Source organism: Caulobacter sp. UNC279MFTsu5.1 (assembly GCF_900114015.1).
In the GTDB taxonomy this organism is placed as follows: Bacteria; Pseudomonadota; Alphaproteobacteria; order Caulobacterales; family Caulobacteraceae; genus Caulobacter.
Map to the genome: position 1 here is coordinate 1 of NZ_FORN01000031.1, position 55418 is coordinate 55418.

At 69.8% G+C, this 55418-nt stretch carries 58 protein-coding genes, 1 pseudogene and 1 riboswitch (1 of these 60 running past the window's edge); of the genes and pseudogenes, 49 read left to right on the forward strand and 10 right to left on the reverse strand.

Going from position 1 to position 55418, the window contains the following annotated elements; translation table 11 throughout:
• Nucleotides 1-445: 445 nt before the first annotated feature.
• Nucleotides 446-901, reverse strand: a complete 456-nt coding sequence (locus BM066_RS16620) for a hypothetical protein (protein WP_018113305.1) — start codon at nt 899-901, stop codon at nt 446-448.
• Nucleotides 902-1053: 152 nt separating this feature from the next.
• On the opposite strand from BM066_RS16620, the gene murJ reads away from it, so the two are divergent.
• A complete protein-coding gene (gene murJ / locus BM066_RS16625) occupies nt 1054-2691 on the forward strand; it encodes a murein biosynthesis integral membrane protein MurJ (protein WP_018113306.1) in 1638 nt (545 codons plus the stop codon).
• Between the two features lie 287 nt (nt 2692-2978).
• Complete coding sequence (gene trpS / locus BM066_RS16630) at nt 2979-4013, forward strand: tryptophan--tRNA ligase (protein ID WP_018113308.1); 1035 nt, start codon at nt 2979-2981, stop codon at nt 4011-4013.
• Nucleotides 4014-4040: 27 nt separating this feature from the next.
• Here trpS and BM066_RS16635 read toward each other — a convergent pair whose 3' ends face one another.
• Complete coding sequence (locus tag BM066_RS16635) at nt 4041-5330, reverse strand: cytochrome P450 (protein ID WP_018113309.1); 1290 nt, start codon at nt 5328-5330, stop codon at nt 4041-4043.
• Nucleotides 5331-5463: 133 nt separating this feature from the next.
• Here BM066_RS16635 and BM066_RS16640 point away from each other — a divergent pair, with 133 nt between their 5' ends.
• The 16 genes from BM066_RS16640 to trmB all read left to right on the forward strand — a co-directional run bounded on the left by BM066_RS16640 (nt 5464) and on the right by trmB (nt 18327).
• Nucleotides 5464-6033, forward strand: a complete 570-nt coding sequence (locus BM066_RS16640; RefSeq protein ID WP_018113310.1) for a NifU family protein — start codon at nt 5464-5466, stop codon at nt 6031-6033.
• A 117-nt stretch (nt 6034-6150) separates the two neighbouring features.
• Nucleotides 6151-6738: a malonic semialdehyde reductase gene (locus tag BM066_RS16645; protein WP_018113311.1), complete on the forward strand. Its 588-nt coding sequence runs from the start codon at nt 6151-6153 to the stop codon at nt 6736-6738.
• Between the two features lie 185 nt (nt 6739-6923).
• On the forward strand, nt 6924-7574 hold the full coding sequence (locus BM066_RS16650; RefSeq protein WP_018113312.1) for a DUF1131 family protein: 651 nt from the start codon (nt 6924-6926) through the stop codon (nt 7572-7574).
• Nucleotides 7575-7578: 4 nt separating this feature from the next.
• Entirely contained in the window at nt 7579-8235 is a 657-nt protein-coding gene (locus BM066_RS16655) for a hypothetical protein (protein ID WP_018113313.1), read from the forward strand.
• 11 nt (nt 8236-8246) lie between these two features.
• A complete protein-coding gene (gene tsaB / locus BM066_RS16660; protein ID WP_029589479.1) occupies nt 8247-8888 on the forward strand; it encodes a tRNA (adenosine(37)-N6)-threonylcarbamoyltransferase complex dimerization subunit type 1 TsaB in 642 nt (213 codons plus the stop codon).
• Nucleotides 8885-9337 carry a ribosomal protein S18-alanine N-acetyltransferase gene (rimI, locus tag BM066_RS16665; RefSeq protein ID WP_018113315.1) on the forward strand — a complete coding sequence of 151 codons (453 nt, stop codon included), beginning with the start codon at nt 8885-8887 and terminating at the stop codon, nt 9335-9337. The genes tsaB and rimI overlap by 4 nt, the downstream gene beginning before the upstream one ends.
• Before the next feature lie 61 nt (nt 9338-9398).
• Entirely contained in the window at nt 9399-9806 is a 408-nt protein-coding gene (locus BM066_RS16670; protein ID WP_018113316.1) for a Fur family transcriptional regulator, read from the forward strand.
• A 170-nt stretch (nt 9807-9976) separates the two neighbouring features.
• Nucleotides 9977-11329, forward strand: a complete 1353-nt coding sequence (miaB, locus tag BM066_RS16675) for a tRNA (N6-isopentenyl adenosine(37)-C2)-methylthiotransferase MiaB (RefSeq protein ID WP_018113317.1) — start codon at nt 9977-9979, stop codon at nt 11327-11329.
• Nucleotides 11326-12270 (forward strand): PhoH family protein, encoded by a 945-nt coding sequence (locus BM066_RS16680; RefSeq protein WP_018113318.1) that lies wholly within the window; start codon nt 11326-11328, stop codon nt 12268-12270. Before miaB ends, BM066_RS16680 begins: the two co-directional genes overlap by 4 nt.
• Nucleotides 12271-12287: 17 nt before the next feature.
• Entirely contained in the window at nt 12288-12746 is a 459-nt protein-coding gene (gene ybeY / locus BM066_RS16685) for an rRNA maturation RNase YbeY (RefSeq protein WP_177218485.1), read from the forward strand.
• A gap of 11 nt (nt 12747-12757) precedes the next feature.
• Nucleotides 12758-13684, forward strand: a complete 927-nt coding sequence (locus tag BM066_RS16690; protein ID WP_018113320.1) for a hemolysin family protein — start codon at nt 12758-12760, stop codon at nt 13682-13684.
• On the forward strand, nt 13681-15267 hold the full coding sequence (gene lnt / locus BM066_RS16695) for an apolipoprotein N-acyltransferase (RefSeq protein WP_018113321.1): 1587 nt from the start codon (nt 13681-13683) through the stop codon (nt 15265-15267). The genes BM066_RS16690 and lnt overlap by 4 nt, the downstream gene beginning before the upstream one ends.
• A 53-nt stretch (nt 15268-15320) precedes the next feature.
• The gene (locus BM066_RS16700) at nt 15321-15755 is read left to right on the forward strand and encodes a helix-turn-helix domain-containing protein (RefSeq protein WP_018113322.1); all 435 of its coding nucleotides are present in this window, start codon (nt 15321-15323) and stop codon (nt 15753-15755) included.
• A 94-nt stretch (nt 15756-15849) separates the two neighbouring features.
• Entirely contained in the window at nt 15850-17073 is a 1224-nt protein-coding gene (gene metK, locus BM066_RS16705; RefSeq protein WP_018113323.1) for a methionine adenosyltransferase, read from the forward strand.
• A gap of 2 nt (nt 17074-17075) precedes the next feature.
• The gene (locus tag BM066_RS16710; RefSeq protein WP_018113324.1) at nt 17076-17612 is read left to right on the forward strand and encodes an SMI1/KNR4 family protein; all 537 of its coding nucleotides are present in this window, start codon (nt 17076-17078) and stop codon (nt 17610-17612) included.
• 34 nt (nt 17613-17646) lie between these two features.
• Nucleotides 17647-18327 carry a tRNA (guanosine(46)-N7)-methyltransferase TrmB gene (gene trmB, locus BM066_RS16715; RefSeq protein ID WP_029589481.1) on the forward strand — a complete coding sequence of 227 codons (681 nt, stop codon included), beginning with the start codon at nt 17647-17649 and terminating at the stop codon, nt 18325-18327.
• Nucleotides 18328-18451: 124 nt separating this feature from the next.
• Here the strand turns inward: trmB and ppa are convergent, their stop codons facing one another.
• On the reverse strand, nt 18452-18985 hold the full coding sequence (ppa, locus tag BM066_RS16720) for an inorganic diphosphatase (protein WP_018113326.1): 534 nt from the start codon (nt 18983-18985) through the stop codon (nt 18452-18454).
• Nucleotides 18986-19260: 275 nt separating this feature from the next.
• On the opposite strand from ppa, the gene rimP reads away from it, so the two are divergent.
• The 7 genes from rimP (at nt 19261) to BM066_RS16755 (ending at nt 27193) form a co-directional block, all read left to right on the forward strand.
• Nucleotides 19261-19827: a ribosome maturation factor RimP gene (rimP, locus tag BM066_RS16725; RefSeq protein ID WP_018113327.1), complete on the forward strand. Its 567-nt coding sequence runs from the start codon at nt 19261-19263 to the stop codon at nt 19825-19827.
• Nucleotides 19828-19829: 2 nt separating this feature from the next.
• A complete protein-coding gene (gene nusA, locus BM066_RS16730; protein WP_018113328.1) occupies nt 19830-21497 on the forward strand; it encodes a transcription termination factor NusA in 1668 nt (555 codons plus the stop codon).
• Between the two features lie 54 nt (nt 21498-21551).
• The gene (locus BM066_RS16735; protein WP_018113329.1) at nt 21552-22202 is read left to right on the forward strand and encodes an RNA-binding protein; all 651 of its coding nucleotides are present in this window, start codon (nt 21552-21554) and stop codon (nt 22200-22202) included.
• Nucleotides 22203-22391: 189 nt separating this feature from the next.
• Nucleotides 22392-25487, forward strand: coding sequence for a translation initiation factor IF-2 (gene infB / locus BM066_RS16740; protein ID WP_018113330.1), 3096 nt, complete (start codon nt 22392-22394; stop codon nt 25485-25487).
• Nucleotides 25488-25568: 81 nt separating this feature from the next.
• Nucleotides 25569-26024 carry a hypothetical protein gene (locus BM066_RS16745; RefSeq protein WP_018113331.1) on the forward strand — a complete coding sequence of 152 codons (456 nt, stop codon included), beginning with the start codon at nt 25569-25571 and terminating at the stop codon, nt 26022-26024.
• Between the two features lie 55 nt (nt 26025-26079).
• Nucleotides 26080-26595, forward strand: a complete 516-nt coding sequence (locus BM066_RS16750) for a DUF2939 domain-containing protein (protein ID WP_018113332.1) — start codon at nt 26080-26082, stop codon at nt 26593-26595.
• Between the two features lie 124 nt (nt 26596-26719).
• On the forward strand, nt 26720-27193 hold the full coding sequence (locus BM066_RS16755; RefSeq protein WP_018113333.1) for a hypothetical protein: 474 nt from the start codon (nt 26720-26722) through the stop codon (nt 27191-27193).
• Here the strand turns inward: BM066_RS16755 and BM066_RS16760 are convergent.
• Nucleotides 27190-27531, reverse strand: a complete 342-nt coding sequence (locus BM066_RS16760) for a hypothetical protein (RefSeq protein WP_018113334.1) — start codon at nt 27529-27531, stop codon at nt 27190-27192. The genes BM066_RS16755 and BM066_RS16760 overlap by 4 nt on opposite strands.
• Before the next feature lie 143 nt (nt 27532-27674).
• Between BM066_RS16760 and BM066_RS16765 the strand changes: the two genes are divergently transcribed.
• From BM066_RS16765 to pnp, 5 genes are all read left to right on the forward strand, one after another.
• Entirely contained in the window at nt 27675-28475 is an 801-nt protein-coding gene (locus BM066_RS16765; RefSeq protein ID WP_018113335.1) for a dienelactone hydrolase family protein, read from the forward strand.
• A gap of 119 nt (nt 28476-28594) precedes the next feature.
• Nucleotides 28595-29086, forward strand: coding sequence for a 30S ribosome-binding factor RbfA (gene rbfA / locus BM066_RS16770; protein WP_018113336.1), 492 nt, complete (start codon nt 28595-28597; stop codon nt 29084-29086).
• Between the two features lie 3 nt (nt 29087-29089).
• Nucleotides 29090-30022, forward strand: coding sequence for a tRNA pseudouridine(55) synthase TruB (gene truB, locus BM066_RS16775; protein WP_018113337.1), 933 nt, complete (start codon nt 29090-29092; stop codon nt 30020-30022).
• Between the two features lie 14 nt (nt 30023-30036).
• The gene (gene rpsO, locus BM066_RS16780; protein WP_018113338.1) at nt 30037-30306 is read left to right on the forward strand and encodes a 30S ribosomal protein S15; all 270 of its coding nucleotides are present in this window, start codon (nt 30037-30039) and stop codon (nt 30304-30306) included.
• A 250-nt stretch (nt 30307-30556) separates the two neighbouring features.
• The gene (gene pnp, locus BM066_RS16785) at nt 30557-32707 is read left to right on the forward strand and encodes a polyribonucleotide nucleotidyltransferase (RefSeq protein ID WP_018113339.1); all 2151 of its coding nucleotides are present in this window, start codon (nt 30557-30559) and stop codon (nt 32705-32707) included.
• Nucleotides 32708-33400: 693 nt separating this feature from the next.
• On the opposite strand, the gene BM066_RS16790 is transcribed toward pnp, so the two are convergent.
• On the reverse strand, nt 33401-34120 hold the full coding sequence (locus BM066_RS16790; RefSeq protein ID WP_018113093.1) for a ribonuclease T2: 720 nt from the start codon (nt 34118-34120) through the stop codon (nt 33401-33403).
• Nucleotides 34121-34318: 198 nt separating this feature from the next.
• Entirely contained in the window at nt 34319-34951 is a 633-nt protein-coding gene (locus tag BM066_RS16795; protein WP_018113094.1) for a LysE family translocator, read from the reverse strand.
• Between the two features lie 22 nt (nt 34952-34973).
• Nucleotides 34974-35053: riboswitch (ZMP/ZTP riboswitch) on the reverse strand.
• 180 nt (nt 35054-35233) lie between these two features.
• Between BM066_RS16795 and BM066_RS16800 the strand changes: the two genes are divergently transcribed.
• The 4 genes from BM066_RS16800 to BM066_RS16815 all read left to right on the forward strand — a co-directional run bounded on the left by BM066_RS16800 (nt 35234) and on the right by BM066_RS16815 (nt 43130).
• A complete protein-coding gene (locus BM066_RS16800; RefSeq protein WP_018113095.1) occupies nt 35234-37633 on the forward strand; it encodes a TonB-dependent receptor in 2400 nt (799 codons plus the stop codon).
• A gap of 97 nt (nt 37634-37730) precedes the next feature.
• Nucleotides 37731-38414 carry a Fe2+-dependent dioxygenase gene (locus BM066_RS16805; RefSeq protein WP_018113096.1) on the forward strand — a complete coding sequence of 228 codons (684 nt, stop codon included), beginning with the start codon at nt 37731-37733 and terminating at the stop codon, nt 38412-38414.
• A gap of 86 nt (nt 38415-38500) precedes the next feature.
• On the forward strand, nt 38501-41203 hold the full coding sequence (locus BM066_RS16810) for a PAS domain S-box protein (protein ID WP_029589438.1): 2703 nt from the start codon (nt 38501-38503) through the stop codon (nt 41201-41203).
• 268 nt (nt 41204-41471) lie between these two features.
• A complete protein-coding gene (locus BM066_RS16815) occupies nt 41472-43130 on the forward strand; it encodes an MFS transporter (protein ID WP_089929606.1) in 1659 nt (552 codons plus the stop codon).
• An 11-nt stretch (nt 43131-43141) separates the two neighbouring features.
• Here BM066_RS16815 and BM066_RS16820 read toward each other — a convergent pair whose 3' ends face one another.
• Nucleotides 43142-44038: an NAD(P)-dependent oxidoreductase gene (locus tag BM066_RS16820; RefSeq protein WP_089929607.1), complete on the reverse strand. Its 897-nt coding sequence runs from the start codon at nt 44036-44038 to the stop codon at nt 43142-43144.
• Nucleotides 44039-44189: 151 nt separating this feature from the next.
• Here BM066_RS16820 and BM066_RS16825 point away from each other — a divergent pair, with 151 nt between their 5' ends.
• The 8 genes and pseudogenes from BM066_RS16825 to BM066_RS16855 all read left to right on the forward strand — a co-directional run bounded on the left by BM066_RS16825 (nt 44190) and on the right by BM066_RS16855 (nt 48987).
• Nucleotides 44190-44756 (forward strand): (2Fe-2S)-binding protein, encoded by a 567-nt coding sequence (locus BM066_RS16825; protein WP_089929608.1) that lies wholly within the window; start codon nt 44190-44192, stop codon nt 44754-44756.
• Nucleotides 44753-46948 carry a xanthine dehydrogenase family protein molybdopterin-binding subunit gene (locus BM066_RS16830; protein WP_089929610.1) on the forward strand — a complete coding sequence of 732 codons (2196 nt, stop codon included), beginning with the start codon at nt 44753-44755 and terminating at the stop codon, nt 46946-46948. Before BM066_RS16825 ends, BM066_RS16830 begins: the two co-directional genes overlap by 4 nt.
• A gap of 134 nt (nt 46949-47082) precedes the next feature.
• Nucleotides 47083-47262: pseudogene (locus BM066_RS27370) on the forward strand (helix-turn-helix transcriptional regulator); the annotation flags it as partial.
• A gap of 124 nt (nt 47263-47386) precedes the next feature.
• Nucleotides 47387-47647: a hypothetical protein gene (locus BM066_RS16840; RefSeq protein ID WP_018112893.1), complete on the forward strand. Its 261-nt coding sequence runs from the start codon at nt 47387-47389 to the stop codon at nt 47645-47647.
• 5 nt (nt 47648-47652) lie between these two features.
• Nucleotides 47653-47790 carry a hypothetical protein gene (locus BM066_RS26520; RefSeq protein ID WP_165916653.1) on the forward strand — a complete coding sequence of 46 codons (138 nt, stop codon included), beginning with the start codon at nt 47653-47655 and terminating at the stop codon, nt 47788-47790.
• 75 nt (nt 47791-47865) lie between these two features.
• Nucleotides 47866-48213 carry a hypothetical protein gene (locus BM066_RS16845; protein WP_089929612.1) on the forward strand — a complete coding sequence of 116 codons (348 nt, stop codon included), beginning with the start codon at nt 47866-47868 and terminating at the stop codon, nt 48211-48213.
• Between the two features lie 58 nt (nt 48214-48271).
• On the forward strand, nt 48272-48496 hold the full coding sequence (locus BM066_RS16850; protein WP_089929613.1) for a hypothetical protein: 225 nt from the start codon (nt 48272-48274) through the stop codon (nt 48494-48496).
• Between the two features lie 74 nt (nt 48497-48570).
• Nucleotides 48571-48987: a hypothetical protein gene (locus tag BM066_RS16855; protein WP_089929632.1), complete on the forward strand. Its 417-nt coding sequence runs from the start codon at nt 48571-48573 to the stop codon at nt 48985-48987.
• Between the two features lie 19 nt (nt 48988-49006).
• Here the strand turns inward: BM066_RS16855 and BM066_RS16860 are convergent, their stop codons facing one another.
• Nucleotides 49007-49612, reverse strand: a complete 606-nt coding sequence (locus BM066_RS16860; protein WP_089929615.1) for a nucleotidyltransferase family protein — start codon at nt 49610-49612, stop codon at nt 49007-49009.
• Between the two features lie 29 nt (nt 49613-49641).
• Between BM066_RS16860 and moaA the strand changes: the two genes are divergently transcribed.
• From moaA to moaC, 5 genes are read left to right on the forward strand one after another with little or no spacing between them, the layout of a single operon-like run.
• Complete coding sequence (gene moaA, locus BM066_RS16865) at nt 49642-50688, forward strand: GTP 3',8-cyclase MoaA (RefSeq protein WP_089929617.1); 1047 nt, start codon at nt 49642-49644, stop codon at nt 50686-50688.
• 2 nt (nt 50689-50690) lie between these two features.
• Complete coding sequence (locus BM066_RS16870; protein ID WP_089929619.1) at nt 50691-50930, forward strand: MoaD/ThiS family protein; 240 nt, start codon at nt 50691-50693, stop codon at nt 50928-50930.
• Nucleotides 50927-51382: a molybdenum cofactor biosynthesis protein MoaE gene (locus BM066_RS16875; RefSeq protein WP_089929620.1), complete on the forward strand. Its 456-nt coding sequence runs from the start codon at nt 50927-50929 to the stop codon at nt 51380-51382. Before BM066_RS16870 ends, BM066_RS16875 begins: the two co-directional genes overlap by 4 nt.
• A 9-nt stretch (nt 51383-51391) precedes the next feature.
• Nucleotides 51392-51943 (forward strand): molybdenum cofactor biosynthesis protein B, encoded by a 552-nt coding sequence (moaB, locus tag BM066_RS16880; protein ID WP_089929621.1) that lies wholly within the window; start codon nt 51392-51394, stop codon nt 51941-51943.
• Entirely contained in the window at nt 51940-52410 is a 471-nt protein-coding gene (moaC, locus tag BM066_RS16885; protein ID WP_089929622.1) for a cyclic pyranopterin monophosphate synthase MoaC, read from the forward strand. The genes moaB and moaC overlap by 4 nt, the downstream gene beginning before the upstream one ends.
• Before the next feature lie 3 nt (nt 52411-52413).
• Here moaC and BM066_RS16890 read toward each other — a convergent pair whose 3' ends face one another.
• Nucleotides 52414-52671 carry a hypothetical protein gene (locus BM066_RS16890; protein WP_089929623.1) on the reverse strand — a complete coding sequence of 86 codons (258 nt, stop codon included), beginning with the start codon at nt 52669-52671 and terminating at the stop codon, nt 52414-52416.
• Nucleotides 52671-53588 (reverse strand): XdhC family protein, encoded by a 918-nt coding sequence (locus BM066_RS16895; RefSeq protein WP_369823250.1) that lies wholly within the window; start codon nt 53586-53588, stop codon nt 52671-52673. The genes BM066_RS16890 and BM066_RS16895 overlap by 1 nt, the downstream gene beginning before the upstream one ends.
• Before the next feature lie 191 nt (nt 53589-53779).
• Between BM066_RS16895 and BM066_RS16900 the strand changes: the two genes are divergently transcribed.
• Together BM066_RS16900 and BM066_RS16905 are read left to right on the forward strand one after the other, a co-directional pair.
• A complete protein-coding gene (locus BM066_RS16900) occupies nt 53780-54655 on the forward strand; it encodes a bifunctional regulator KidO (protein ID WP_089929625.1) in 876 nt (291 codons plus the stop codon).
• Nucleotides 54656-54720: 65 nt separating this feature from the next.
• A protein-coding gene (locus tag BM066_RS16905) for a glycosyltransferase family protein (protein WP_089929626.1) crosses the window boundary here: on the forward strand, nt 54721-55418 show its 5' portion. The gene runs 7 nt beyond the window's last position; only the first 698 of its 705 coding nucleotides appear in the window; it begins with the start codon at nt 54721-54723; its stop codon lies off the right edge, out of view.

Genomic DNA, 55418 nt, shown 5'->3' on the forward strand with positions numbered 1-55418 from the left:
CATACTGCTTGCACCTGAAGGCATGGGGAGGGCGCACGTACGGCGACCGATGCGGCCTTCGGGGGTGGACGAGCGGGAAGGCTTGTCCGTCGTGTTCCTTCGGGGACGTCCCAGGTCGGTTCGGAGCAGGTTTCGCCTTGGTCGCGACGAAACTCCGGCGCCGGGGATAGATGGATCGAGCCGGCAGGCCTGGGCTGAAATCGCCCAGGCGGTCCGGGGTGCGCCAACACCCCGCCCGTCGGGGGCCTCCATCGGAGCGGGTTAAAAATCCGCGATCCGAAGGCTTCCGGATAACGGTTCCGCGCGAAGCGCCTGTACTTCGTCGAAACGGTACACAACATCAAAGCTCTTCCGGGCGAGGCCCGGGCGCTTCGCACCCTTCCCATCAACTCAGCGGCTTTCCGCGTGAGGACGAGATCCCTTGTCCGCCGCCCTGCGCGCCGCCCTATCGGCGGTCCGCCATCTGGAACGGGGGGATCAGCACGCAGCGGGGCTGGCCGTCGACCACCGCCACGCGCACGGCGCGCATCGAGGGCGGAGCGAAGAAGGCCTGGGCCTGGGGCGTCCTGACGGCCAGCAGGACCGGTCCGGTGAACTGGCACACGGGGTGCTCGCCGCCGCCTCTAGCGTCGGGCCGGTGGATGCACATCATGTGGCCGACGCGGTATTCGAAGCGGGCGTCGTCGAAGGCGGTGACCTTGGCCTTGCCTGAACCGGCGGCGTAGTCCGCCGGGCCGACCGTGGGGCAGGGCGGTCCGTCCAGGCTCCAGGCCGCCGCCTCGGCGGCGCTGGCCTGTTTCTGGCTGCTGTAGACGTGGGCCGCGGCCGCCAGGCCCAGGACGGCGACGCATGCCGCGCCGAGCGCCTGGCCAAGGCCGAGGATCCTGTTGGCCTTGGGCATGGCGGTCCGGTTCCGGGTTCGAGACGGCCGAGCCTAGCGACGCCGCCGGCGATCCGCCAGGGGGCGCCGCGGCGCGGCCCTGCACCGAAAATCCTCCGCCCCCGCCGCGTCGCTCGCTTGACGGCCTTTCGCCCAGCCCCCAGAAGCCATGCGTGACCGACGCGCCCCCCCCCGAACCCGTCCCGACCGCCCCGGCCCCCGCCAAGAAGGCCGGCGGCCTGCTGAAATCGTCGGCGATCTATTCCGGCCTGACCCTGGTCAGCCGGTTCATGGGCTTCGCCCGCGACCTGGCGGTCTCGTACCGGATGGGGGCCAGCGCCACCCCGGCGGCCGACGCCTACAACGCCGCCCTGGCCTTCCCGAACCTGTTTCGCCGGTTCTTCGCCGAGGGCGCCTTCGCCGCGGCCTTCGTGCCGGCCTACGCCAAGTCGCTGCAGCGCGACGGCGAGGAGACGGCCGACATCCTGGCCGCCGACGCCATGGCCAGCCTGGCGGCCGCCACCATCGTCATCACCCTGGTCTGCCAGCTGGCCATGCCCTGGCTGATGATGCTGATCAGCCCCGGCTTCGGCTGGGGCACCGAGAAGTACAAGCTGGCGGTGCTGCTGACCCAGATCACCATGCCCTACCTGCCGTGCATGGCCATCGTCGCCCACCTGTCGGGGGTGCTGAACGCCCGCGACCGCTTCGTGCTGTCGGCCGGGGCGCCGATCCTGCTGAACGTCGCCACCCTGATCTTCATCCTGCCCCAGACCACGGCCGTCGGGGCCGCCACCTGGGGCTCGGCCGGGGTGATCGTCGCCGGCGTCGCCCAGGCGGCCCTGCTGACCTGGGGCGTCAACAAGTCCGGAGCCAAGGTCCACTGGCGGCTGCCGCGCCTGACGCCGGAGGTGCGCGAGCTGATCGGCAAGGCCATTCCCGGGGCCCTGGCGGCCAGCGCCACCCAGGTCAACATCTTCATCTCCGGCAACCTGGCCAGCCATGTGCCCGGCGGCCGCTCCTGGCTGGCCACCGCCGACCGCCTGTACCAGCTGCCGCTGGGCCTGGTGGGGGTGGCGATCGGCGTGGCCCTGCTGCCGCGCCTGTCGCGGGCCGTGAACACCGGCGACGGCGACGACGCCCAGACCGCCATGGACCAGGCCATCACCCTGGCGATGGCCCTGACCATTCCGGCCGCGGCGGCCCTGGTCGCCATGCCCGGCTTCCTGTCGGACGCCCTCTACACCCGCGGCCAGTTCACCAGCTTCGACGCCAGCCAGACGGCCTCGGCCCTGTTCTTCTACGGCCTGGGCACCCCGGCCTTCGTGCTGCAGCAGCTGTATTCGCGGGCCTTCTTCGCGCGGGGCGACACCAAGAGCCCGATGCGTTTCGCCCTGATTTCGGTGGCGATGAACATCGGCCTGGGCATCCTGCTGTTCAACCTGATCGGGGTGAAGGGCATCGCCGCCGCGACGGCCGTGGCCTCGTGGATCAATGTCGGCCAGATGGCGTTCGGCCTGTCGCGCAAGGGGCACTACAGCCCGTCCATGGCCACCTGGTCGCGGGTGGCGCGGATCCTGGCGGCCAGCGTCGCCATGGGCGGGGCCCTGGCCGCGGCCTCGCACTGGCGGCCGCTGATCGAGGCCCCGCTGCGCGAGCTGGGCCTGCGCGGCCACACCCTGGGGGCCAAGGAGTTCGCCCTGCTGCTGACCGTGCTGGTCGGCGGGGCGCTGTATCCGCCGCTGGTCTTCCTGTTCGGCGGGGTGACGCCGGCGGAGCTGAAGGGCGTGCTCAAGCGGGGCAAGGCTTAGGGGCGCTTCATCGTCCCAACCGTTGTGATCCCGGAAGCCCCGCTGGGGCTGTCCGGGGCGAGGGCGGTGCGGCTGTCCTGGATCCCGGACAAGCGCTGCGCGCTTTCCGGGATGACAACCTTTGTCCAGCCCGCTAACCAGCAGTCATGGCTTCGATCGGTTCCTTCGCGCCGCGATGGCGCAGCTTCCGCTGATCCCGACCGCCGCGTCCCCTGCTTTCGAGGAGGGCGCGCGGCCCGCGCCGTTGCGCCGCCACCATATCCATTATCCGTTCCAGGGCTGAAGCCATGACCGACCACACCCCCGTCCCCTATGCGGGCCCGACCCGCGTGCTCTCCGGCGTCCAGCCGTCCGGCGCCCTGCACCTGGGCAACTATCTGGGCGCCCTGGTGAAGTTCGCCCGGCTGCAGCATGAGATGGACACCTTCATCTTCGTGGCCGACCTGCACGCCATCACCGTCTGGCAGGATCCGGCCCTGCTGGCCCAGCAGACCCGCGAGATCGCCGCCGCCTACCTGGCCGCCGGCCTCGACCCCGCGAAGGCGACGATCTTCCCGCAGTCGGCGGTGCGCGAGCACGCCGAGCTGGCCTGGATATTCCAGTGCGTGGCCCGCCTGGGCTGGCTGGATCGGATGACCCAGTTCAAGGAGAAGAGCGGCAAGCACAAGGAGCGCTCCAGCGTCGGCCTCTACACCTATCCGGTGCTGCAGGCCGCCGACATCCTGGTCTACAAGGCCACCCATGTGCCGGTCGGCGAGGACCAGAAGCAGCACCTGGAGCTGACCCGCGACATCGCCGGCAAGTTCAACCACGACTTCGGCGTCCAGGGCTTCTTCCCGCAGCCCGAGCCGCTGATCCAGGGGCCGGGGGCGCGGATCATGTCCCTGCGCGACGGCTCGGCCAAGATGAGCAAGTCCGACCCGTCGGACTACAGCCGCATCAACCTGACCGACGACGCCGACGCCATCGCCGCCAAGGTCAGGAAGGCCCGCACCGACCCGGAACCGCTGCCCGAGACCCTCGAGGAGCTGGGCGCCCGCCCGGAGGCCGACAACCTGGTCGGGATCTTCGCGGCGCTGGCCGGCCGGACCAAGGCCGAGGTGCTGGCCGAGTACGCCGGCAAGGGCTTCGGGACCTTCAAGCCGGCCCTGGCCGACCTGGCGGTCGACAAGCTGGCCCCGGTCGGCGAGCGCATGCGCTCGCTGCTGGCCGATCCGGCGGAGATCGACCGGATCCTGAAGGCCGGCGCGGAGCGGGCGTCGGAAGTCGCCGCGCCGACGGTGGCCGAGGTGAAGAAGCTGGTCGGGTTCTGGGGGGCCTAGTCTTTCCTTCTCCCAATGGCCCTCTCCCTATGGGAGAGGGTTTCTTTGGGGAATCCGCACCGGCAGGCTCTCATAGCCCTTCACGAAGCTGGAATAGACCCGCTTGGGCTCGCCCATCACCTCGATCTTCGGGAAGCGCTTGAGGATCTCCTCCCAGATGATCTTCAGCTGCAGCTCGGCCAGGCGGTTGCCGACGCAGCGGTGGATGCCGAAGCCGAACGACAGGTGGCGGCGGGCCTGGGGGCGGTCGATCAGGAAGGCGTTGGGATTGTCGATCACCGTCTCGTCGCGGTTGCCCGAGACGTACCACATCACGACCTTGTCGCCCTTCCTGATGGTCTTGCCCGACAGCTCGAAGTCCGCCACCGCCGTGCGCCGCATATAGGCCAGCGGCGTCTGCCAGCGGATGATCTCCGAGACCATGTTGGGGATCAGCGACGGGTCGGCCCGCAGCTTGGCCTCCTCGGCCGGGTTCTGGCTGAGGGCCAGCAGGCCGCCGGTGATCGAGTTGCGGGTGGTGTCGTTGCCGCCGACGATCAGCAGCAGGATGTTGCCCAGGTACTCCATCGGCGGCATGTTCCGCGTCGCCTCGCCATGGGCCAGCATCGAGATCAGGTCGTTGCCCGGCTCGGTGCTGTTGACGCGCTGGTTCCACAGCTCGGTGAAATAGGCCAGGCACTCCAGCAGCTCGGCCCGGCGCTGGTCCTCGCTGTCGACGATCCCGGCCCCCGGTATGGCGGTGGTGACGTCGGACCAGCGGGTCAGCTTGCGGCGCTCCTCCCAGGGGAAGTCGAACAGGGTGGCCAGCATCTGGGTGGTCAGCTCGATCGACACCTTGTCGACCCAGTCGAAGGTCTCGCCGATCGGCAGATCGTCCAGGATGCCGCCGACCCGCTCGCGGATCGTGCCCTCCAGCAAGGCCAGGTTCACCGGCGAGACGATCGGGCTGACGGTCTTGCGCTGGATGTCGTGCTTGGGCGGATCCATGGCGATGAACATCGGCAGGACGAAGTCCTCGTCGAAGTTGCGGATCGTGATGCCGCCGAAACTGGAGTCCGACGAGAACACCTGGTGGGTGGTGTCGACGGTCATGATGTCGTTATAGCGGGTGATCGACCAGTAGGGCCCGTACTCGCTCTCGGCGCAGTAGTGCACCGGATCCTCGGCCCGCAGCCGCTCGAAATAGGGCCAGTGGGCGTCGGCCTGGAACAGGGCCGGATCGGCGACGTCGATCTGCTCCAGGGGCATGGCGTAGGCCTTGGCCCGCGCCGCGTCCTTCTGGGCGTCGCCGGAAAGATCGATGGCTCCGTCGCTCATGGCGACCTCCCCTGAAAATCTTGGGTGAAACAACTGTTTCGACGATGGAGCCATAACGCGGTTCGTTTGTCACGATGACGCAAGGGGCAGCCGGCCTCTTGTCCTGGCGGCCTCTCGGGTCCATTTCTCCGGCATGTTCATCCAGACCGAAACCACGCCCAATCCCGAGGTCCTGAAGTTCCTGCCCGGCCGCGAAGTGCTGGGGGAGGGCGCGCGGGAGTTCAAGACGGCCGAGGAGGGCGACGCCTCGCCCCTGGCCGAGGCCCTGTTCCGCCTGGGCGACGTCAACCGCGTGTTCTTCGGCCCGGACTTCCTGACGGTGACCAAGGCCGAGGGCGCGGAGTGGCCGCACCTGAAGGCGCCGATCCTGGCCGCCATCATGGACCACTTCACCAGCGGCCGGCCCCTGCTGCTGGACCAGGCCGAAAGCGGCCACGACGAGGACGGGGTCTACGACGAGGAAACCTCGCAGATCGTCGCCGAGATCAAGGACCTGCTCGACACCCGCATCCGCCCGGCCGTGGCCCAGGACGGCGGCGACATCGTGTTCAGCAAGTTCGAGCCGGCCACCGGCGTGGTCTGGCTGCACATGCGCGGCGCCTGCTCGGGCTGCCCGTCGTCCTCGGCGACGCTGAAGGCCGGCGTCGAGAACATGCTCAAGCACTATGTGCCGGAAGTGACCCGGGTCGAGCAGACGCTCTAGGCGTCCGCCGCGTGCGCCCGCGTGCAAGCCTTTGCGCGCGCCGAGCCTTGCCAGCGCCTTCGCGCCTCCTTATCGTAACTGTATAAGTTGCAATTATATCGCCCATAAGGATCGCTGATGGCCAGGCTCGCCGACACGGCTCTCGACCAACTGTTCACGAAGGCCCGCACGCGCAACGGCTGGAGCGATCAGCCCATCCCCGAACCGGTGCTGCGCCAGCTGTACGACCTGGTGAAGTTCGGCCCGACCGCGGCCAACACCACCCCGGCCCGGTTCATCTTCGTCCAGAGCCCCGAGGCCAAGGCCCGGCTGGCGGCCCTGTCCTCGGGCTCGAACGGCCCCAAGATCCTGCAGGCGCCGGTGACGGTGATCGTCGGCTACGACCTGGACTTCCCCGAGACCCTGGACCGCCTGTTCCCCAACGCGCCGGGGGCCAAGCACTGGTTCGGCGACGCCGTGGCCAAGGAGTGGGGCGCGCTGCGCAACAGCTCGCTGCAGGGCGGCTATTTCATCATGGCCGCGCGGGCCCTGGGCCTGGACACCGGCCCGATGTCGGGCTTCGACAACGCCGCCGTCGACAAGGAATTCTTCGAGGGCACGAACATCAAGTCCAACTTCATCGTCTCGATCGGCTACGGCACCGAAGAGAACCTGTTCCCCCGCAATCCGCGCCTGGACTTCGAGGAAGCCGCGAAGATCGTTTGATTTCGCTCTGAGACTTCAAAGGTTGTCATCCCGGCCGTAGCGCAGCGAAGAGCCGGGACCCAGGGGAACCGCACCGCATCCGCCCAGTCCCCTGGATCCCGGACAGCCTCTGCGAGGCTTCCGGGATGACAACTTCTTTGTGCATCGGATGCACATCCCGCCGACCCGGTGCTAAAAGGCGCCCCATGACCCAGCGCCTCGTCCTGATCGCCGCCCCGCTGCTGCTGCTCGCCGCCTGCGGCCCGGCCAAGCAAGCCGACACCGCCCCGCCGCCCGCCGCCTCGTCCTCCGAGGTCCCCAAGTCCGGGCCGGTCGCCATCGCGGTCACGCCCTATGTCGGCGGGCCGCTGCACGTGCGCGCCGACGGCGTGGGCCCGATCACCGGCGAGACGGCCTTCGATCTGGCGACCATCAAGGCCCTGTTCCCCAAGGCGGTGGTCAAGAGCGCCTTCATCCACACCGGCGAGGGTCCGCCCGGACCGATCCTCACCGTCGAGCAGGACAATGTTCCGCTGCTGGAGATCGGCAAGGACGCGGAAGGCGGCATCGGCGAGATCCGCCTGGCGGGCGGGCCTGTCGAGGGTCCCAAGGGCGAGGCCCTGCTCGGAAAGTGGGCGGACCTGTCCTTCGACATCGCCCAGTGCCGGGCCGGCGAGGGCCGCACGGTCAACCAGACGGTCTGCGTGCGCCCCGAGGCCCCGACCGTGTCCTATGTGTTCGGCGTGCCCGGCTGGGCCAAGGGCGGCCTGCCGCCGGTCGAGACCCTGAAAGCCAAGGGCCAGCTGAACGAATTCGTCTGGCGCCCGGCCGAGAAGGCCGCCGTCGGCGCGGCCTGACCCGATGCTGCGACACCTGATCCTCGCCGCGCCGCTGCTGGCCCTGGCCGCCTGCGGCCCGGCCGACAAGCCCGCGGGGTCGAAGAGCGGCGCGCCCGCGACCGCCGCTCCGGCCCCCGCCGTGGTGACGCGCCAGGACGCGTCCGGAGCCGTCGACCGCTTCATGCCCTATGCGGGCGGCCCTCTGGCGCTGGACGAATTCTCGGTCGGTCCGATCATGGCCCAGACCGATTTTTCCCTGGACGCCATCCAGCCCCGGTTCCCGAAAGCCGCGGTCAAGGCCGCCTTCCTGCATCAGGGACCTGGCGAGCCGACGCCGATCATCACCATCGAGCAGGGCGGGGGCGTGATCGAGATCCAGGGCAATCCCGGCACGACCAAGGTCGGCGACATCCGCGTCTCGGGCGGGACGCCCCAAGGTCCGCGCGGTGAAACGCTCGGCCTGAGGTGGGCGAACGCCGACATGGACTATCCGCGCTGCTGGATGGGCAAGGACCGCGACGCCCACGCGGTGATCTGCACCCAGCCCGGCGAGCCGGTGCTGCGCTACCTGTTCGCCGTGCCCGGCTGGACGCAGGACACGATGCCGTCCGAGGCGGTGCTGCGCGAAAAGGCCACCCTGCGCGAGTTCCTCTGGCGCGGCGGAGCGCCGACCCAATGATTCCCTCTTCCTTGGTTTTGGCCATCGACACCTGCCTGGCCGCCAGCTCGGTCGCGATCCTGGACGGCGACGCCGTCCGCGCGGCCCGCAGCGAGCCGATGACCCGCGGCCATCAGGAGCGCATCGCCGTCCTGGCTCGCGAAGTGGCGGCCGAAGCCGGGGTGAAGTTCGTCGACCTGACCCGCATCGCCGTCACCGTCGGCCCCGGCTCGTTCACCGGCCTGCGCGTGGGCCTGTCGTTCGCCAAGGGCCTGGCCACGGCCCTGTCGATCCCCTGCGTCGGGGTCAACACCCTGGAGGCCCTGGCCGCCTCGGCGGACGCGACCGGCTTCGTGGCCGGCGTGCTCGACGCCAAGATGGGCCAAGTCTATTTGCAGATCTTCGACGGCGGAAAGGCGCTGATGGCCCCCGACGCCCTGGAGGTCGGCGTCGCCGCCGCCCGCCTGGCCGAGCTCTACTCCGGCGGGCCGGCGACCCTGGTCGGCTCCGGCGCGCCGCTGGTCGCCGACGTCCTGCCGGACGCCGCGGTGTTGAGCCCGGCCTATCCCGACCCGGTCGCCGTTGCCCGCCTGGCCGCCGCCCGGCCGGCTCCCGGCCATTCGCCCCGGCCGCTCTATCTGCGGGCGCCCTACGCCGTGGCGCCGGCCGCATGATCCTGCGTCCCGTCGGGCTGGAAGCCTGCTTCACCCTGGCCGACCTGCACGACCGCGCCTTCGACCGGCCCTGGTCGGCGGAAGAGTTCGAGACCCTGCTCAAGGGTCCCGGCGCCTTCGCAATTCTCGGCGAGGCGGGCGATCCGGAGGAGCCGAAGGGCTTCATCCTGTGCCGCGCCGTCGCCGGCGAGGCCGAGATCCTGACGATCGCGGTCGACCCGGCCGCCCGCCGTCGCGGCTGGGGCGCGGCCCTGGTCGAGATGGCGGCGGGCGTCGCCCGGGAAGCCGCCGCCTTCGAGATGTTCCTGGAGGTCGCGGCCGACAATCTGGCGGCGATCCGGCTCTACGAGACCACCGGTTTTGGGCGCGTGGGCCTGAGAAAAGGCTATTATCCCCATCCGGATGGGGCCAAGGACGCGGTGGTGATGCGCCGGGTGCTTAACAGCTAGCGGCCAAGCCCCTATCTTGCCCGCGAATCTGGCTTGGATTCATCTTTCCGGAGACGCCGCCGTGGATCGCCTCGAAAAGCTCTGCATCGAAAAGGGCATGCGCATGACCGACCAGCGGCGGGTCATCGCCCGCGTGCTGTCGGCGGCCACCGACCATCCGGACGTCGAGGAGCTGCACCGCCGCGCCCACGCCGTGGACCCGCACATCTCGATCGCCACGGTCTACCGGACGGTGCGCCTGTTCGAGGAGAGCGGCATCATCGAGCGCCACGACTTCCGCGACGGCCGCTCGCGCTACGAGGAGACTCCCGACCATCACCACGACCACCTGATCGACATGAAGACCGGCAAGGTCGTCGAGTTCGTGGACGAGGAGATCGAAGCCCTGCAGACCGCCATCGCCCGCAAGCTGGGCTACAAGCTGGTGGACCACCGGCTGGAGCTGTACGGGGTTCCGATCGAGGACTGATTTTCGGACTTGCCCCCACCTGACCGCTACGCGCTCTGTCGCGGCGAGGGGGCGGAGCCAGGCGCTTTAGGCTCTTCTCCCTCCGGGGGAGGAGGGCCGAAGGCCGGAGGGGGCGAGGGTGTGGCGCCGCCGTCCTTGCGAAAGCCCGCCCTCGCGCTCATAACGCCTCGATGAGCGAGACCCCGCAAAAGCGCCTCTACATCAAGACCTACGGCTGTCAGATGAACGTCTATGACAGCGAGCGCATGGCCGATGTCCTGCGTCCGCTGGGCTATGGCGTGGTCGACGACCCCGAAGGGGCCGATCTGGTGGTGCTCAACACCTGCCACATCCGTGAGAAGGCCACCGAAAAGGTCTATTCCGAGCTGGGCTACATCAAGCAGATGAAGGGCCGCAAGGCCGAGGCCGGCGGTCGCATGACCATCGCCGTGGCCGGCTGCGTGGCCCAGGCCGAGGGCAAGGAGATCATGCATCGCCAGCCGGCGGTCGACCTGGTGGTCGGGCCCCAGGCCTATCACCAGCTGCCCGAGCTGATCGCCCGCGCCCACCGGGCCACCGGCGAGCGGCTGAGCGCCGACTTCGCGGCCGACGAGAAGTTCGACGCCCTGCCGGCCGAGCGCCAGGTCAACGGCGTCACAGCCTTCCTGACCGTGCAGGAGGGCTGCGACAAGTTCTGCACCTTCTGCGTGGTGCCCTATACGCGCGGCGGGGAGTGGTCGCGGCCGCCCGAGGCCATCGAGGACGAGGCCAAGCGCCTGGCCGACCAGGGCGTGCGCGAGGTCACCCTGCTGGGCCAGAACGTCAACGCCTATGACGGCGGCGGCTACACCCTGGCCAGGCTGGTCCGCCGCCTGGCCAAGATCCCGGGCCTGGACCGCATCCGCTACACCACCAGCCACCCGCGCGACATGGGCGACGACCTGATCGCGGCGCACGGCGAGCTGCCGCAGCTGATGCCCTATCTGCACCTGCCGGTGCAGGCGGGGTCGGACAAGATCCTCAAGGCCATGAACCGCGACCACACGGCCGAGAGCTATGTGCGGCTGATCGAGAAGATCCGCGCCGCGCGGCCCGACATCGCCATGAGCGGCGACTTCATCGTCGGCTTCCCCGGCGAGCGCGACGGTGATTTCGACAAGACCCTGGAGCTGGTCCGCGAGGTCGGCTTCGCCAGCGCCTTCTCGTTCAAATATTCGCGCCGTCCCGGCACCCCGGCCTCGGCCATGCCCGGCCAGGTGGACGAAGCGGTCAAGGGCGAGCGCCTGGACCGCCTCAACGCCCTGCTCGACGAGCAGCAGAAGGCGTTCAACGCCCAGCAGGTCGGCAAGGTCTTGCCGGTGCTGTTCGAGAAAAAAGGCCGCAACCCCGGTCAAATCGTTGGCCGCAGTCCCTATCTGCAAGCCGTGCACGCGGTGGGCCCCGACAGCCTGCTGGGCCAGATCGTTCCCGTCCGCATCGAGTCGTCGGCCAAGATGAGCCTGGGCGGCGTGCTCGAGACCCAATCCATCCCGGAGCCCGCTTGAGCCGTACGCCTGAGTTCCTGCCCCTGTCCGACACCGCCGTCCGCGCCGTTTCCGGCCCGAACGGCCGTCACGCCGCCCTGATCGAGGACGCCTTCAAGGTGCTGATCGAGACCCCGGGCGGCGGGGTGACGATCACCGGCGACGTCAAGGCGCGCTCCAGCGCCAAGCGGGCGATCCAGGCCCTGGCCCAGCGGGCCGACGCCGACGACGAGGTGGTCGAGGCCGACGTGCGCGTGGCGGTGGGCGAGGCCCACAGCGCCGGCGGCCAGGCCTCGCCGCGGGCCGTGCGCAAGGGCTCGGTCTCGCCCAAGACCAAGGGCCAGGCCAAGTACATGGAGGCCATGACCGGCCATCCGCTGTGCTTTGGCCTGGGTCCGGCCGGCACCGGCAAGACCTTCCTGGCCGTGGCCCAGGGCGCGGGCATGCTGCTGCGCGGCGAGGTCGACCGGCTGATCGTCACCCGCCCGGCGGTGGAGGCGGGCGAGAAGCTGGGCTTTCTGCCGGGCGACCTGAACGAGAAGGTCGACCCCTACATGGCCCCGGTCTGGGAGGCCCTAACCGACATCATGGGCGCCGACCAGCTGCGCCGCCGGCGCGAGAAGCTGGAGATCGAGGTCGCCCCGATCGCCTTCATGCGCGGCCGCACCCTGGCCCATGCGTTCGTCATCGTCGACGAGGCCCAGAACTGCTCGCGCCTGCAGATGAAGATGGTGCTGACCCGGCTGGGCGAGGGCGCGCGGATGGTGGTGACGGGCGATCCGACCCAGGTCGACCTGCTGAACCCCCGCGATTCCGGCCTGGCCCACGCAGTGTCGATCCTCGAGGGCGTCGAGGGCGTGGCGGTGTCGCGCTTCACCTCGGCCGACGTGGTGCGCCACCCGCTGGTCGAGCGCATCGTCAAGGCCTACGACGCCGACGCCCTGCAGACGACGACGCGCTGATGACCATCACGGTGGACATCGAGATCGAGGACGAGGCCTGGACCAAGGCCGAGCCGGAGGTCGAGGCCCTGGTTTGGCGCGCCGCCCAGGCGGTGCTGGACGCCCATGAGGACATCGAGGGGAACGGCATCGTCATCCTGCTGGCCGACGACGACAGCGTCCAGGCGCTGAACCGCGACTTCCGGCAGAAGGACTACGCGACCAACGTGCTGTCCTTCCCCTCGCCGCCCAATCCGGAAGGCCAGATCGGCGACATCGCCCTGGCGTTCGGGGTCTGCCGGCGCGAAGCGATCGAGCAGGGCAAGCCTCTCGCCCACCACTTGCAACATCTGGTGGCGCACGGGGTGCTTCATCTCTTAGGATACGATCATCAGGACGACGCCGAGGCGCAGGCCATGGAAGCGTTCGAGCGCGAGATCCTCGCGGGCTTGGACATTCCAGACCCCTATGCCGAACCCGCGTCCGCCGAGGGATAACCAGCCAGGGCATGCCCAGCGACGACCAGAGTTCCACGCCCGCCGGCCCGGCTCGCCTGAGCCGGGGCGTGCGGGCGTTCTTCCGCAAGATGCGCAAGGATCTGGCCGGCCGGGGCGTGCCGGGCCTGGCCGAGGCCTCGCGTCCGGCCGACCCGACCCTGGTCCACGAGGTCGACATGGTCGACCAGGCCGAGGCCTTCCAGAGCCTGCGGGTGGCCGACGTGATGACCCCGCGCGCCGACATCGTGGCGGTCGAGGTCTCGACGGCCTTCGAGGCGGTGGTGGCCCAGTTCACCGAGGCCGAGCACTCGCGGATGCCGATCTATCGCGAGACCCTGGACGACCCGGTCGGGGTGGTCCACGTCAAGGACGTGTTCCGCCTGCTGGCCGATGACGACAAGCGGCCGGGTCCGGTCGACCAGATCCTGCACCGGCTGCGGCGCGAGGCGCTGTACGTCCCCGCCTCGATGCGGGCCGCCGACCTCTTGCTGCGCATGCGCACCAGCCGCATCCACATGGCCCTGGTCATCGACGAGTTCGGCGGCACTGACGGCCTGGTGACCATGGAGGACCTGATCGAGGCGGTGGTCGGCGAGATCGACGACGAGCACGACGACGCCCAGGTCTCCAGCATCGTCGCCCGCCCCGGCGGCCTCTACGAAGTCGACGCCCGGGCGCCGCTGGAAGACCTGGAGGCCGCCCTCGACCGCGACCTGGCGCCGCCCGACATGGAAGAGGACATCGACACCGTCGCCGGCCTGGTCGTGGCCCTGGCCGGCCGCGTGCCGCAGCGCGGCGAGGTGATCGCCCATCCGGCCGGCTTCGATCTGGAGGTCGTCGAGGCCGATCCGCGCCGCGTGCGCCGGGTCCGGGTGCGCCCGGCCGTTGATCTCGAGGCCGAGACGGCCGACCCGCCCGGTCGCGCGGCCGCCTCGTGAACCTGCCGCCCCTGCCGAAGCTGACGCCGTGGCGGGTCCGGGGCCTGGCCCTGCTGGCGGGCCTGGCCGCCGCCCTGGCCCATCCGCCGTTCGGGATCCTGCCCGGCCTGCTGGGCTACGCCGTGCTTTTGTGGCTGCTGGACGCCGTCGACGGGCCCCGCCCGCTGCGCTCGGCCTTCTTCCGCGGCTGGCTGACGGGGCTTTCCTATTTCGGGCTCTCCACCTGGTGGATCGCCGAGGCCTTCATGGTCGACGCCGCCAACCAGGGCTGGATGGCCCCGTTCGCGGTGGCCGCCATGGCCGCCGGCATGGCGCTGTTCTGGGGCCTGGCGGCGGTGCTCTATCGGCTGATCAGGCCGCCGGGCGCGCGGCGGGTGCTGGTGTTCGCCGGGGCCTTCGCGGCCCTGGAATGGACGCGCGGCCACATCCTGACCGGCTTTCCCTGGAACCTGCCGGGCGAGACCTGGCGGGCGGGTTCTGCCCCGTCCCAGGTCGCCGCCCTGGTCGGCGCCTACGGCCTGACCTGGATTACCCTGGCCCTCGCCGCCGCTCCGGCGGTGTGGCGCGACGGTCGGCGTGGCCGGATCGCGGTCGGCGCGGCCCTCGCCGGCCTGGTCGGGCTGTTCGTCGGCGGGGCCTTGCTGCCGACCTCTCCGACGGCGCCGGCCGGCGGGCAGGCCCGGACGAGCGTCCGCATCGTCCAGGCCGACATCCCGCAGGAATCCAAGTGGGACGCCGGCCGGTTCGCCCAGATCGTCCAGGCCTATGTCTCGCTGACCGCCAGGCCCTATGCCGGCAAGCCGGCCGACATCGTCGTCTGGCCCGAGGGCGCCCTGCCGCTGGCGATCAACGACTACATGGTCCAGGGCAGCTGGGTGCGTCAGGCCATCATCGACGCCCTGCGGCCCGGCCAACTGATGCTGCTGGGCGGCTATCGCTACGAGGGGACGCCCGACCAGCCGGTCTACTACAACAGCCTGGTCGCTCTGCGCCGTACGGCGAACGACGTCGAGGTGGTCGGGATCTACGACAAGCACCGGCTGGTGCCGTTCGGCGAGTACCTGCCGGCCGACGCCCTGATGACTCGGCTGGGCGTCAAGAGCATGGCCCACCTGGGCGACGGCTTCGCCACGGGACCGGCGCCCCGGCCGATGCGGATCGCCCCGAACCTGCTGGTCCAGCCGCTGATCTGCTACGAAAGCCTGTTTCCCCGCCTGGCCGAGCCGGCGCCGGGCGTGCGCGCCATCGTCAATGTCTCCAACGACGCCTGGTTCGGGGTGACGTCCGGGCCGCTGCAGCACCTGAACCTGGCCAGCTATCGCGCGATCGAGACGGGACTCCCCCTGATCCGCGCCACCCCTACCGGCGTCTCCGCCCTGATCGACGCTCAGGGAAGAATTTTGCCCGGCGCCCGCTTGAAACTTGGCGAATCAGGGGTGATCGACGGTAATGTGCCGAATGTCGGTTCGCCGACCCTGTTCTCCAGGCTTGGGCATTGGCCGTTCGGACTGCTGCTTTTGGTTTCATTTGCCCTCGCGATTCGCGTTCCAGGGGGTCGAGGCTTGGAAAAAGTCCCAAACTGAAACAGACAGGCTTCCAGATATCCGTGGCTTTTCCCCCCAGTGATTGAAGCGGCATGAACACGACCTCTGACCAAGAACGCTCCCCCAATCCGATCGACCTGCACGTCGGCGCCCGCATCCGCATGCGGCGCAAGATCCTCGGCGTCAGCCAGGAGCGTCTGGCCGACGACCTGGGCCTGACCTTCCAGCAGGTGCAGAAGTACGAGCGCGGCGCCAACCGCGTCAGCGCCTCCAAGCTCTACGAGATCGCCAAGAGCCTGCAGTCGTCGGTGTCCTACTTCTTCGAAGGCCTGGCCGATCCGACCGACGTGGACGGTTTCGAGGAGAACGGCTCCGAGCAGTTCGTGCACGACTTCCTGATGACCCCGGAAGGCCTGGAGCTGGCCGCGCTGTTCCCGCGCATCGGCAAGTCCCGTGTTCGCCGGCGCATCCTGGACCTCGTCCGGTCGATGGCCGAGGACCTGATCGAGGAAGAAGCCCAGGCCTGATCCGGCTTGCGGACATAAACATATCTTTATATGTTCGCGCCTAGTCCCTCGGGCAGACCGTCCGAGCGGGCGACGTCATGTCCGGAGCTGAACCTTGAGCCGTTCTTCCTACATCTTCACCAGTGAAAGCGTTTCCGAAGGCCATCCGGACAAGGTCGCCGATCGGATCAGCGACACCGTCGTCGACGCCTTCCTGAGCGTCGACCCCGAAGCGCGCGTCGCCTGCGAAACCCTGGTCACCACCAACCGCATCGTCCTGGCGGGCGAAGTACGGGCCGGCAAGCCGGGCGGCGACAAGGCCGCCAACAAGCAGCTGACCAAGGACATCCTCAAATCGTTGGAGCCCAAGGTCCGGGCCGCGATCAAGGACATCGGCTACGAGCAGAAGGGCTTCCACTGGGAGAAGGCCAAGTACTCGAACTTCCTGCACGGCCAGTCGGCGCATATCGCCCAGGGCGTGGACGCCACCGACAAGAAAGACGAAGGCGCCGGCGACCAGGGCATCATGTTCGGCTACGCCAGCACCGAGACCCCGGAGCTGATGCCGGCCACCCTGCAGTACAGCCACAACATCCTCAGCCGCCTGGCCCAGCTGCGCCACTCGGGCGAGCTGTCAGAGCTGGAGCCCGACGCCAAGAGCCAGGTGACCCTGGAATACGACGGTTCCGGCAAGCCGGTCCGTGTCGTCTCGATCGTCGTGTCGCACCAGCACAAGAAGAAGATCGGCGGCAAGACCCCGACTTCCAAGCGTGTGCTCGACCTGATCAAGCCGCATATCCTGCCGATCTTCCCGGACGGCCTGATCACCAAGAAGACCCAGTGGCTGGTCAACCCGACCGGCCGCTTCGAGATCGGCGGTCCGGACGGCGACGCCGGCGTCACCGGCCGCAAGATCATCGTCGACACCTACGGCGGCGCGGCCCCGCACGGCGGCGGCGCGTTCTCGGGCAAGGATCCGACCAAGGTCGACCGCTCGGCCGCCTACGCCTGCCGCTATCTGGCCAAGAACGTCGTGGCCGCCGGCCTGGCCGACCGCTGCACCATCCAGATCGCCTATGCGATCGGCGTGGCCCAGCCCGTGTCGTTCCACGTCGACCTGCACGGCACCGGCAAGGTCGACCCGGCCCAGCTGGAAAAGCTGCTGCCCCAGCTGATCGGCGGCGCCACCCCGCGCGCCATCCGCGAGCACCTGCAGCTGAACAGGCCGATCTACGCCCGCACCGCCGCCTATGGCCACTTCGGCCGCACGCCGGACAACGAAGGCGGCTTCTCGTGGGAGAAGACCGACCTGGTGTCGGAGCTGAAGGGCCTGGCCTGATCATGAGCGGCCCCCAGCGTCAAATCTGGGGGCCGTCCTATACCGAAGCCGAACTCGACGCCGCCCAGGCGCGGTTCGGCTTTTTCTTTCCGCCCGACCTGCGGGCGCTGTTGTTGAAACACCGGATCGCCGGGGCCCTGGACTGGACCCACGATCACGAGAAGCTGGCCGAACGCTTCGCCTGGCCCTACGAGGGCCTGTTGTTCGACGTCGAGGAAAACGGCCTCTGGTGGCCCGAATGGGGGCCACGACCCGGCGATCCCGCCGAGCGGGCGGCCGTGCTGCGCCGCGTCGTGGACGCCGCGCCCAGGCTGATCCCCGTCTATGGCCATCGCTACATGTCCGAGACGCCGCGCGAGGCCGGCAATCCGATCTTCTCGGTCTATCAGGCCGACATCGTGGTCTATGGCCGGGACCTGGAGAGCTATGTCGACCGTGAGTTCGTGACCGATCCTCTGGATTTCATTCTGGAGGACGAGGGCAAGACGATCCCGTTCTGGTCGCAGATGGTCCGCCGAGGATATTCGACGGCGCCCTAGCTCCCGGGACGGTCAGGCGCTAAGACGCCGCCCCATGACCAACCCCCAACAACCCCACGGGCCGTTGCGCTCGTTCGGCCGCCTGAAGTCGCGGCCGGTGAAGCCGCGCCAGCAGGCCCTGCTCGACAGCCTGCTGCCGACGATCGCCGTGCCGCATGAGCAGTTCCAACCCCGCGACCTGATGCCCGAGGCCGCGGAAGTCTGGCTGGAGATCGGCTTCGGCGGCGGCGAGCACATGGCGGCCCAGGCCGGCAAGCGTCCCGACGTGCTGGTGATCGGGGCCGAGCCCTTCGTCAACGGCGTGGCCAGCGCCGTGCGCCACGTCGAGGAGCAGGGGCTGAAGAACGTCCGCATCCACGAGGGCGACGCCCGCGACGTGGTCGGCTGGCTGCCCGACGCCAGCGTCGACCGGCTGTTCATCATGTTCCCCGACCCCTGGCACAAGGCCCGCCACAACAAGCGCCGCCTGATCCAGCCGGCCTTCGTGAGCGAGTTGGCGCGGGTGCTCAAGGCCGGAGCGGCCTTCCGCTTCGCCACCGACTGGGCCGACTATGCCGAATGGACGGTCGAGCGGGTGCTGGCCGACCCGGCCTTCCGCTTCGCCGAGGCCGACGCCGACCGCAACGCCGCGCCCGCCGACCACGTCACCACCCGCTACGAGGAAAAGAAGCTGGGCGACTGCGCGCCGGTGTTCCTGGATTTCGTGAGGGCTTAAAGCCCCTCTCCCCGTGGGAGAAGTGTCGCCCAAAGGGCGACGGAGAGGGGAGTTTGCTGAGCCAGCAGAACTCCCCCCACAGATCACTTCGTGATCGCCTCCCCCACGGGGGAGGGTCTAAACGTCAGTAGCTCTCGTCGTGGCGCTTGATCGCGGCGCGGATGATCTCGGCGGTCTCCTCCGGATCGGCCCAGCCGGTGATCTTGGTCGACTTGCCCTTTTCCAGGTCCTTGTAGTGCTGGAAGAAGTGGGCGATCTGCTCGGTCAGGATCACCGGCAGGTCGCGCCAGCTGGACACGCCGGTATAGAACGGGTGCAGCTTGTCGACCGGCACGGCCAGGATCTTTTCGTCCGAACCGGCCTCGTCGACCATCATCAGGGCGCCGATCGGACGGCAGCGGATGATCGCGCCGGGCACCACCGGGGTCGGACCCACCACCATGATGTCGGCCGGGTCGCCGTCGTCGGCCAGGGTGTGGGGGATGAAGCCGTAATTGGCCGGATAGAACATCGCCGTGTGCAGGAAGCGGTCGACCATCAGGGCGCCGCTGGCCTTGTCGATCTCGTACTTCACCGGCTCGCCGCCTTGCGGGATCTCGATGACGGCGTTCAGGTCGTAGGGCGGGTTGACGCCGACGGCGATCTTGGAGAGGTCCATCGTGACTCTTCGTTTGGGATGGTCCCGCGGGGAGGCGGGCCTGCGCGGGGGCGCTTGTAGCCCACAAGTGCTGCACTGCGGAAGGGGCGACGACGCGTGACGATCGCAGGGGGCTTCCAACCGCCCGAACATCGCGCTATATAGCTCCTACATCGTCCGTCAGCGCTGATAGCGCTTTCGAGCGGCGGCCCGAAAGGCTGCCGCTTTTTCTTTGGCCGCTCGCCAGCTTGGCTTTTCCCAGGCTGTCTTGGGCGGCCCAGTGAGTTGAGAGAACCGTGCGCGGCAAGACGCAGGAAGATATCGGTCTGGTCGAATTGCTCGATCCCGTCGCCGAGTCCGTCGGCTACGAGATCGTCCGCCTGCGCCTGATGGGCGGGGCCGAGCAGCGCCGGCTGCAGATCATGGCCGAGCGGCCGGACGGCGACATGAACGTCGAGGACTGCGCCCGCCTGTCGCGCGCCATTTCCGAGATCATGGACGCCGCCGACCCGATCGCCGGCGAATACACCCTGGAGGTCTCCAGCCCGGGCGTCGACCGCCCCCTGACCCGGCTGAAGGACTTCGACACCTATGCCGGCCTGGAGGTCCGCATCGAGCTGGACCGCGTCGCCGAGGGCCGCAAGCGCTTCAAGGGCGAGCTGGCCGGCGTCGAGGACGGCCAGGTGGGCCTGAACATCGAGGGCGAGGACGACACCACCGTCTATTTCCCGTTCGACTGGATCGTCGACGCCAAGCTGGTGCTCAACGACGAACTGATGAAGCGCGGGGCCGCCCAGCGGGCCGCGCGCATCGAAGACGACACCGACATCGACACTGACCTGTCCGAAAGTGAAGAGGACTGACCATGGCCATCGGCATTTCCGCCAACCGCCTCGAGCTGCTGCAGATCGCCGACGCGGTCGCGCGTGAAAAGGGCATCGAGAAGGAAGTCGTCATCGAGGCGATCGAGGACGCCCTGCAGAAGGCCGCCCGGGCCCGCTACGGCGCCGAGCACGACATCCGCGTCAAGATCGACCCGCGCACCGGCGAGACCACCCAGAAGCGGGTGATCGAGGTCGTGCCGGACGACTACGAGCTGGAAGGCGAGATCGGCAAGGTCCAGCTGTCGTCGGCCAAGCGCACCTGGCGCGACGCCGAGGTCGGCAAGGTCTACGAAGAGGCCCTGCCGCCGTTCGAGATCGGCCGCGTCCAGACCCAGATGGCCCGCCAGGTCGTCATGCATAAGGTCCGCGAAGCCGAGCGCGAGCGCCAGTACGACGAGTACAAGGACCGCGCCGGCGAGATCGTCAACGGCAGCGTCAAGCGCGTGGAATACGGCAACGTCATCGTCGATCTGGGCCGCGGCGAAGGCATCATGCGCCGCGACCAGTCGATCCCGCGCGAGAACTTCAATGTCGGGGACCGCATCCGCGCCTACATCTACGACGTCCGCCGCGAGACCAAGGGTCCGCAGATCATGCTGTCGCGCGCCCACGGCGGCTTCATGGCCAAGCTGTTCGCGCAGGAAGTGCCGGAAGTCTATGACGGCGTCATCGAGATCCGCGCCGTGGCCCGCGACCCGGGCTCGCGCGCCAAGATGGCCGTGATCTCCAACGACAGCAGCATCGACCCGGTCGGCGCGTGCGTGGGCATGCGCGGCTCGCGCGTCCAGGCCGTGGTGGCCGAGCTGCAGGGCGAGAAGATCGACATCATCCAGTGGTCCGAGGACGAGGCGACCTTCATCGTCAACGCCCTGGCCCCGGCCGAAGTGTCCAAGGTCGTCATGGACGAGGAGGACGAGCGCGTCGAGGTGGTGGTGCCCGACGAGCAGCTGTCGCTGGCCATCGGCCGCCGCGGCCAGAACGTCCGCCTGGCCAGCCAGCTGACCGGCTGGCAGATCGACATCATGACCGAGAGCCAGGAAAGCGAGCGCCGCCAGCGCGAGTTCTCCGAGCGCACGGCCCTGTTCCAGGAGGCCCTGGACGTCGACGAGGTCATCGCCCAGCTGCTGGTCACCGAAGGCTTCGCCGCGGTGGAAGACGTCGCCTATGTCGAGCCGCACGAGATCGCGGCCATCGAGGGCTTCGACGACGAGACCGCCGACGAGCTGCAGACCCGCGCCCGCGAGTTCCTGGAAAAGGAAGCCGCCGCCCTGGACGCCAAGCGCCTGGAGCTGGGCGTCGAGGACGGCCTGCTGGAGATCGAGGGCGTCACCCTGCCGGTGGCCGTGGCCCTGGGCGAAGGCGACGTCAAGTCGGTCGAGGACCTGGCCGGTCTGATCCCCGACGACCTGCGCGGCTGGTTCGAGACCAAGGACGGCGAGCGCACCCGCGAGGCCGGCATCCTGGACAGCTTCAACCTGTCGCCGGAAGACGCCGAGGCGCTGATCATGCGCGCCCGCATCGTCATGGGCTGGGTCGAGGCCCCGCCCGAGCCGGAATATGTCGAGGAAGAGGGCGAGTTCGAGGAAGCGGCGGGCGAGGAGCCGGCCGAGGCCTCGGAGGAAGCCGTTGAAGACGCCAAGGAAGACTGATCTTGAGCCCGGGCCTCCCGCGAAAGTCGGAGGCCCGGTGTCTTGCGGAGCCGCATGACCGACGCCGACGCCCCCCGGACCCACGCCGAAGCCAATCGCCAGCGCAAGGACATCGTCCTGGGCGAGGCGACGGACGAGGCGCGCCTGGTGCGGTTCGTGATCGGCCCCGACGGGACGGTGGTCCCCGACGTGGCCCGCAAGCTGCCCGGTCGCGGCATGTGGGTCGCGGCCACTCGCGAGGCGGTGGCCGTGGCCGCCAAGAAGGGACTGTTTTCGCGCTCGGCCAAGACCAAGCTGGCCGCTCCGGCCGACCTGGCCGACCAGGTGGAACGGCTGCTGGCCAAGCGGGTTCTGGACGGGCTGGGGCTTGCGCGGCGCGGCGGAACGATTATCTCAGGCTTCGAAAAGGTCTCCGCGGCCCTGGCTTCGGGCAAGACCGCCTGGTTGATCGAGGCGTCCGACGGCGCCGACGACGGTCGCCGAAAGATTCTCACCGCGGTCCACAAGGCCCCGAACAGCCCCAAAATCTGCGGGATGTTCACGTCCGACGAATTGGGTTTGGCCTTGGGCGGGGAGAATGTGATACACACGGCGCTCCTTGCCGGGCGCGGCACTGATCGCTGGACTTTGGACGTCGAGCGGTTATCAGGCTTTCGCCCACTCCTTCCCTCGAGTTGGTCGGCGAGTTGGCGCGAGGAGCCCTAGGCCCTGGCCTCGACGAATGGCTTCCATTCGTTGGCGACAGCGGCCTGGAACTTGAAATGAGGAGCGTGATCCGCTCCTGAGTGAAGGGTCGGGAAACGCGCTTCCTTCGGGAAGTACGTCCAGGCCCCTTTCTCGTATGGATCGAACGGTTTTTGGCCGGCCTCCGCCGGCGGAAGTACAAGCGAGCGCATGAGCGACGAGAACGAAAACGGTCGGCCTGGTTCCAACCCCGGCGGGCGAGCGCCCATCACGCTGAAGCCCCGTCAGGGGTCGGTCAGCGCCGGCGTCGTGAAGCAGAGCTTCAGCCACGGCCGCACCAAGACGGTGGTGGTTGAAACCAAGCGCGTGCGTCCGCACGCGCCGCCGGCCGGCAATCTCGCCGCGCCGTCCTCGGCCGAGCGCCGTCAAGGCGACGCCCCGCGTCCGCAGTCGTCCCAAGGGGGCGGCGGTTCGGCCGGCGGTCTGTCGCAAAGCGAGATGGTCGCCCGCCAGCGCGCCATTGAAGCCGCTCGCGAGCAGCAGGAGCGCCAGGCGGCCGAACGCCGCGCCGCCGAGGCCCGCGCCGCGGCCGCCGAAGCCGCGGCTCGCGAAGCCGCCGCCAAGGCCGCCGCAGCCGCCAAGGCCGCCGCCGCTCCGCCGCCGGCCCCGGCGGCGCCCGCCGCTCCGGCGGCCCCGGTCGCCCAAGCGCCCGTCGCCCAGGCCCCGACCCCCGCTCCGGCGGCTCCCGCGCCCCAGGCGCCGGCGCCCGCCGCGCCGCCGGTCCGGGCCGAGGCTCCGGCTCCGCGCCCGACGCCGGCTCCCGGCCAGACCCGCACCTACGAGCCCAGCCGCGACCGTCGCGACGACCGCTCGTCGACCACCACCTACCGTCCGGGTCCGGGTTCGCAGGGCGACCGCCCGCAAGGCGACCGTCCGCAGGGCGATCGTCCGAACTTCGCGGACCGGCCGTTCAACCAGCGCGCCCCGCGCCAGGACGGCCCGTACAACCAGCGCACGCCGCGTCCCGACGCCGGCGGCCCGTCGCGCGGTCCCCGTCCCGAGGGCGGCTTCCGCAACGACCGTCCGCAGGGTGACCGGCCGCAAGGCGATCGCCCTCAGGGCGACCGTCCGCAAGGCGACCGCCCGACCCAGACCGTCCGCTATTCGGCCCTGGCCCCGCGCCCGGCGCCCGGCGCCCGTCCGGGTCCCGGCGGTCCGCGCGGCGCCCGCCCGGGCGTCCCGGCCTCGGCTCCGGCCACGCCGGAAATCCAGCGCGCCACGCGCTCGGCCCCGCGCCCCGGCGGCGACGTCGGCCGCAAGCCCGACGACGAGGACGATCGCCGCAAGGCCGCGGCCCCCGGCAAGGCGGTCAGCCGCGCCAAGGGCGCCCCGCAGCGCCGCGAAGGCCGCCTGACCATCCAGACCGTGGCCGGCGACGGAGACTCCGCCGACCGCATGCGCTCGCTGGCCTCGGTTCGCCGGGCCCGCGAACGCGAGAAGGAAAAGCGCCGCGGCGGCGTGGCCGAACAGGCCCGCGTCGCGCGTGAGGTCGTCATTCCCGACGTCATCACCGTGCAGGAACTGTCCAACCGGATGGCCGTGCGCGGCGTCGACATCATCAAGTTCCTGATGCGTCAGGGCGTGATGCTGAAGATCAACGACGTCATCGACAACGACACCGCCGAGCTGGTGGCCACCGAGTTCGGCCACACCGTCAAGCGCGTGTCGGAAGCCGACGTGGAAGAAGGCTTCATCGGCGCCGAGGACATCGACGATCACCTGGAGCCCCGGCCCCCGGTCGTCACCGTCATGGGTCACGTCGACCACGGCAAGACCAGCCTGCTGGACGCGCTGCGCAAGGCCGACGTGGCCGGCGGCGAGCATGGCGGCATCACCCAGCACATCGGCGCCTACCAGGTGCGTCTGGAAAACGGCCAGAAGGTCACCTTCCTCGACACCCCCGGCCACGCGGCCTTCTCGCAGATGCGGGCGCGCGGCGCCAACATCACCGACATCGTCATCCTGGTGGTGGCCGGCGACGACGGCGTGATGCCCCAGACGGTCGAGGCGATCAAACACGCCAAGGCCGCCGAGGTCCCGATCATCGTGGCCGTCAACAAGATGGACAAGCCGGGCTCGGATTCGACCCGGGTGACCAACGAGCTGCTGCAGCACGAGATCGTCGTGGAAAGCCTGGGCGGCGACACCCAGATCGTCGAGGTCTCGGCCAAGACCGGCCAGGGCCTGGACGAGCTGATCGAGCGCATCCTGCTGCAGGCCGAAGTGCTGGACCTGAAGGCCAACCCCGACCGCACCGCCGACGGCGTGGTGATCGAGGCCAAGCTGGACAAGGGCCGCGGCGCGGTCTCGACCGTCCTGGTCAACCGCGGCACGCTGAAGCGCGGCGACATCGTCGTGGCCGGCAGCCAGTTCGGCCGGGTTCGCGCCCTGCTGAACGAGCGCAACGAGCAGCTGACCGAAGCCGGTCCGGCCACCCCGGTCGAGATCCTCGGCCTGGACGGCGTGCCCTCGCCGGGCGACAGCTTCGCCGTCGTCGAGAACGAGGCCCGGGCGCGCGAGCTGACCGAGTACCGCATCCGTCTCAAGCGCGAGAAGTCGATGCACCCGGTCGGCGCGGGCGCCACCAGCATGGCCGACATGATGGCCAAGCTGCAGGACAAGAAGCTGCGCGAGCTGCCGCTGGTCATCAAGGCCGACGTGCAGGGCTCGGCCGAGGCGATCATCGGTTCGCTGGAGCAGATGGCCACCGACGAGGTCCGCGCGCGGATCATCCTGTCGGGCGCCGGCGCGATCAGCGAAAGCGACGTGATGCTGGCCAAGGGCGCCGGCGCGCCGCTGATCGGCTTCAACGTCCGGGCCTCGGCCCAGGCGCGGGCGCTGGCCGAGCGAGAAGGCGTCGAGATCCGCTACTACGCGATCATCTACGACCTGCTGGACGACATCAAAGGCGTGCTCTCGGGCATGCTGGCCCCGATCCAGCGCGAAACCTTCCTCGGCAACGCCGAAGTCCTGCAGGCCTTCGACATCTCCAAGGTCGGCAAGGTCGCCGGCTGTAAGGTCACCGAAGGCGTGGTCCGCAAGGGCGCCAAGGTCCGGATCATCCGCAACGACATCGTCGTTCTGGAGCTGGGCACCCTGCAGACGCTCAAGCGCTTCAAGGACGAGGTCAACGAGGTCCCGTCGGGCCAGGAGTGCGGCATGATGTTCGCCGGCTTCCAGGACATCAAGGTCGGCGACGTGATCGAGTGCTTCACGGTCGAAGAGATCAAGCGCCAGCTGGACTAGGCGTTCGATCCGATCTCAGCTTAAGATTGAAGGCGCGGGCTCCGGCTCGCGCCTTTTGTCTTGGTCCGGAGCGTTGGACCCATGACCTTTCGCCTTGATGACCGGTTCGCGCGCCCGGACAAGGCCGCGGGCGTTTTGGGCCTGACCCTTTGGGCCGCGGCCTGCGCGGCGCCGTCGCCTCCACCCCCCGTCGCGACCGCCAATGATGATACTCACCAATGCATCAAGACGGCTTTGGTCGATCTGGTCCGGTTGGATCCGGGCCAGGCGCCCAAGATCGATCCGGGGCTGTTGCGTCGCTATTATCCGGATCGTGCGGCGCGCATGATGGAGCAAGGCTCGGCGATCTATGACTGCCGTCTCGACGCCGTGGGCACGGTCTGCACTGCGGCCCAGGTGGATCCCGCCGGCGTGGGATTTGAGCATGTTCCTCTCGCCAGGTTGGTGACCCCAGCGCCCGGCGAGACGATGCGTTTGCGGCTGACCTTCAAGATCCTGGAGACTGAGCGGTGCCGGGTCCAGTATGCATCCGCCTGAATCCGGATCGGTCGCCGGACTGGAAATCGCCCGATTTCAGGCCTAACCGTAGGCCATGCGCATCCGGACCCTCCTGACTGTCAGCCTCGCCGCCGTCTCGTTGTCGGCCTGCGCCACGGCCACCCGCTACGACGCGGCCGGCGACGTCCACGCCCTGCTGGTGGCGATCCGCAACAACGACCACGCCGCCTTCGACGCCCGCGTCGACCGTCCGGCCCTGAAGGCCGAGATCGAGAGCGAGCTGGTGCGCAAGGCGCGCGGCTCGGGCATGGGCGGCGGCTGGCAGGCGGCGGCCATCGCCCTGGCCGGCCCGGCCGCCGACGTCGCCGGCGAGGCCCTGGTCCAGCCCGAGACCTTCCGCTACGCGGCCAACTATTACGGCTACACCCCAGACCGGCCGATCCCCGACCGTCTGACCATCGCCGCCGGCCTGCGCTACATCGGCTCCGACCAGGTCTGCGCGGCCAAGACCAAGGACGGCCCCTGCCTGCTGACCTTCACGCTGGAAGGCGGCGTCTGGCGGCTGTCGGGCTTCGACCCCGAAACGGCGAAGCTGCGTCTGAAGCTGTGAGGCCAAGACGGTGAGACGAGGGGGGTCGGGGGCCGCTCGCGGGACGAGCCTGAGGGTCGCGCTGGGGCTGGCGCTGGCCTGGCTGGCGGCCGGGGCGGCGGGAACGGCCCACGCCGAGCGCAAGATGTATTCCTACGACCCGATCTCGGCCGACGCCAAGCGGTTGACCGGGGCGGGCCTGACCGTGCTGTTCGACAAGAAGCTGACCGGGACGCGGGTCGTGAAGGTGCTGGCCACCGGGGTGCCGGTGCAGGGCCGGCTGATCGACGGCCGCGAGAAGGACCTGGGTCCGGGCGGCCTGAAGGCCATCAGCGGCGTCGACGCCGACGCGACGCTGTACGAGATCGACCCCAAGTTCGAGCAGGGCAAGATCTACATCCGCGCCTTCTGCCCGGGGGCCAAGCGCCTGTGGCTGAGCTTCAGCCGGCTGGCCGTGCATCGCGACCTGCGCGTCCAGGCGTTGGGCGACGACCCCCAGGGCGGCCAGACCCGGCTGTGCGGCACGCTGGACTTCTCGTACCGGGGCGAATGGAAGCTGCCGGGCGGCGCCCTGCCCGACCCGATGGAGGACTGGACCGGCGGCAACGGGCCGGGCTAGGCGGGCAGGAGGCCGCGCACGAGCATGACCACGGCCAGCAGCATCATCGGGGCCGACCACACCTCCAGCGGCAGGCCCATGAACCGGTTGCGCGGGCGATAGGTCAGTCGACTTTTCCAGAGGCGAGGAGGCGGGACCTTCAGCGGCTTGCGGTTGACCCGGCAACCGACCATCCAATTGATCACGGCGGCGATCACCGCGCCGACCGCCCACAGCCAGGGCGCGGTGTCGAAGATCTGCTCGCCGAAGGCCAGGGTCAGCACCGCGCCGAACAGGGCGAACACCCCGATCAGGCTCAACAGGGCCAGATAGCCCCGGCCGGTCCACCAGAAGATCATGCCTCGTCCCCCAAACTGAAGTTTGAAGGGATAGGTCCTGGCCCTGCGTCGTGCAACCGGAGCGTTCGAAGGCTTGGCGTCGGCGGATCTTTTCGTGCCATGCTCCCAAAAACGGGTCCAGAAATGGGCAAAGGGGAGCGGGAATGGCGACAGGCCGCGACGACGCGCTGGCGGGTTTCACGAAGTTCGCGTTCTCCGACGGCCGGTGGACGCGGCCGGTCTACCGCCTCGGCTCCGGCCCGGCGGTGATCGTCATCCACGAGATCCCCGGCCTGCATCCCGCCGTGCTGGACTTCGCCCGCGACGTGGCGGCCGAGGGCATGACGGTGTTCTGCCCCAGCCTGTTCGGCGAGCCGGGCAAGCCGGTCTCCGATTTCTATATCAACACCGTGATCCTGAAGCTGGCCTGCGTGGGGCGCGAGTTCAGCATCTGGGCGGCCGGCCGCTCCAGCCCGTTCGTCGACTGGCTGCGCGCCCTGGCCCGCCAGGCCCACGCCGAATGCGGCGGCAAGGGCGTGGGGGCGGTGGGGATGTGCTTCACCGGCGGCTTCGCCCTGGCGATGATGACCGAGCCGTCGGTCGTGGCCCCCGTCCTGGCCGAGCCGTCCCTGCCCGCGGGCCGCAAGCACGGCGCGGCGCTGGACTGCTCGCCGGCCGAACTGGCCGTCGCCAAGGCCCGGATGGAGGCCGAGGACCTGTTGCTGCTGGCCCTGCGGTTCGAAAGAGACAAGCTCTCGCCCTGCGCCCGGTTCCAGACCCTGGAGCGCGAACTGGGCCGGCGGGCCGAGCTGCACACCCTGCCCGACGCCGCGGCGCGCCAGGGCACGGGCCGCGCGCCTCATTCCGTGCTGACCACCCACCTGAACCGCGACGACCCGGACGGCGAGACCATGAAGGTCCACCGGCGAGTCTTGGATTTCTTCAAGGAGCGGACGAGGGCGTAGTCCCTCCATGAACCGGCCACGCTGGACTTTTCTCCCCCACGCGCCTAGACACCCCGCCTCCTATTTCTCCCCGCGACCCGGCGTTCGATCCGCCGGCCGGGCATCGAGGCGACCGCGCCATGAAGCGCCATTCCGACAACAAGAAGGGCGGGCCCGTCGGTCCGTCGCAGCGCCAGCTCCGCGCCGGCGAGCTGATCCGCCACGCCCTGGTCGACATCCTGCGCGAGGAGGAGCTGGCCGATCCCGCCCTGCAGGGCGTTTCGGTCACGGTCTCCGAAGTGCGCATGAGCCCCGACCTCAAGCACGCCATCTGCTTCGTCGAGCCCCTGGGGGCCGGCGTCGCGCCGGCGGTCGAGCGCGAGCCGTCGTCGCCGTCGCGCACCGTGGTCGCGCCGGGCAGCCCCGACGAGGTGGTCGCGGGCCTCAACCGCGTGGCCCGGTTCCTGCGCGGACGGCTGGGCAAGTCGATCGACATGAAGTTCACGCCGGACCTGAAGTTCATCCACGACGAGAGCTTCAACTCGGCCGCCTACATGGACCGGCTGTTCGACGATCCGCGCGTGCAGCAGGACGTCCGCCGCCTGTCCGACATCATCGACGACGAGGACTAGGGCATGGCCCGCCGCAAGAAGGGCGACGCCGTCTCCGGCTGGGTTTGCCTGGACAAGCCCTACGACCTGACCTCGACCAGCGCCGTCAGCCGCGTGCGCCGGGCGTTCAACGCCCAGAAGGCCGGCCACGCCGGCACCCTGGATCCTTTGGCGACGGGCATCCTGCCCCTGGCCCTGGGCGAGGCGACCAAGACCGTCCCGTTCCTGATGGACGCCGACAAGGCCTATCGGTTCATGATCCAGTGGGGACGCTCGACCACCACCCTGGACCGCGAGGGCGAGACCACCGACAGCAGCGACGTGCGCCCCACGCGCGAGCAGGTCGAGGCGGCGCTGCCGGCCTTCGTCGGCGAGATCGACCAGGTTCCGCCGAACTATTCGGCCATCAAGGTCGACGGCGAGCGGGCCTACGACCTGGCCCGCGAGGGCGTCGAGTTCGAGCTGAAGACCCGCAAGGTGCGGGTTCATGCGCTGCGCGTGACGGCGGCGCCGGACGCCGACCACATCGAGCTGGAGATGGAATGCGGCAAGGGCACCTATGTCCGCGCCGTGGTCCGCGACCTGGCCGCCGCGCTCGGCGCCTGCGGCCACGTCGACCAGCTTCGCCGGACGCGAGTCGGCCGGTTCGGCGAGGATTCGGCGATAAGCCTGGAAACCCTCGAGAATTTGAGCTATGAGGCCCGGCTGTCGGAGGCATTGCTTCCGGTCGAGACCGCGCTGGACGACATCCCGGCGCTGGCCGTGACCGATGAAGACGCCTTCCGGCTTGCGCAAGGACGCGCCATCGTTCTGCTCCCAAGGCAGGTGGAATCGCTGAAAGCCGAGCTCACGCCCGGCGATCGCACCGTTTCCGCCATGTCGGGGGACAGGCTGGTGGCCTTGTGCGAGATGCGCGCCGGAAAGCTCAATCCGGTGCGGGTCTTCCAACTCACCTGAGCGGAGACAAACCGATGTCGATCACTGCCGAGCGCAAGAGCGCTCTTATCGTCGAGCACGCTCGTTCCGAGGGTGACACCGGCAGCGCCGAAGTCCAGGTCGCGATCCTCTCCGAGCGCATCGCCAACCTGACCGAGCACTTCAAGACCCACAAGAAGGACAACCACAGCCGTCGTGGCCTGCTGAAGCTGGTTTCCCAGCGTCGCTCGCTCCTCGACCACCTGAAGAAGTCCGACGAAGGCCGTTACGCGGCCCTCATCGAGAAGCTGGGTCTGCGCCGCTAAGACGCAATTCCGCCGTCCTACCACCGTAGGGCGGCGGAACGCTTTTCAGGCTCCGGGGCTCGAGACAGGCCGAGACCCGAAGTCGATCCGGATCGCTTCCATCGCTGGATAAGCATCCGAATGTCCGTCCGAGGGTTTTCCATCCTCAAACCCGCCTGTCGAACTGGATGAGGATCATCGGGCCGCCCGAGCGGCGTCCGCCCCTGTCCGCCCCGACGGGAATCCGCCCGCGGGAACCGAAAGAAGAAAAATGTTCGATATCAAGCGCAAGACGATCGAGTGGGGCGGCAAGACGCTGGTCCTCGAAACCGGTCGCATCGCCCGTCAGGCCGACGGCGCCGTTCTGGCCACCATGGGCGAAACCGTCGTCCTGGCCACCGCCGTGTTCGCCAAGACCCAGAAGCCCGGCCAGGACTTCTTCCCCCTGACCGTCAACTATCAGGAAAAGACCTTCGCGGCCGGCAAGATCCCCGGCGGCTTCTTCAAGCGCGAAGGCCGTCCCTCGGAAAAGGAAACCCTGGTTTCCCGCCTGATCGACCGTCCGATCCGCCCGCTGTTCGTCAAGGGCTTCAAGAACGAAGTCCAGGTCGTCTGCACCGTGCTGCAGCACGACCTCGAAAACGATCCCGACATCCTGTCGATGGTGGCCGCCTCGGCCGCCCTGGTCCTGTCGGGCGCCCCGTTCATGGGCCCGATCGGCGCGGCCCGCGTCGGCTACGTCAATGACCAGTACGTGCTGAACCCCACGCTCGACGAGCAGAAGGACAGCAAGATGGACCTGGTCGTGGCCGGCACCGCCGACGCCGTGATGATGGTCGAGAGCGAAATCCAGGAACTGTCGGAAGAGATCGTGCTGGGCGGCGTCAACTTCGCCCACAAGGAAATGCAGACGGTGATCGACGCGATCATCGAGCTGGCCGAGCACGCCGCCAAGGAGCCCTTCGAGTTCGAACCCGAAGACACCGACGCCGTTAAGGCCGAGATGAAGAAGCTGGTCGGCGGCGACATCATCGCCGGCTACAAGATCCAGAAGAAGCAGGACCGCTACGAAGCCATCGGCGCGGCCAAGAAGAAGGCCGTCGAGGCGCTCGGCAAGTCCGACACCAACCCGGCCGGCTACGACCCGCAGAAGCTGGGCGCGGTGTTCAAGGAACTGGAAGCCGACGTCGTGCGTCGCGCGATCCTCGACACCGGCATCCGCATCGACGGCCGCACCGTCGACAAGGTCCGTCCGATCCTGGGCGAAGTCGGCATCCTGCCGCGCACCCACGGCTCGGCCCTGTTCACCCGCGGCGAGACCCAGGCGATCGTGGTCGCCACCCTGGGCACCGGCGACGACGAGCAGTTCATCGACGCCCTGGAAGGCACCTACAAGGAATCCTTCCTGCTGCACTACAACTTCCCCCCCTATTCGGTGGGTGAGACGGGCCGCATGGGCAGCCCGGGCCGCCGCGAAATCGGCCACGGCAAGCTGGCCTGGCGCGCCCTGCGCCCGATGCTGCCGAGCAAGGAAGACTTCCCCTACACCATCCGCCTGGTCTCCGAGATCACCGAGTCGAACGGCTCGTCCTCGATGGCCACGGTCTGCGGCAGCTCGCTGGCCATGATGGACGCCGGCGTGCCGCTGGTCCGTCCGGTCTCGGGCATCGCCATGGGCCTGATCCTGGAAAAGGACGGCTTCGCCGTGCTCAGCGACATCCTCGGCGACGAGGACCACCTGGGCGACATGGACTTCAAGGTGGCCGGCACCAGCGAGGGCCTGACCTCGCTGCAGATGGACATCAAGATCGCCGGCATCACGCCGGAGATCATGAAGCAGGCCCTTGCGCAGGCGAAGGACGGCCGCGCCCACATCCTGGGCGAGATGAACAAGGCCATGGACGCCCCGCGTGAAGAGGTCGGCGACTTCGCTCCGAAGATCGAGACCATCACCATCCCGACCGACAAGATCCGCGAAGTGATCGGCACCGGCGGCAAGGTGATCCGCGAGATCGTCGCCACCACCGGCGCCAAGGTCGACATCAACGACGAAGGCATCGTCAAGGTCTCGGCCTCGGACGGCGCCAAGATCAAGGCCGCCGTCGACTGGATCAAGTCGATCACCCAGGAAGCGGAAGTCGGCGCGATCTACGACGGCAAGGTCGTCAAGGTCGTCGACTTCGGCGCCTTCGTGAACTTCTTCGGCGCCAAGGACGGCCTGGTCCACGTCAGCCAGATCAGCAACGAACGGGTGGCCAAGCCCTCGGACGTGCTGAAGGAAGGCCAGATCGTGAAGGTCAAGCTCCTGGGCTTCGACGATCGCGGCAAGACCAAGCTGTCGATGAAGGTCGTCGACCAGGAAACCGGCGAAGACCTGTCCAAGAAGACCGAAGTGACCCCGGAGGAAGCCGTCACCACCTGAGGGTGATGACGTCTCCGATGTGAGGCTTCAAGCAGCGGGCGGCTCCGAGAGGGGCCGCCCGTTTTGCGTTTTGGGGGATTATCGCAGCAGGTGAACGATCCAGGCTAGCGTTGCGACCCCAAGGGTTGGCGCCAGGAAGATGACGAACCTAGGCGCCTGCTCAATTGCGTAGCGACCTTGGGCCTTGATCGTGAGCGGACCCAACTTGATCTCAAGCGCATCCTTCGGCTTTGAGGACATGGCTCTATCCTAGAGATAGCGACGTCATCCGACGTTGCGGTAACGGTAGATATTCCCGTTGTTCCTGGGTCAGTCGAACGCTTTGTAGCGAGCATCCGACCGGGGATGCGACCCCGCCTTAAATCCTTGGTGGATCGGAGCTCTGGGGTCAGGCCGTGTCAAGGACCGGCCTTCGGCCGGCCGCGCCGCGGCGGCGCCCGGCGCCGTCCTTGACACGGCCTGACCCCAGAGCAAGCTCGCAACCATGGATCTAAGGCGGGGCCTGTCCGCTGGGGCGGATCAGAACGCGAGGTCTTTCCACTAGCCTCGTCATTCTCGCCCTTGTGGCGAGAATCCCTCTCTCCGCCGCAGGTGCGCAGGGGTGGCGCGCCAGCGCGCCAAGGCGTTTCATCGTCGGCTGAACCAGGGATTCCCGCCACAAGGGCGGGAATGACGGTTGGAGGGGGGGAAATCCTACCCCTTCGGCGTCACCCGGATCGTCACCCGGTCCGGCGTGCCGTTGCCGCCCCGGCAGGCGGCCAGCTTGAAGTTCAGGTCCATGCAGACCCAGACCTCGGTCAGGCGGTTGTCCTTGTTGACCCGCACGTTCAGCCCGTCGGCGGTCATGCCGCGATTGCGCTTGAGGAAGGCCGCGCGCACCTCGCCCGCCGTCATCGTCCCGTTCGGGCCGGGCTTCAGGTCCGGCACGTTCAGGCCGTCGCGGACCTGGCGGGCCTTCTTGAAATAGGCCTCGGGCGTGTCCCACTGGCAGGTGCCGTGCGCCTGCCACTCGTGCTGCAGCAGCCAGGGCGAGGGGGTCATGCACAGGTTGGCCTTGACCGTCGCCGCGCTGATCGACGGGCTGGGGCGGCAGTAGCGCGGGTGGACCCGGTCGGGCCCGTTGGGCCACAGGCCGTGGACGGTGAAGCCGAAGCGGTTGGCGTCGCACTGGATGGCCTTGTCCGACTCCGGGATCCCGGCCCGGCAGGATTCCGGCGACCAGAACAGGGCCAGCAGATAGGCGGCGGTCGGCACGTCGGTGTGGACCTGGTCGGGCGGCGGGATCTCGGGCGCGGCCGGCGTCACGTCCTTGGGGATGGCGCAGGATTGCAGGCTGGCGGCCTGGGCGGCGCCGGCCAGGGCCAGGGCGGCGAGGGCGGCGGTGAGGACCTGAAGGGGCTTGGACGACAGCATGAGAGAACTCCGACGCTAGCTGACGTTTCTCTAGCACGGCTTGGCCGCCCCAAAACCCGCTCATCCCGGCGAATGCCGGGACCCAGATGGAATGGCTCTGTGACCGACGCCAAGGGCCCTGAGCCCTTCCAACCATCCACACCGCTATGGGATCTGGGTCCCGGCATTCGCCGGGATGAGCGGATGAAAAGGGATGGACTACCGCCGGGCCTCGGTCGCCATCCGCACCGCCAGGCCGCCCAGCACCGAGGCCATCAGCCAGCGCTGGAAGAGGGCGAAGCTGGGGCGCGCAGCCAGGAAGCCGGCGATCGTGCCGGCGGCCAGGCAGATGCAGCCGTTGACGGTCAGGCTGATGGCGATCTGGCTGCCGCCCAGGGCCAGGGACTGGCCGAGGACCGCGCCGCGATGCGGATCGATGAACTGCGGCAGCAGCGACAGGTACAGCATCGCCGCCTTGGGGTTCAGCAGGTTGGTCAGGAAGCCCATGCTGATCAGCCTGGCCGGGCTGTCCTTGGGCAGTTCGCGCACCTGGAACGGCGAGGCGCCGCCCGGCCGGATCGCCTGCCAGGCCAGCCAGGCCAGGTAGAGCGCGCCGCCGAACCGCAGGATGTCGTAGGCGATCGGGGCGGCCATCAGCAGGGCGGTGATGCCCAGGGCCGCGCAGACCAGATAGACCACGAAGCCGGCGGCGGTGCCGGCCAGCGACACGATGCCGGCCCAGCGGCCCTGGCTGATCGAGCGGCTGACCAGGTAGAGCATGTTCGGCCCGGGGGTCAGGGCCATGCCCAGGCAGACGAGACAGAAGGCGATCCAGGTCTTGGCTTCGGGCATGGGCGGACTCCGCTTGCGAAGGGATGGGCGCCCAGGCGAACGGCTCACGAGGTCCGCGCTCCCTCAGGGTGCTCCCTGTGATCGCCAGTCACGCGGACGCGGCTGTGTACACCGGTTCGCGGTGAAGGTTGAGCGCAGCTTTCCTGAAGGCGCCGCCAGGCCCTGCCGCCAGCATGCATTTTGCAAACGATTATCATTGCGCTGTTGCGGCGCCCCAGATAAGAACGCGTCGCAATTACGACAAAGGGCCGCGCTCCCCCGACGGCCTTGCTGGGGTTTTCGATGCACAAGCTTTCCAAGCCGGCCGTCGCCGGCGTCCGCAGCCAGGCCCGCAGCGCGCTGGGCGTCGCCGCCGTCGCCGGTCTGGCCGGCCTGACCCTGGCCCCCGCCGCCTTCGCGGCCTCTGGCGCGGTCGCGCCGGACGCCGACGCTCCGGTCGCCACGGCCGGCCCCGCCGACGGCGCCACCGAGGTCTCGGGCGTCAAGGTCGACGGCAAGCGCGGCGTCGCCGAGGCGCAGTCGCCCAAGCTGACCGCCTCGCTGGTCGACACCCCCAAGGCCATCACGGTGATCCCGCGCAAGATCATCGAGCAGACCGCCGCCACCTCGCTGCAGGACATCCTGCGCACCTCGCCGGGCATCACCTTCGGGGCGGGCGAGGGCGGCCAGCCGCTGGCCGATCGGCCGTTCATCCGTGGTCAGAGCAGCGCCAACGACGTCTTCGTCGACGGCCTGCGCGACAGCGGCGGCCAGACCCGCGAGGTGTTCAACCTCGAGCAGGTCGAGGTCGTGAAGGGCCCGGACAGCGCCTATAGCGGCCGCGGCTCGGGCGGCGGCAGCATAAACCTGACCTCCAAGAGCCCCAAGGCCGACGATTTCGCCACCGGCTCGCTGGGCGTCGGCACGGATGAATATGTCCGCGCCACGGTCGACCTGAACCACAGGATCAACGACAGCGTCGCGGTGCGCCTGAACCTGCTGGGCACGCAGGGCGACACGCCGGGCCGCAAGGCGGTGGACTTCGACCGCTGGGGGATTGCGCCGTCGATCGCCTTCGGCCTGAACGGCCCGACCCAGGTGACGCTCAGCTACTACCACCTCGACAGCAACGCGATGCCCGACTACGGCGTCCCGCTGTTGACCAAGACCACCCAGCCGCGCACCGCCTCGGGCATCCTGGACGTCGACTACCGCAGCTTCTACGGCCTGAAGGCTCGCGACTACCAGAAGACCAAGGCCGACATCGCCACCCTGATCGTCAACCACACGATCAACGACAATCTCGGCGTGCGCCAGGTGGTCCGCTACTCCAAGAGCCTGAACGATTATATCGTCACCAACCCCGGCGACGGCGGCCCGGCCCAGTTCATCGACGGCGCCTGGTGGATGAAGCGCGGCACCAAGACCCGCTGGAACCCGACCACGACCGTGGCGGCCAACACCGACCTGCACGGCAAGTTCGACACGGGCGCCATCGGCCACAGCTTCGACATCGGCGTCGAGCTGAGCCGCGAGGAAAACCTCAACGCCACCTATTCGACCTTCACCACCTCGGGTTCGGCGTGTCCCGCCGGCTACAAGTACGCCGCCAGCGGCACGGCGACGACCAAGGAGATCCTGGGCGCGGGGGACTGCACCCTCGTCTATGCGCCCAACGCCGACGATCCGTGGACGGGCGTGATCAACCGCAGCCCGGCGAACCGCAACGTCACCAAGACCGCGGCGATCTACGGCTTTGACACCCTCAAGTTCGGCGACAGGTGGCTGCTGAACCTGGGCCTGCGCCACGACCACTATGAAAGCGCCGGCTACGACTATAGCGGCTTCACCCAGACCCAAGGCGTGTTCAGCGGCGGCGCGATCGCCTACCGCCAGGGCGAATGGGACTTCACCAACTACCAGGCGGGCCTGGTCTTCAAGCCGACCGAGGACTCCAGCCTCTACATCTCGTACGGCACGGCCTCGACCCCGCCCGGCGTTGCGGCCGGCGACCAGAACAGCAACGGCATTGTCGGAACGATCGGCACGACGCCTAACCAGGTGGTGCAGCCGGAAGACAGCGAGAGTTTCGAGGTCGGCGCCAAGTGGACCCTGTTCCACGATACGCTGGCCCTGTCGGGCGCTGTGTTCAGGACCACCCGCAAGAACGCGCTGATCCAGATCAACACTGGCCTTTTCGCCCAGGTTGGCGAGACCGAGGTCAAGGGCGTCGAGCTGGGCGTCTCGGGCAACATCACGCCCCGCTGGCAGGCTTTCGGCGGCTACACCTACATGGACAGCGAACTCGTCCGTGGCGCGGTGGTGATCCCGACGGGCGGCGGCGCGCCGATCGTCAACATCAACCAAGGCGATCCGCTGGCCAACACGCCCAAGAACAGCTTCAGCATGTTCACGACCTATCGCGTGGTGCGCGGCCTGTCGGTAGGCGGCGGCGCCTACTACGTCTCCAAGATGTTCGGCGGCAACCAGGGCGGAGCCGGCGGCGGGGCCAACGCGGTCTACGCGCCGGACTATTGGCGCTTCGACGCCTTCGCCAGCTACAGGATCAACGACAAGGCCGACCTGCAGCTGAACGTCCAGAACGTCGGCGACGAGCGCTACATCATGCGGACCAACGGCGTCCACCACGCCGACCCGGCCCCCGGCCGGCAGGCGATCCTGACCTTGAACGTCAAGTACTGAGCCTTCTCCTCCCCGAAAGCGCTCGTCCCTGACGTCCAAGCCTCGCCCGGGAGCGGCCCCTCCCGGGCGAGGGCATCTTTCTGCTAGGAGTGGGGCCATGATGATCCAGATCCCCGACGTCCTGACGCCCGACGAGGTGGCCCACTGCCGGGCCGTGCTCGACGCGGCCGACTGGATCGACGGCAACGCCACCTCGGGCTTCCAGGCGGCCATGGCCAAGAACAACCAGCAGCTGCCGCAGGACGGGACGGCGGCCCGCGAGATCGGGGCCATCGTCGTCCAGGCCCTGCAGGCCAATCGGCTGTTCGTCTCGGCCGCCCTGCCGCGCGCCATCCTGCCGCCGCTGTTCAACCGCTACGGCGTCGGCATGGGCTTCGCCGACCATGTCGACAACGCCATCCGCCGCGACCCCTCGACCGGCCAGCCGCTGCGCGCCGACCTGTCGATCACCGTCTTCCTGAGCGACCCCGACGACTATGACGGCGGCGAGCTGGTGGTCGAGGACAGCTACGGCAGCCACCTGGTCAAGCTGGCGGCGGGGGCGGCGATCCTCTATCCGGCCTCCAGCCTGCACCATGTGACCGAGGTGACGCGCGGCGTGCGCACGGCCAGCTTCTTCTGGATCCAGAGCCTGGTGCGCGATGACGCCCGGCGCGCCCTGTTGCTGGACATGGACGTGGCGATCCAGCGCCTGTCCGGCGCGGTGGGGATCGCGGACCCCTCGGTGCTGTCGCTGACCGGGACCTATCACAATCTTTTGCGAATGTGGGCCGAGGTCTGACACGCGCCCGGCGAACAATGATCGCCGACGCCAACCATAAGTTTACCCTTCAACTCCACCATCCGAGCTCCGTCCCTGGAGCCGCGATGCCTTCGCCCCCCAAGTCCGCACGGTTGAGCGACGCCGAGAGCGCGCGGTGGTTCTTCGACCACGCGCATGACCTGTTCGCCGTGGTGGCGCGCGGGCGGTTCGCGACGGTCAATCCGGCCTGGACGCGGGTGACCGGCTGGACCCGGCAGGAGCTGATCGGCCAGCCGGCGCTGCGCTTCGTGCACCCGGAGTCGCGCCAGGACTTCATCGAGACCGCCTCGCTGATCCGCGCCTCCGGCGAGGCCTTCAACCGCCTGAAGGTGACCTGCAAGACCGGCGGCTGGGTGTGGCTGGAAGGCCAGTCGCGCCTGGGCCCGAACGGCGAGATGGTCGGCGCCCTGCGCGACGTCACCGCCGACATGGCCCGCCGCGCCGAGATCGCCGCCGCCCACCAGACCCGCGAGCTGCTGGCCTCCTCGGCCGGCGTCGGCATGTGGAGCTACGAGCCGCACGACCGCTACATCGAGTGGTCGCGCGACCTGCTGGAGGCCACGGGCCTGGGGCCGGAGACCATCGCCCGCCCCGAACAGTTCTACGACCGGCTGGACCCGGAGGATCGCGAGATCCTGGTGGAGGCCTTCGAGCGCGCCGTGCGCACGGGCGTGGGCGGCACGATCGAGCACCGCCTGCGCGGGGCCGGCGGCCAGTGGTTCACCTACCGCGCCACCTTCCGCACCGAGCCGCGCGCCGACGGCCTGTTCGCCCTGAAGGGGATCTCGCAGAACGTCACCGAGGTGGCCCGCACCCGCGACGCGGCCGTCTGGGGCGAGCGTCAGGCCCGCCGGCTGGTCGAGGAAGCCCCGTTCGCCGTCGCCCTCTATGACCGCGACCTGCGCCTGCGGGTGGTCAGCCCGCGCTTCCTGGAGATCTTCCAGGCCACGGAGGAGCGGGTGATCGGCCGCAGCCTGCACGAGCTGACCTCGGGCTCGCGCAAGCGTTTCGTCCGGGCCGTCGAGCGCGCCCTGACCGGCCAGACGGTGGTGCGGCGCGAAGACCAGCTGCACGACGGCCTGGGCCGCAGCCACACCCTGCGCTGGGAGGCCCGCCCCTGGCGCGACGCCGACGGAGCCATCGCCGGGGTCATCACCTACATGGACGACGTCACGGCCCTGTCGGAGGCCCGGCGCGAGGCCCGGGCCAACGCCCGGCGGCTGCGCGTGGCCCTGGGCGCGGCCCAGGCGGGGGTCTACGAGATCGACCACGCGGGCAAGGCGTTCTGGGGTTCGCCTGAGTTCCACCGCATCCTGGGCCGCCGGGTCACCTATGACGACGTGCGCAGCGCCGTCTGGCCGATGATCCACCCCGACGACGTGGCCGCGGTCTACGACGCCGCCGAGGCCCGGCGACGGCGCGACGACGACGGCCAGTCCGGCGCCAGGGAGCGCTCGTTCGACGTACGGGTGACGACGCCCGAGGGCGACGCGCGGTGGATCCGCATCTTTCACGAGGTGCGCGCCGACGCCGGCGGGCGCATCCGCAAGGCGTTCGGCCTGATCCTGGACATCGACGAGAAGAAACGCGCCGAGCTGGCCCTGGTCGAGGCCGAGCGCGCCGCCCAGGCCGCCAATGACGCCAAGGCCCAGTTCCTGGCCAATATGAGCCACGAGATCCGCACGCCGATGAACGGGGTGCTGGGGGTCATGCACCTGCTCAAGCGCGAGAAGCTGCCGGGCGAGGCCGACCACCTGCTGGGCGAGGCCCTGGCCTGCGGCCGCATGCTGTCGACCCTACTGGACGACGTGATCGACTTTTCGCGGATCGAGGCCGGGCGGCTGGACGTCACCCAGGAGGCGGTCGACCCCAGCGAGCTGGCCGCGAGCGTGGCGCGGCTGCTGCGGGCCCAGGCCGAACACAAGGGGCTGGAACTGCGGGTCGACGCGCCCGACGTCGGCCTGATCCTCACCGACCCCAGCCGGCTGCGCCAGGCGCTGTTCAACCTGGTGGGCAACGCCGTGAAGTTCACCCTGGCCGGCTCGGTGACCCTGAAGGTGCGCCGCCTGGAGGGGGACGATCCGCGCGTGGCCCCCAAGGTCGCCTTCGAGGTGATCGACACCGGCGTCGGCATCGCCGCCGAGGCCCAGGCCCGACTGTTCGAGCGCTTCCAGCAGGCCGACGCCAGCACCACCCGCCGGTTCGGCGGCTCCGGCCTGGGCCTGGCCATCACCCGGCGGCTGGCCCAGATGATGGGCGGCGAGGTCGTGTTCACCTCCCGCGAGGGCGTCGGCTCGACCTTCCTGCTGACCATCGCCGCCCCGCCGGCCCAGGCCCGGGCGGCCGAGGCCGAGATGCCCGACGGCCTGCTGCAGGGGCTGAAGATCCTGGTGGTCGAGGACAACGCCACCAACCGCCTGGTCGCCCGCCGCATCCTCGAACAGCTGGGCGCCAGCGTCGAGACGGCCGAGGACGGGCTGGACGGGGTGACGACGGCGGCGCGGGGCTTCGACCTGATCCTGATGGACGTGCAGATGCCCGGCATCGACGGCCTGGAGGCCGCCCGCCGCATCCGGGGCCTGCCCGGCCCCGCCGCCGACACCCCGATCATCGCCCTGACCGCCAACGTTCTGTCGCACCAGCGGGCCGCCTATCTGGCGGCCGGCATGAACGGCGTCGCCGCCAAGCCCATCGCCCCCGCCGCCCTGATCGGCGAGATCGTCCGCCTGGCGGGCGGCGAGGCGGAGGGCGCGGTGGCGGTGGCCTAGGATGCTGGACCCTTCCCCACTGGAGAGGGCTACAAACACATTGTCATCCCGGACGAGCGCGCAGCGCGAAGATCCGGGACCGACGCGTGAACGCGAGCGCTTGCGGCGGTCGCGGATCGGCGCCCGGCTTTCGCCGGGCTTGTCCGGGATGACAGCTTTTGTGACCGATCCATATGCGGCGCCTCCCTCCGCTGTGGGAGGATCCGCCTTCCCACCTCGCCCGAAACCACGCTAAGCATTCCCCCAACGACACCGGGGGAAACCACGCATGACGGCCCAGGCCAAGGGTGAGGACCGCGCCTCGATGCGCACGGTGGTGGCGGCCTCGTCCGCGGGCACCGCCTTCGAGTGGTACGACTTCTTCATCTTCGGCAGCCTGGCCCAGGTGATCTCCAAGACCTTCTTCACGGGCCTGTCCGAGACGGCGGGCTACGTGGCCGCCCTGGCGCTGTTCGGGGTCGGCTTCGCGTTCCGGCCGCTGGGGGCGCTGGTGTTCGGCAAGATCGGCGACCAGGCCGGCCGCAAGGGCGCGTTCCTGGCCACCGTGCTGCTGATGGGCGGCGCGACCTTCGCCATCGCCCTGCTGCCGACCTACCAGCAGGCCGGGATCGTCTCGCCGATCCTGCTGATCCTGATGCGCTGCGTGCAGGGCTTCGCCCTGGGCGGCGAATATGGCGGGGCGGCGATCTATGTGGCCGAGCATTCGCCGCCTAATCAGCGCGGCTGGTCGACCTCGTGGGTGCAGACCTCGGCGGCGTTCGGCCTGTTCGGCGCACTGCTGGTGATCCTGGCCACGCGCTGGGCCCTGGGCCACAACGCCGCCCCGGGGGCCTTCGACGCCTGGGGCTGGCGCATCCCGTTCGCCGTCTCGATCGGCCTGCTGGGCGTGTCGGTCTGGATGCGCCTGAAGCTGACCGAGAGCCCGGCCTTCGCGCGGATGGAGGCCGAGGGCGCGGCCTCCAAGGCTCCCTACGCCGAGGCCTTCGGCCAGTGGAAGAACCTGAAACTGGTGCTGCTGGCCTTCTTCGCCATGATGTCGGCCCAGGGGGCGGTCTGGTACACCAGCTTCTTCTACGTCCAGACCTTCATGGAGAAGTTCCTCAAGGTCGCGCCGGGCACGATCAACGGCCTGATGATGGCCGCCACCGCGGTCAGCGCCGTATTCTACGTGGTGTTCGGCTGGCTGTCGGACAGGGTCGGCCGCAAGCCGGTGATGCTGGGCGGCATGACCCTGGCGCTGCTGTTCTACTTCCCCGGCTTCCACCTGCTGGAGCGCGCCGCCAACCCGGCCCTGGCCGAGGCCACGGCCCGCGCCCCGGTCAGCGTCACCGCCGATCCCAAGGACTGCGCCCTGCAGTTCGATCCCGTCGGCAAGGCCGCCTTCGTCTCGTCCTGCGACATCGCCAAGAGCGCCCTGGCCAACGCCGGGATCTCCTACGCCAACCACGCCGGCCCGGCCGGCTCGCCGGCGGTGGTCCAGGTCGGCGACGCGCGGATCGTGTCGAGAAGCGCCAAGGGCCTGCCGGCGAAGGAGGCCAAGGCGGTCAAGACCGGCGGCGAGGCCGCCATCAAGACCGCCCTGGCCAAGGCCGGTTATCCGACCAAGGCCGACCCGGCGCGGATGAACTGGTGGGGCATGTTCGGCGTGCTGATGGTCTTCGTGATCGCCGCCACCGCCCTGTTCGGGCCGCTGGCCGCCTGCCTGGTCGAGCTGTTCCCGACGCGGGTGCGCTACACCGCCCTGTCGCTGCCCTATCACATCGGCACCGGCTGGATCGGCGGCTTCGTGCCGTTCAGCGCCTTCGCCATCGTCGCCGCGGTGGGGAACATCTATGCCGGGCTGTGGTACCCGGTGTTCTTCACCCTGATCAGCGTGCTGACGACCCTGTTCCTGCTGCCCGAGACCAAGGACCGCAGCCTGGATTGAGACCGCGCCGGCTAGCCGGCCGGCGCGGCCATCAGCACCTCGACCGCCACCGATGCGGCCGCCAGGGCCTGGACGATCGCCGGATCGACCGGGGCCACGATCAGCCGGACGATCTGCTTGCCCTCCTTGGCCAAGGTCACCAGGGTTTCGGCGGCGACCTGCGCCGGGTCCAGCCGGTGGACGTCGCGGCGGGCCATGGTCACGATCTCGGGGTCGGCGCCCTCGTCGGCGATCAGCACGTCGGCCGCGCCCAGCGCCCGCAGCGCGCGCAGCGTCAGCAGGTCCGACGGTCCCTTGCCGGCGATGAACCGCACCTTGCCCTCGCGGCCCACGCCCCGGGCCAGGGCCTGGCGGAACAGCTGGCCGGCCTTCTCCATGTCGCCGGCCATGGCGGCCTGGGCGGCCTCGCCGGCCACCGCGTCGCGCAGGAAGGCCCGGCGCTCGTGCAGGGCGGGCAGGGCGCCGCGCACCTCGTCCTGGAACTTGCGCAGCAGGGCCGCCACCCGGCCCGAGCCCTCGGGCACCTGGGCCTCGATGTCGTTGCGCAGCTTGGTGGCCAGGGTCGGCGAGCCGCCGCCGGTGCCGACCGCCGCCACCACCTCGCCGCGGTCGATCACCGCCGGGGTGTTGAAGTCGCTCATGGCCGGCTTGTCGACGACATTGACCAGCACCCGCGCCGCGCGCGCCGCGCTGGCCGCGGCCTGCAGGAACACCTCGTCGTCGCCGGCCACGAAGGCCAGCACCGCCCCGGCGTAGGTCCCCGGCAGGAAGGCGGCGTGGCCGTCCACCCGCACCAGCGTCGCCGGCGAGCCGTCGAACAGCCGCGCCTTGTTGTCGGCGGCCTCGCCGCTGCCGGCGATCACGACCTTGCGGCCGGCCAGGGGAAAATAGGCGGGGAAGGAATCCAAGGGCGCGGGTCCTGAAGGCGAAACAAGCGAACGTGCCGGTCAGGCTAGCCTGCCTGAACCAAGATTTCACTGGCGGGTTTGGGTCTAAGCAGTGTTAGATTCGACCAAGCCGGGCCGTCGCGCTCCACTTTTCGCTTGGGAGGCGAAAGCCATGACGTCGATGTTGGACATCAACGGCAAGACCGTCGCGGTGAAGGCCGCCCCGGAGACGCCGCTGCTTTGGGTGCTGCGCGACGAGCTGGGCCTGACCGGCACGAAGTTCGGCTGCGGCATGGCCCAGTGCGGGGCCTGCACCGTCCACGTCAACGGCGACCCGGTGCGCGCGTGCGTGACGCCGATCGCCGCCCTGTCCGGCGCCAAGATCGCCACCATCGAGAGCCTGGGCGGAGCCCACCCGCTGCAGCAGGCCTGGGTCAAGCACGACGTCCCGCAATGCGGCTACTGCCAGTCGGGCCAGATCATGTCGGCCGCCGCCCTGCTGGCCCAGACCAAGGCGCCCAGCGACGAGGACATCGACAACGCCATGAGCGGCAACATCTGTCGCTGCGGCACCTACCAGCGCATCCGCGCCGCCATCAAGGACGCCGCCGGCCTGACGGCCGCCACGGCGGTCGCCGCGCCCGCCGCCCAGGGGCCGGGCAAGTCCGTCGCCGCCAACGACATCGACGACGACATCGCCGCGGCCTCGGGCTCGACCAGCCGGGGAGTGGGCCAATGAACGGGCCTTTCGAGACGCTTCGCCGCCCGGACGGCGTCAGCCGCCGCGACCTGGTGGTCGGCGCGACCCTGGTCGGCGGCGCCCTGCTGGTCGGCTGCTCGCCGGCCGACCTGATGAGCGCGGGCTCCAAGGTCGAGCCCGGCGCGTTCGGGCCGTTCATCCAGTTCGACCCGGACGGTGCGGTGACGGTGCTGTCCAAGCACATCGAGTTCGGCCAGGGCAACCACGCGGGCCTGGCGGCCATCGTCGCCGAGGAGCTGGACGCCGACTGGAGCCGGGTCAGGGTCGTCCATGCGCCCGCCAACGCCAAGCTCTATGGCAACAGCACGGCCGGCATCCAACTGACCGGCGGCTCGTCGGCGATCTCCAATTCCTGGGAGCAGCTGCGCAAGGCCGGGGCGGCGGCGCGGGCGATGTTCGTGCAGGCGGCGGCGACGCGCTGGAACGTCCCGGTCGGCCAGGTCACCGTCAAGGACGGGGTGGTCGCCCACGCCAGCGGCAAGAGCGCGGGGTTCGGCGAGCTGATCGCCGACGCCGCCAAGGTGACGCCGCCCGAGGCCCCGACCCTGAAGGATCCCAAGACCTTCACCCTGATCGGCTCCGACCGGGTGCGCCGCAAGGACAGCCTGATCAAGAGCACCGGCGCGGCCCGCTACACCCAGGACGTCCAGTTGCCGAACATGCTGGTGGCGATGGTCGCCCACCCGCCGCGCTTCGGCGCCAGCGTGAAGAGCTTCGACGCCGACGACGCCAGGAAAGTGGCCGGCGTGGTCGACGTTTACGAGATCCCGACCGGCGTGGCGGTGGTCGCCGACACCACCTACGCCGCCCGCATGGGCCGCGAGGCCCTCAAGGTCGAGTGGGACGAGGGCAAGGTCGAGACCCGGAGCTCGGCGACGATCGCCCAGCAGTGGCGCGACATCGCCGCCGGCAAGGGACCTTCCGACCTGAAGTGGGAGGCCTTCGATTCCAAGGGCGACGCGGCGGCGGCTTCGGCCGGCAAGGGGGCGTCGGTGTTCGAGACCACCTACGACTTCCCCTATCTGGCCCATGCGACGATGGAGCCGATGAACTGCGTGGCGATCGTCGACGGCAGCAAGGTCAAGCTGATCCACGGCTCCCAGGCCCAGACCCTGGACCAGATGAACGCGGCCAAGATCGTCAAGACCCTGCCCGGCTCGGTCGAGATCGAGACCCTGTTCGCCGGCGGTTCGTTCGGCCGGCGGGCCAATTTCCCGTCCGACTACGTGGCCGAATGCGTGGCCATCGCCCACAAGGTCGGCGGCGGCCGGCCCGTGAAGCTGGTCTGGACCCGCGAGGACGACATGCGGGCCGGCTTCTTCCGGCCGCTGGTCCATCACGCCGTGCGGGTGACGCTGGACAAGGACGGCTATCCGGCGACCTGGCGCCACCGGATCGTCACCCAGTCGATCATGAAGGGCGCGCCGATGCCCTCGAAGGGGCCCGATCAGACCGCGATCGAGGGGACGGCCGGTTCGCCCTATCTGAAGGCCACGCCGGTGGTCGACGCCCAGCTGGCCCTGCCCGAGGGCGGCGTGCCGGTCCTGTGGTGGCGGTCGGTGGGCGCGACCCACACCGCCTTCGTCATGGAGCACACCATCGACCAGCTGGCGCTCAAGGCCGGCAAGGATCCGGTCGACTACCGCCGGGCGCTGTACGCCAAGATCGGTCCCGAGGGCGAGCGGCATCTCGCGGTCCTGAACCTGGCGGTCGAGAAGGCCGGCCCGGCCCCGGCCGCCGGTTTCACGCGCGGCGTGGCCGTGCACGAGAGCTTCGGCTCGGTCGTCGCCCAGGTGGCCGAGGTCAAGCTGGTCGACGGCCATCCGCGGGTCGGCCGGGTGGTCACGGCCATCGACTGCGGCGTGGCGGTCTCGCCCGACCAGGTCGCCGCCCAGATGGAGGGCGGAACCTGCTACGGCCTGTCGGCGGCGCTGTACGGCGAGATCACCCTGACGGACGGCAAGGTCGACCAGAGTAATTTCGACACCTACCGCGTACTGCGGATGAACGAGGCGCCGACGGTCGAGACCCACATCCTGCCCTCGGGCAATCCGCCCAGCGGCGTGGGCGAGCCGGGCACGCCGGTCATCGCCCCGGCGGTGGCCAACGCGCTGCTGGCCCTGTCGAAGACGCCCACCACCCGCCTGCCGTTCGTCCGCGCCGAGGCCTGAACGTCGGGCGATCGCCAAATAGCGGCCGCCCGGCTTAGCGAAATTCGATGCGGTTTTGACGTAACGCGCCCTCTGGCGACGTCATCGGTCAAGTCTTGCTGGACGTAAGGCGAGCCACGAACCATTTTAGCGGCATGGTGGACTCCGGCGACAACCTGGGCTTCGAGCGGCTGACTCCTCGCGAGCGGGAGATTCTGCGGCTGATCGCTCAGTATCGACAGTCCAAGGAAATCGCCCGTCTGTTGAGGCTGTCGCCCAAGACGGTCGAGATGCACGTGCTCAGCGCGCGCCGCCGGCTGGCCGGTTTGAACCGCCGCGACGCCGCCCTGGCGTTCATCGCCTGGGAAACCGACCCCGGTAATGACTACCGTAAGCAATCGGCTGAGCTAGCCACGGCCCAGTTAGAGGTCTCTTCTCGTTTCAACAGCGAGAGCAGCCATGACGAAACCTTCCACGAACAGTCCGAACCCGACCTCGGCCTTCTTCATCGCGAGCTGGCAGTCCCTGGAAGAGGGTCTGACCTTGATGGCGGGGACGCCCGAGCGCGGCCGGCTGGTGGCGGAGACGGTCTCGGCCCTGCGCAAGGCGCAGGCGGCGGGCGATCCTCCGGGCAAGCTGCTGCTGAGGGTCCTGGCCGCGACGGCCTTCCTGGCGGACGACACGCCGCTGCGTATGGAAGGAGCTGGCGCGATGACCTGACTCCTTTGCAGTGGCTGGGCCTGATCCTCGCGGTCGCCACCCTGGGCGGAATCCTGCTCGGGACGGTCACGATGGGCGCCCACGAATTCCTCTACGCCCTCCAGCGGTTCCGCGAGGGCTGGAGCCCGCCCCCGGCGCCCTGAGCGCCGATCTTCCAGGAACATCTTCACAGACTTGAACGTGCGGGGGGGTACCCGTGCGACCGGGAGAGTCATGCCATGAAACGCACTGAAGCCGCCCGAGCCGGCGCTGAGAAGCTGATGCGCGCCGAGGCCGCGATCGATGCCGCCCTGCGCGAAACCGCTGAACTGATGGGCCTGCTGCCCGCGCTGCGGCTGGAGACCAAGCTGTCGGCCGTGCTCGGCCAGGAAGCCGTCGCCAACCTCGGCGAGACCCTGGCCCACATCGTCTCCGCGCGCCGGACGATCATCGAGACCCACAGCGCCCTGGCCACTGTACGCACCCAGATCGGCTGCGGCGCCCTGGCTGGCGGCGACATGGACAAGCCGGGCGATCCGCCCCGCACCGGCGGCCTGCACGCGGTTCCCGGCGGCCTCGCCGCCTAGTCTCGGACCGCCACCCGTCCACGGCGCAAGCCGTCCTTCGACTCATGAGAGGTGTGCAATGAGCACCGCCCAGATCGTCCAGCTGCAGCAGGACGCCACGCTCGATGAACTGAACGAATTCCGCCGGCACCTGCGGACCCTCGGCCCCGTGCAGCGCCGCATCCTGTCCGTGTTGATGCCCCAGCTGGTCGCGCTCGACCAGGCCGGCGACTCCGACGGCGCGCTGAGCATCATCGAGGAAGTGAAGACGATCCTGTGGGAAGGTCGCCGCACGCGGCATTGACCGACCTCAGGTTGCTTCTCCGACCTTCGCCCCTGAGGCATGGTGGCGCCTGATTGCAATCAGGCGTCATCGTCGTGCAGATTCACACACTCGTCTCCTTGATCTTGGCCGTCCTGGTCTGCGGATTGGCGATGTGGCGCGGCGATCGCAGCGCCCGCTGGGTCGGCGCGGCCTTCCTCGCCGACTGGCTGGGCTCCCTGCTGGTCTATCGGCGAGACCCCTACAACGCCGACTACGGCATCCTGGCGATCGACGTCGTGACCCTGGTGGTCTTCGTCTGGATCTCGATGCGGACCCGGCGGATCTGGACGATCGTCGCCTCGGCCTTCATGGCGATCATCGTCGCCTCGCACGTGGCGGTGATGATCGACCTTCGGGTGACGCTGGGCACCCTGTTCATCGGCATGGCGATGTGGAGCTACGGCGTTCTGGCCTGCATCGCCTTCGGCACCTGGGCCGCCTGGCGCGAACAGGGCCACGCGCGGTCCTGACCGCCGCATATCCCGGCCGTCAGGCGAGGTCCTCGGGCCGGTCGACGTCGAACAGGACGCCAGCGTCGGCGCTGTCGACCAGCGCCAGGCGATCGCCCATCGCGGCCAGCACCTCGCGCGCGCCGACGTCGCCATGCAAGGCGCCGAGGGCGGGAAAGCAGGCGCGGCCGAACAGCACCGGGTGTCCGCGCCGCCCCGCCCAGCGCGGCGCGACGGCGTCGACGCCCGGGACCAGGGCGTAAGCCAGGTCGCGGGCCAGGCCGGGCGGAACGCGCGGCATGTCGGCCAGGAACACGAACGCGCCGTCCGAGCCGGGCGGCAGGACCTGGATCCCCGCCCGCAGCGAGGCCCCCATGCCCTCGGCGGCGTCGGCCGCCACGACGATATCGAGATCGGCTTCCCGACCCAGCCCCCGGGCGTGGCCGCGGGCGAACGTGGCCAGGTCCGGATCGCCGTCGGTGACCAGCAGCACCCGCCGGACCGGGGCCGCGAAGGCCGCGTCCAGGGCGCCGGCCGCCAGCGGACGGCCCTCGAACGGCGCCAGCAGTTTCCGCCCGCCGAACCGGCGTCCGGCCCCCGCCGCCAGGATCACGGCGTCGCACCGCGCGCTTTTGCTTTCCGCCATGCCGTCCCGCGCCTATCTTATGCGTAGACATGACGCCCTATGACGCCAGCCCCGCGCAAGCGGTAACCCGTTCCCCGCGCCCGCCGAGCCGCCTGGTCGACGGCTTCGGCCGCGCGGTGACCTATCTGCGCGTCTCGGTCACCGACCGCTGCGACCTGCGCTGCACCTACTGCATGGCCGAGCACATGACCTTCCTGCCCAAGGCCGAGGTCCTGTCGCTGGAGGAGCTGGACCGGCTGGCCTCGACCTTCGTCGGTCTGGGCGTGCGCAAGCTGCGGCTGACCGGCGGCGAGCCCCTGGTCCGCAAGGGGATCATGACCCTGGTCGAGGGCCTGTCGCGGCACCTGCGGTCCGGCGCCCTGGACGAACTGACCCTCACCACCAACGGCACCCAGCTGGCGGGCCATGCCGCCGACCTGGCCCGGCTGGGCGTGCGGCGGATCAATGTCTCGCTCGACACGCTCAAGCCCGACCTGTTCCGCAAGCTGACCCGGGGCGGAGACCTGGCCAAGGTGCTGGCCGGGATCGACGCGGCCCTGGCCGCCGGGCTGCAGGTCAAGATCAACGCCGTGGCCCTCAGGCACGACAACGCCGAGGAGCTGCCGGCCCTGATCCAGTGGGCCCACGGCCAGGGCGCCGACGTGACCCTGATCGAGACCATGCCGCTGGGCGAGATCGACGAGGACCGCACCGACCAGTACCTGTCGCTGAAGGACGTCCGCCGCGACCTCTCGTCGTTCTGGACCCTGACGGACCTGACCTACGCCACCGGCGGTCCGGCCCGCTATGTGCGGGTCGAGGAGACAGGCGGGCGGCTGGGCCTGATCACGCCCCTGAGCCACAATTTCTGCGAGGCTTGCAACCGGGTGCGCCTGACCTGCACCGGCACCCTGCACACCTGCCTGGGCCGCGACGACGCCAGCGACCTGCGGGCGGTGATCCGCGGCGGGGCCGACGAGGCGGGGCTGGAGCGGGCGATCTTCGCGGCGATCGGCGCCAAGCCCCAGGGCCACGACTTCCAGATCGACGGCGCACGGCCGGCCGTGGCTCGCCACATGTCGACGACGGGGGGCTGACCGTGGCGCGGGTGCTGCTGTTCGGACGGCTGGCCGACCAGGCCGGCTGGCGCGACCGGACCGTCGAGGCCGCCTCCCTGGCCGCCCTGCGCGACGCCCTGGCCGCCGCCGATCCGGACCTGGCCGAGGCGCTGTCCGGGCCCGGCGTCCAGGTGGCGGTCGACAAGGCGCTGGTGCGCGGCGAGGCCCCCTTGGCGGCCGGGACCGAGGTGGCCTTCCTGCCGCCGATGAGCGGCGGATGACGACCTTCCCGTCCATCAGCCTGACGGCCCACGCCTTCGAGCCGGGGACCTTGCTGACGACCTTCTGCGCCGGCCGCGACGAGACCGGGGCCGTGGCCAGTTTCGTCGGCCTGGCGCGGGCCGAGCGGGGCCGGGCCACGACCCTGGAGCTGGAGGCCTATCCCGGCTTCACCGACGCGGCGATCGCCGAGTTCGCCGAAGAGGCCAAGGCCCGGTTCGCGCTCCAGGACTACCGCATCGTCCACCGCGTCGGCCGCGTCGCGCCGGGCGAGGCGATCGTCTTCGTGGCCACGGCCGCCGCCCATCGCCGCGCCGCGTTCGAGGCCTGCGACTTCCTGATGGACTACCTCAAGAGCCGCGCGCCGTTCTGGAAGAAGGAGCACGGCCCGGACGGCGACCGCTGGATCGAGCCGACGGCGCGCGATAGGACCGACGCCGAGCGTTGGGACTAGGAGAACAAGATGTCGGCAGGCCTCACCCCGGGCGGCGGGATCAAGCCGGAGCTTCCGTTCAAGCCGGTGCGGGTGGCGATCCTGACCGTCTCGGACACCCGCGACGAGTCGACCGACACCTCCGGCCAGCTGCTGGTCGAGCGGGCGAAGGCCGCGGGCCATGACCTGGCGGGCCGGGCGGTGGTCCGCGACGACATCGAGACGATCCGCCGGACCGTGCGCGACTGGGTCGCCAGCGGCCAGGTCGACGCCGTCGTCTCCACCGGCGGCACCGGCCTGACCGGCCGCGACGTCACGGTCGAGGCCCTGGAGCCGCTGTTCGACAAGAAGATCGACGGCTTCTCGGTGGTGTTCCACCTGGTCAGCTACGCCTCGGTGGGCCTGTCGACCCTGCAGAGCCGGGCCACGGCCGGTCTGATCGACGGAGTGTTCGTGTTCTGCCTGCCGGGCAGCAACGGCGCGGTGCGCGACGGCTGGGACAAGGTCATCTCGGCGCAGCTCGACAGCCGCCACAAGCCCTGCAACATGGTCGAACTGATGCCGAGGCTGTTGGAACGGTGACCCGCCTGACCCACATCGACGACCAGGGCCGCGCCCGGATGGTCGACGTCTCGGACAAGGCCGAGACGGTCCGCGAGGCGATCGCCGTCGGCTTCGTGCGGATGCGCCCCTCGACCCGTGAGTTGGCCATCTCCGGGACCGGCCGCAAGGGCGACGTCCGGGCCGTGGCCGAGATCGCCGGGGTGATGGCGGCCAAGAAGACGTCCGACCTGATCCCGCTTTGCCACCCCCTGGCCCTGTCCAAGGTCGAGGTGTCGGTCGAGCCGGCCGAGGGCGGGCTGGCGGTGATGGCCCGTGTCAAGCTGAAGGGCCAGACGGGCGTGGAGATGGAAGCCCTGACCGCCGTCTCGGTGGCCTGCCTGACGATCTACGACATGCTGAAGGCGGCCGAGAAGGGCATGGTCATCGAGGCCGTGCGCCTGGTCGAGAAGACCGGCGGCAAGTCGGGCGACTGGCGGGCGGAGTAGGGGTCAGGCTTCCAGCCAGGCCCGCGCCATCGCCACCAGCCGGTCCGCCCCGTCCGGATCGCTGACGTCGATGCGCTCGAAATCGTCGCCGTCCATCCGGATGTCGGCGAACAGGCCCCTGGGGTCCTCGTGGAAATGCAGGAAGGGCCGGGACTTTCGGTAGAAGGTTCCGCGCGTCTTCTCGACCAGGCCCGGCAGGTCGCGGATCCGCGCGATCAGCGGCTCCAGCCGGTCCAGGGCCTGCGGACCCGCGTGCTTCATCAGGGCCGCCGCGCCAGGGCCGGCTGGCCGTGCCGCGCGGCCATGATCTCGCCGATCACCGCCACGGCCACCTCGAACGGGGCCTTGCCGCCCAGGTCGAGGCCGATCGGCGCGCGCAGCTTCGCAAGGTCGTGTTCGGCGATCCCGGCCGCCCGCAGGCGGTCCAGCCGCGCGCCCAGCCGCCGCCGCGCGCCCAACAGGCCGACATAGGGCGCGGCCGAGGGCAGGGCGGCCAGCAGGGCCTGGTGGTCGACCTCCTCGTCGTGGCCGCAGACCGCCACCGCCGTCCAGGCGTCCAGTCCGATGGTCGCCACGGCGCCGGCGACGTCATCGCGACGATAGGCCACACCGGGCAGGGGCGGCGGCGCGATCGGGCCCTTGGGGCGCACCAGGGTGGTCGAAAAGCCCGACTGGGCGCCCAGGCTGGCCACGGCCAGGGCGGTCGGGTCGCCCCCGAACACCACCAGCCGGGGCGGCGGGTCGAAGCGCCGCGAAAAGGCGCCGGGCCAGGCCGGAACCTCGTCCGACAGCGGGACGCAGAACCGCCGTTCGCCGTCGCTGGTCCAGATCGCCGGGACCCGCGCCCGGGCCAGGGCCAGCAGGTCCCGCGCCGCGGCGTCGTCCGAGGCGAGGCGCTCGACCAGGATCTCGACCCGCGCCCCGCACAGCAGGCGGATGTCGGGCCAGGGGCTGCCCTCGCCATAGACCAGCCGCCGGGGCCGGCCGTCGGCCATGCAGGTCCGGGCGTGCGCTTCGACATCGGCCTCGATGCAACCGCCCGACAGGAAACCGGCGCGGCTCTCCGCCCCGAACACCATCTGGGCGCCGACCGGACGCGGGCCGCCGTCGCCGAGCGAAACGATCGTCGCCAGGCCCGCCGGCCCGCGCGCCAGGGCCTGGGCCAGGGCGGGCCGCATGTCCTCGGCCAGGCCGTGCAGCGGCCAGTCCCCGGCGGTTTCCCCGGCAGTGTCGGGGGCCTGTTCGAGCGGAGGATCGGGAAGCTTCATCGCCGGCGATGTTAACCCCTCGGCAAGTTTCCAGAAACGCCTTCTTCAAACCTTGGGGCGTACGGTTCGTGTCACAGGTGTTCGCATCCTCACGGATTTCCATGTCGCTTTCCGTTTCCAAGCTCGGTCTCGCCGCCGCCCAGTTCGGACTGGACGGCATGAGCGCGTCGCCGCGCGCCCGTTCGCCGGAAACCGAAGCCCGCGACATCCTCGCCATCGCCGCCCGCGCCCGCCTGTCGGTGCTGGACGTGTCGGGCAACTACGGCCGGTCCGAGCAGGTGCTGGGCGACCTGATCCCGCGCCCCGTGCCGTTCCGCGTCACCCTGTCGGCCGCCCGCGCCGACCGCGGCCCGGACTTCGTCGAGGCCGAGGCCCGCGCCTCCCTGCGCCGCCTGGCCTTGGAGCGCGCCGACGCCATCGTCGTCTCCTCGCCCGCCGAGCTGTTCGGCCCGCACGGCGCGGCCGTCTGGGACCGCCTGGCCCGGCTGCGCGACCAGGGGCTGTTCGCCAAGGTCGGCGTCGCCGCCCACGCCAGCGACGATCCGGTGGGCGTGGCCCGCCGCTTCAAGCCCGACATCCTGCAAGCCCCGGCCAGCCTGCTGGATCAGCGCCTGCTGGCCGACGGCTCGCTGCAGCGCATCTCCGGCATGGGGATCGAGGTGCAGCTGCGCTCGATCTTCCTGAACGGCCTGCTGTTCCTGCCGCCCGACCGCGTTCCCGCCCAGCTGAAGGGGGCCTCGGGCCGCCTGTCGAAGGTGCGGCGGATGATCGCCGAGGGCCGGTCCGATCCGCTGCAGGCCGCCCTGGGCTTCGCCCTGTCGCGCGCCGAGGCCAGCGCCGTCCTGGTGGGGGTCACCTCGGCCGCCGAGCTGTCGGCCGTGGTCGCCGCCGCCTCCAGCCCGCCGCCCGATCTCGACTGGGACGACATGGCCATCGACGATCCGGTGGCCCTGGACCCGCGACGTTGGGTCGCCTGACGCTCGGACGAATCTAAGCTCAGCCTCAGGACAAGAGCTGAGCAACACCGAGGGAGCCGAACGCCATGATCCTCGCCGTCGTCCAGGCCCGCATGGGCTCCAAGCGTCTGCCCGGCAAGGCCGTCGCCACCCTCCAGGGCGAGCCGATGATCCTGCGCCAGCTCGAGCGCCTGCGCGGCGCCCGACGCCTGAACAAGATCATCGTCGCCACCAGCAGCGACGCCGCCGACGACGGCCTGGCCGGCCTGGTGGTGTCGCGCGGCTACGCCGTGCACCGCGGCGCGGGCAGCGACATCCTTGACCGCATCGCCCGCTGCGCCGAGGCCGCCGGCCCGGTCAGCCACATCGTCCGCATCAAGGGCGACGCGCCGTTCGTCGACCCCGCCGTGATCGACGAGGCCGTCCGCCTGGCCCTGGTCAGCGGCGCGGCCTACACCTCCAACCGGGTGGAACGCACCTTCCCGGCCGGCCTCGAGGTCGAGGTGGTCACCGTCGAGGCGCTGCGCATCGCCGCCGCCGAGGTTCGCGATCCCCTGGCCATGATCTCGCCGACCGCCGCCATCCGCGCGCGGCCCGACCGCTTCCGCCAGGCCCACCTGAAGGCCCAGCGCGACTGGTCGCACTACGACTGGCGGGTCAAGACCCCGGCCGACCTGGCCTTCGCGCGCTCGATCTACGACGCGCTGTATCCGGCCGATCCGGGCTTCTCGATGCACGACGTGCTGGACCTGGTGGAGAGCCACCAGGACCTGGGACGGTTCGC

Bases quoted from the DNA above. Each gene is read 5' to 3' on its own strand.
- BM066_RS16620 (WP_018113305.1), bottom strand. From the start codon at position 901: ATGCCCAAGGCCAACAGGATCCTCGGCCTTGGCCAGGCGCTCGGCGCG.
- trpS (WP_018113308.1), top strand. From the start codon at position 2,979: ATGACCGACCACACCCCCGTCCCCTATGCGGGCCCGACCCGCGTGCTC.
- BM066_RS16635 (WP_018113309.1), bottom strand. From the start codon at position 5,330: ATGAGCGACGGAGCCATCGATCTTTCCGGCGACGCCCAGAAGGACGCG.
- BM066_RS16640 (WP_018113310.1), top strand. From the start codon at position 5,464: ATGTTCATCCAGACCGAAACCACGCCCAATCCCGAGGTCCTGAAGTTC.
- BM066_RS16645 (WP_018113311.1), top strand. From the start codon at position 6,151: ATGGCCAGGCTCGCCGACACGGCTCTCGACCAACTGTTCACGAAGGCC.
- BM066_RS16650 (WP_018113312.1), top strand. From the start codon at position 6,924: ATGACCCAGCGCCTCGTCCTGATCGCCGCCCCGCTGCTGCTGCTCGCC.
- BM066_RS16655 (WP_018113313.1), top strand. From the start codon at position 7,579: ATGCTGCGACACCTGATCCTCGCCGCGCCGCTGCTGGCCCTGGCCGCC.
- rimI (WP_018113315.1), top strand. From the start codon at position 8,885: ATGATCCTGCGTCCCGTCGGGCTGGAAGCCTGCTTCACCCTGGCCGAC.
- miaB (WP_018113317.1), top strand. From the start codon at position 9,977: ATGAGCGAGACCCCGCAAAAGCGCCTCTACATCAAGACCTACGGCTGT.
- BM066_RS16690 (WP_018113320.1), top strand. From the start codon at position 12,758: ATGCCCAGCGACGACCAGAGTTCCACGCCCGCCGGCCCGGCTCGCCTG.
- BM066_RS16700 (WP_018113322.1), top strand. From the start codon at position 15,321: ATGAACACGACCTCTGACCAAGAACGCTCCCCCAATCCGATCGACCTG.
- BM066_RS16710 (WP_018113324.1), top strand. From the start codon at position 17,076: ATGAGCGGCCCCCAGCGTCAAATCTGGGGGCCGTCCTATACCGAAGCC.
- trmB (WP_029589481.1), top strand. From the start codon at position 17,647: ATGACCAACCCCCAACAACCCCACGGGCCGTTGCGCTCGTTCGGCCGC.
- ppa (WP_018113326.1), bottom strand. From the start codon at position 18,985: ATGGACCTCTCCAAGATCGCCGTCGGCGTCAACCCGCCCTACGACCTG.
- nusA (WP_018113328.1), top strand. From the start codon at position 19,830: ATGGCCATCGGCATTTCCGCCAACCGCCTCGAGCTGCTGCAGATCGCC.
- BM066_RS16735 (WP_018113329.1), top strand. From the start codon at position 21,552: ATGACCGACGCCGACGCCCCCCGGACCCACGCCGAAGCCAATCGCCAG.
- infB (WP_018113330.1), top strand. From the start codon at position 22,392: ATGAGCGACGAGAACGAAAACGGTCGGCCTGGTTCCAACCCCGGCGGG.
- BM066_RS16745 (WP_018113331.1), top strand. From the start codon at position 25,569: ATGACCTTTCGCCTTGATGACCGGTTCGCGCGCCCGGACAAGGCCGCG.
- BM066_RS16750 (WP_018113332.1), top strand. From the start codon at position 26,080: ATGCGCATCCGGACCCTCCTGACTGTCAGCCTCGCCGCCGTCTCGTTG.
- BM066_RS16755 (WP_018113333.1), top strand. From the start codon at position 26,720: ATGTATTCCTACGACCCGATCTCGGCCGACGCCAAGCGGTTGACCGGG.
- BM066_RS16760 (WP_018113334.1), bottom strand. From the start codon at position 27,531: ATGATCTTCTGGTGGACCGGCCGGGGCTATCTGGCCCTGTTGAGCCTG.
- BM066_RS16765 (WP_018113335.1), top strand. From the start codon at position 27,675: ATGGCGACAGGCCGCGACGACGCGCTGGCGGGTTTCACGAAGTTCGCG.
- rbfA (WP_018113336.1), top strand. From the start codon at position 28,595: ATGAAGCGCCATTCCGACAACAAGAAGGGCGGGCCCGTCGGTCCGTCG.
- truB (WP_018113337.1), top strand. From the start codon at position 29,090: ATGGCCCGCCGCAAGAAGGGCGACGCCGTCTCCGGCTGGGTTTGCCTG.
- rpsO (WP_018113338.1), top strand. From the start codon at position 30,037: ATGTCGATCACTGCCGAGCGCAAGAGCGCTCTTATCGTCGAGCACGCT.
- pnp (WP_018113339.1), top strand. From the start codon at position 30,557: ATGTTCGATATCAAGCGCAAGACGATCGAGTGGGGCGGCAAGACGCTG.
- BM066_RS16790 (WP_018113093.1), bottom strand. From the start codon at position 34,120: ATGCTGTCGTCCAAGCCCCTTCAGGTCCTCACCGCCGCCCTCGCCGCC.
- BM066_RS16795 (WP_018113094.1), bottom strand. From the start codon at position 34,951: ATGCCCGAAGCCAAGACCTGGATCGCCTTCTGTCTCGTCTGCCTGGGC.
- BM066_RS16800 (WP_018113095.1), top strand. From the start codon at position 35,234: ATGCACAAGCTTTCCAAGCCGGCCGTCGCCGGCGTCCGCAGCCAGGCC.
- BM066_RS16805 (WP_018113096.1), top strand. From the start codon at position 37,731: ATGATGATCCAGATCCCCGACGTCCTGACGCCCGACGAGGTGGCCCAC.
- BM066_RS16810 (WP_029589438.1), top strand. From the start codon at position 38,501: ATGCCTTCGCCCCCCAAGTCCGCACGGTTGAGCGACGCCGAGAGCGCG.
- BM066_RS16815 (WP_089929606.1), top strand. From the start codon at position 41,472: ATGACGGCCCAGGCCAAGGGTGAGGACCGCGCCTCGATGCGCACGGTG.
- BM066_RS16825 (WP_089929608.1), top strand. From the start codon at position 44,190: ATGACGTCGATGTTGGACATCAACGGCAAGACCGTCGCGGTGAAGGCC.
- BM066_RS16830 (WP_089929610.1), top strand. From the start codon at position 44,753: ATGAACGGGCCTTTCGAGACGCTTCGCCGCCCGGACGGCGTCAGCCGC.
- BM066_RS16840 (WP_018112893.1), top strand. From the start codon at position 47,387: ATGACGAAACCTTCCACGAACAGTCCGAACCCGACCTCGGCCTTCTTC.
- BM066_RS16845 (WP_089929612.1), top strand. From the start codon at position 47,866: ATGAAACGCACTGAAGCCGCCCGAGCCGGCGCTGAGAAGCTGATGCGC.
- BM066_RS16850 (WP_089929613.1), top strand. From the start codon at position 48,272: ATGAGCACCGCCCAGATCGTCCAGCTGCAGCAGGACGCCACGCTCGAT.
- BM066_RS16860 (WP_089929615.1), bottom strand. From the start codon at position 49,612: ATGGCGGAAAGCAAAAGCGCGCGGTGCGACGCCGTGATCCTGGCGGCG.
- moaA (WP_089929617.1), top strand. From the start codon at position 49,642: ATGACGCCCTATGACGCCAGCCCCGCGCAAGCGGTAACCCGTTCCCCG.
- BM066_RS16875 (WP_089929620.1), top strand. From the start codon at position 50,927: ATGACGACCTTCCCGTCCATCAGCCTGACGGCCCACGCCTTCGAGCCG.
- moaB (WP_089929621.1), top strand. From the start codon at position 51,392: ATGTCGGCAGGCCTCACCCCGGGCGGCGGGATCAAGCCGGAGCTTCCG.
- BM066_RS16890 (WP_089929623.1), bottom strand. From the start codon at position 52,671: ATGAAGCACGCGGGTCCGCAGGCCCTGGACCGGCTGGAGCCGCTGATC.
- BM066_RS16895 (WP_369823250.1), bottom strand. From the start codon at position 53,588: ATGCGGCCCGCCCTGGCCCAGGCCCTGGCGCGCGGGCCGGCGGGCCTG.
- BM066_RS16900 (WP_089929625.1), top strand. From the start codon at position 53,780: ATGTCGCTTTCCGTTTCCAAGCTCGGTCTCGCCGCCGCCCAGTTCGGA.